General features: G+C 45.6%; 37 protein-coding genes. 15 read left to right on the forward strand and 22 right to left on the reverse strand.

Features of this window, described 5'->3' with window-relative positions; translation table 11 throughout:
• From JGK14_RS09565 to JGK14_RS09575, 3 genes are all read right to left on the reverse strand, one after another.
• Positions 1-2,331: DUF4347 domain-containing protein (locus JGK14_RS09565; RefSeq protein WP_325315004.1), on the reverse strand; the 2,331-nt coding region annotated here is incomplete at its 3' end.
• Between the two features lie 1,000 nt (positions 2,332-3,331).
• Entirely contained in the window at positions 3,332-3,871 is a 540-nt protein-coding gene (locus JGK14_RS09570; RefSeq protein WP_325315005.1) for a hypothetical protein, read from the reverse strand.
• A gap of 398 nt (positions 3,872-4,269) precedes the next feature.
• Positions 4,270-5,766: a hypothetical protein gene (locus JGK14_RS09575; protein ID WP_293211733.1), complete on the reverse strand. Its 1,497-nt coding sequence runs from the start codon at positions 5,764-5,766 to the stop codon at positions 4,270-4,272.
• 74 nt (positions 5,767-5,840) lie between these two features.
• On the opposite strand from JGK14_RS09575, the gene JGK14_RS09580 reads away from it, so the two are divergent.
• From JGK14_RS09580 to JGK14_RS09600, 5 genes are all read left to right on the forward strand, one after another.
• Positions 5,841-7,502: an ArnT family glycosyltransferase gene (locus tag JGK14_RS09580; protein ID WP_325315006.1), complete on the forward strand. Its 1,662-nt coding sequence runs from the start codon at positions 5,841-5,843 to the stop codon at positions 7,500-7,502.
• A gap of 516 nt (positions 7,503-8,018) precedes the next feature.
• Positions 8,019-8,630, forward strand: a complete 612-nt coding sequence (locus tag JGK14_RS09585; protein WP_293179094.1) for a Uma2 family endonuclease — start codon at positions 8,019-8,021, stop codon at positions 8,628-8,630.
• 170 nt (positions 8,631-8,800) lie between these two features.
• Positions 8,801-9,001, forward strand: a complete 201-nt coding sequence (locus tag JGK14_RS09590) for a hypothetical protein (protein WP_106148181.1) — start codon at positions 8,801-8,803, stop codon at positions 8,999-9,001.
• Between the two features lie 102 nt (positions 9,002-9,103).
• Positions 9,104-9,379 (forward strand): type II toxin-antitoxin system HigB family toxin, encoded by a 276-nt coding sequence (locus JGK14_RS09595; RefSeq protein ID WP_293211741.1) that lies wholly within the window; start codon positions 9,104-9,106, stop codon positions 9,377-9,379.
• On the forward strand, positions 9,363-9,767 hold the full coding sequence (locus tag JGK14_RS09600; RefSeq protein WP_293179086.1) for a helix-turn-helix domain-containing protein: 405 nt from the start codon (positions 9,363-9,365) through the stop codon (positions 9,765-9,767). Before JGK14_RS09595 ends, JGK14_RS09600 begins: the two co-directional genes overlap by 17 nt.
• A gap of 131 nt (positions 9,768-9,898) precedes the next feature.
• Here JGK14_RS09600 and JGK14_RS09605 read toward each other — a convergent pair whose 3' ends face one another.
• The 5 genes from JGK14_RS09605 to JGK14_RS09625 form a co-directional block, all read right to left on the reverse strand.
• Positions 9,899-10,297: an HNH endonuclease gene (locus JGK14_RS09605; protein ID WP_293179079.1), complete on the reverse strand. Its 399-nt coding sequence runs from the start codon at positions 10,295-10,297 to the stop codon at positions 9,899-9,901.
• A gap of 3 nt (positions 10,298-10,300) precedes the next feature.
• Positions 10,301-10,777 (reverse strand): hypothetical protein, encoded by a 477-nt coding sequence (locus tag JGK14_RS09610; RefSeq protein ID WP_293179076.1) that lies wholly within the window; start codon positions 10,775-10,777, stop codon positions 10,301-10,303.
• Positions 10,774-11,070 (reverse strand): hypothetical protein, encoded by a 297-nt coding sequence (locus JGK14_RS09615; protein ID WP_325315007.1) that lies wholly within the window; start codon positions 11,068-11,070, stop codon positions 10,774-10,776. Before JGK14_RS09615 ends, JGK14_RS09610 begins: the two co-directional genes overlap by 4 nt.
• On the reverse strand, positions 11,070-11,480 hold the full coding sequence (locus JGK14_RS09620) for a hypothetical protein (RefSeq protein ID WP_293313093.1): 411 nt from the start codon (positions 11,478-11,480) through the stop codon (positions 11,070-11,072). The genes JGK14_RS09615 and JGK14_RS09620 overlap by 1 nt, the downstream gene beginning before the upstream one ends.
• A gap of 257 nt (positions 11,481-11,737) precedes the next feature.
• Positions 11,738-12,271, reverse strand: a complete 534-nt coding sequence (locus JGK14_RS09625; RefSeq protein ID WP_293196912.1) for a hypothetical protein — start codon at positions 12,269-12,271, stop codon at positions 11,738-11,740.
• Between the two features lie 12 nt (positions 12,272-12,283).
• On the opposite strand from JGK14_RS09625, the gene JGK14_RS09630 reads away from it, so the two are divergent.
• Positions 12,284-12,415, forward strand: coding sequence for a hypothetical protein (locus tag JGK14_RS09630; protein WP_293324399.1), 132 nt, complete (start codon positions 12,284-12,286; stop codon positions 12,413-12,415).
• A gap of 40 nt (positions 12,416-12,455) precedes the next feature.
• Here JGK14_RS09630 and JGK14_RS09635 read toward each other — a convergent pair whose 3' ends face one another.
• Positions 12,456-14,612, reverse strand: coding sequence for a choice-of-anchor K domain-containing protein (locus JGK14_RS09635; protein ID WP_293324402.1), 2,157 nt, complete (start codon positions 14,610-14,612; stop codon positions 12,456-12,458).
• Positions 14,613-14,976: 364 nt separating this feature from the next.
• Between JGK14_RS09635 and JGK14_RS09640 the strand changes: the two genes are divergently transcribed.
• Positions 14,977-16,581, forward strand: coding sequence for an NB-ARC domain-containing protein (locus JGK14_RS09640; RefSeq protein ID WP_325315008.1), 1,605 nt, complete (start codon positions 14,977-14,979; stop codon positions 16,579-16,581).
• Between the two features lie 294 nt (positions 16,582-16,875).
• Here the strand turns inward: JGK14_RS09640 and JGK14_RS09645 are convergent, their stop codons facing one another.
• The 3 genes from JGK14_RS09645 to JGK14_RS09655 form a co-directional block, all read right to left on the reverse strand.
• Positions 16,876-21,435 (reverse strand): response regulator, encoded by a 4,560-nt coding sequence (locus JGK14_RS09645; RefSeq protein WP_293196916.1) that lies wholly within the window; start codon positions 21,433-21,435, stop codon positions 16,876-16,878.
• Between the two features lie 246 nt (positions 21,436-21,681).
• Entirely contained in the window at positions 21,682-21,939 is a 258-nt protein-coding gene (locus JGK14_RS09650; RefSeq protein ID WP_293205959.1) for a hypothetical protein, read from the reverse strand.
• 340 nt (positions 21,940-22,279) lie between these two features.
• On the reverse strand, positions 22,280-25,381 hold the full coding sequence (locus JGK14_RS09655; protein WP_293179058.1) for an MFS transporter: 3,102 nt from the start codon (positions 25,379-25,381) through the stop codon (positions 22,280-22,282).
• A gap of 440 nt (positions 25,382-25,821) precedes the next feature.
• Here JGK14_RS09655 and JGK14_RS09660 point away from each other — a divergent pair, with 440 nt between their 5' ends.
• Positions 25,822-27,195, forward strand: a complete 1,374-nt coding sequence (locus JGK14_RS09660) for an NAD(P)/FAD-dependent oxidoreductase (protein ID WP_325315009.1) — start codon at positions 25,822-25,824, stop codon at positions 27,193-27,195.
• A 16-nt stretch (positions 27,196-27,211) separates the two neighbouring features.
• On the opposite strand, the gene JGK14_RS09665 is transcribed toward JGK14_RS09660, so the two are convergent.
• Positions 27,212-28,066, reverse strand: a complete 855-nt coding sequence (locus JGK14_RS09665; protein ID WP_293205957.1) for a glycerol acyltransferase — start codon at positions 28,064-28,066, stop codon at positions 27,212-27,214.
• A 207-nt stretch (positions 28,067-28,273) separates the two neighbouring features.
• On the reverse strand, positions 28,274-29,626 hold the full coding sequence (locus tag JGK14_RS09670) for an NB-ARC domain-containing protein (RefSeq protein ID WP_325315010.1): 1,353 nt from the start codon (positions 29,624-29,626) through the stop codon (positions 28,274-28,276).
• Between the two features lie 403 nt (positions 29,627-30,029).
• On the opposite strand from JGK14_RS09670, the gene JGK14_RS09675 reads away from it, so the two are divergent.
• From JGK14_RS09675 to JGK14_RS09685, 3 genes are all read left to right on the forward strand, one after another.
• A complete protein-coding gene (locus JGK14_RS09675) occupies positions 30,030-31,148 on the forward strand; it encodes a GTPase domain-containing protein (protein WP_293196919.1) in 1,119 nt (372 codons plus the stop codon).
• A gap of 318 nt (positions 31,149-31,466) precedes the next feature.
• Positions 31,467-31,736: a DUF4160 domain-containing protein gene (locus JGK14_RS09680; protein WP_293196920.1), complete on the forward strand. Its 270-nt coding sequence runs from the start codon at positions 31,467-31,469 to the stop codon at positions 31,734-31,736.
• Between the two features lie 14 nt (positions 31,737-31,750).
• Positions 31,751-32,029, forward strand: coding sequence for a DUF2442 domain-containing protein (locus JGK14_RS09685; protein ID WP_293196921.1), 279 nt, complete (start codon positions 31,751-31,753; stop codon positions 32,027-32,029).
• 128 nt (positions 32,030-32,157) lie between these two features.
• Here JGK14_RS09685 and JGK14_RS09690 read toward each other — a convergent pair whose 3' ends face one another.
• The 3 genes from JGK14_RS09690 to JGK14_RS09700 all read right to left on the reverse strand — a co-directional run bounded on the left by JGK14_RS09690 (position 32,158) and on the right by JGK14_RS09700 (position 36,983).
• Positions 32,158-32,523 (reverse strand): hypothetical protein, encoded by a 366-nt coding sequence (locus JGK14_RS09690; protein ID WP_293196922.1) that lies wholly within the window; start codon positions 32,521-32,523, stop codon positions 32,158-32,160.
• Between the two features lie 42 nt (positions 32,524-32,565).
• Positions 32,566-33,135 carry a papain fold toxin domain-containing protein gene (locus JGK14_RS09695; RefSeq protein ID WP_293196923.1) on the reverse strand — a complete coding sequence of 190 codons (570 nt, stop codon included), beginning with the start codon at positions 33,133-33,135 and terminating at the stop codon, positions 32,566-32,568.
• A 329-nt stretch (positions 33,136-33,464) separates the two neighbouring features.
• Positions 33,465-36,983 carry a response regulator gene (locus JGK14_RS09700; protein ID WP_293179019.1) on the reverse strand — a complete coding sequence of 1,173 codons (3,519 nt, stop codon included), beginning with the start codon at positions 36,981-36,983 and terminating at the stop codon, positions 33,465-33,467.
• A gap of 178 nt (positions 36,984-37,161) precedes the next feature.
• Between JGK14_RS09700 and JGK14_RS09705 the strand changes: the two genes are divergently transcribed.
• Positions 37,162-37,338 carry a hypothetical protein gene (locus JGK14_RS09705; protein ID WP_293281497.1) on the forward strand — a complete coding sequence of 59 codons (177 nt, stop codon included), beginning with the start codon at positions 37,162-37,164 and terminating at the stop codon, positions 37,336-37,338.
• A gap of 281 nt (positions 37,339-37,619) precedes the next feature.
• Here the strand turns inward: JGK14_RS09705 and JGK14_RS09710 are convergent, their stop codons facing one another.
• Positions 37,620-38,048, reverse strand: coding sequence for a hypothetical protein (locus JGK14_RS09710; RefSeq protein WP_293233078.1), 429 nt, complete (start codon positions 38,046-38,048; stop codon positions 37,620-37,622).
• A gap of 535 nt (positions 38,049-38,583) precedes the next feature.
• Here JGK14_RS09710 and JGK14_RS09715 point away from each other — a divergent pair.
• A complete protein-coding gene (locus JGK14_RS09715; protein ID WP_293179013.1) occupies positions 38,584-39,222 on the forward strand; it encodes a GNAT family N-acetyltransferase in 639 nt (212 codons plus the stop codon).
• 82 nt (positions 39,223-39,304) lie between these two features.
• On the opposite strand, the gene JGK14_RS09720 is transcribed toward JGK14_RS09715, so the two are convergent.
• The 4 genes from JGK14_RS09720 to groES all read right to left on the reverse strand — a co-directional run bounded on the left by JGK14_RS09720 (position 39,305) and on the right by groES (position 45,145).
• Positions 39,305-41,902, reverse strand: coding sequence for a S8 family peptidase (locus JGK14_RS09720; RefSeq protein WP_293324412.1), 2,598 nt, complete (start codon positions 41,900-41,902; stop codon positions 39,305-39,307).
• Positions 41,903-41,930: 28 nt separating this feature from the next.
• Positions 41,931-42,932: an ATP-binding protein gene (locus tag JGK14_RS09725; protein ID WP_293233556.1), complete on the reverse strand. Its 1,002-nt coding sequence runs from the start codon at positions 42,930-42,932 to the stop codon at positions 41,931-41,933.
• Between the two features lie 117 nt (positions 42,933-43,049).
• Complete coding sequence (gene groL / locus JGK14_RS09730; RefSeq protein ID WP_293178995.1) at positions 43,050-44,690, reverse strand: chaperonin GroEL; 1,641 nt, start codon at positions 44,688-44,690, stop codon at positions 43,050-43,052.
• Between the two features lie 143 nt (positions 44,691-44,833).
• Positions 44,834-45,145, reverse strand: coding sequence for a co-chaperone GroES (gene groES, locus JGK14_RS09735; RefSeq protein ID WP_194008182.1), 312 nt, complete (start codon positions 45,143-45,145; stop codon positions 44,834-44,836).
• Between the two features lie 296 nt (positions 45,146-45,441).
• Here groES and JGK14_RS09740 point away from each other — a divergent pair, with 296 nt between their 5' ends.
• Positions 45,442-45,879: a (2Fe-2S) ferredoxin domain-containing protein gene (locus JGK14_RS09740; RefSeq protein WP_293178992.1), complete on the forward strand. Its 438-nt coding sequence runs from the start codon at positions 45,442-45,444 to the stop codon at positions 45,877-45,879.
• Between the two features lie 650 nt (positions 45,880-46,529).
• Positions 46,530-47,177 (forward strand): response regulator transcription factor, encoded by a 648-nt coding sequence (locus JGK14_RS09745; protein WP_293125294.1) that lies wholly within the window; start codon positions 46,530-46,532, stop codon positions 47,175-47,177.
• Positions 47,178-47,388 lie beyond the last annotated feature (211 nt).

Consider the following 47,388-nt stretch of genomic DNA (forward strand, 5'->3'; position numbering starts at 1 on the left):
AGTCGGCGCGGGTGTTGGTGTCGGCGCCGGAGTTGGTGTGGGAGTGGGAGTCGGCGCGGGTGTTGGTGTCGGCGCCGGAGTTGGTGTGGGAGTGGGAGTTGGCGCGGGCGTTGGTGTCGGCGCCGGAGTTGGTGTGGGAGTGGGAGTCGGCGCGGGTGTCGGAGTCGGCGCCGGAGTTGGTGTGGGAGTTGGAGTTGGCACGACTCCATTGGTGTATTCAAAAGAGCCGCTGTCAACGATCGCCCCTGGAATAGTATCGCCATCTTGAGGGCGAGTCACGCCGCGTTGATCCAAAGCCGGTGCGCCACTTGCAACCCCTTTATCAATTGCTGGACTTCCTAATAGCAGAGGCCTTACGAAAGCGCCGTTGATGTTTTGCAGGGGGCCGAGTTTGGGATCTGCGAGAGTCACACTTGCCGTAGCATTGACATCGCTGCCGTCATTGGGGTTTTTGGGCGGCCACTGAAAATTCCCTCCTTGATCGCTATATTGGGCGGTGACGTGTTGCTGAATTCCCCAAGGGTTTCCTCCGTTAGCCGCTGTATTGTTGGAAAGAACCGTGTTTTTGAGGGTGACATTATTGGCATCGGCGAAGATACCTCCACCAACCCAACCGGCACTATTATCGGCGATCGTCGTGTTGACAATAGTTGTGCGTGCACCAAGAGTCATGGCACCGCCCAGTTTGTTGAAATCACCAGCAGCAAACGCGGTGGAGTTGCCAGAAAACGTGCTGTTAGTAATCGTAGCAGGGGCATTTCGCATCCACAGGCCACCACCTTGATTGTTGGCTTTGTTGCCAGCAAAGCTAGTGTTGGTAATAGTCAATCCCTGGTTGGTGCTGTCGCTCAAAACCGTTACCGCACCACCGTTTCCAGGATTTCCACCGCCGGGACTGCCTGTTAGCGCCATAACTTCGTTATTTTGGAAGGTGGTGTTTTCCAAAATTACATTGTCTTGGCTGCCCGTGAACAGATAAGCTGCACCTCCTTCACCTCGACCTTTATTGTTCTGAAATACGCTATTGGTAATCTTGATTGTGCCGGAAGCTTCATTTAGACCGCTGGCTCTGTCTGTGTAAATAGCGCCACCGTTACCCCTTAAACCAGGATTACCTTGACCTGTTGCGTAAGAGGCTGCGCTGGTGTCGTTGCCGATGAATCGCGAATTGTCAATTGTTAACTTGCCCTGAAGGCTGTTAATTGCCCCACCGTTAATTCCCTTGTTGTTGGTGAAGTCGCTGTTGGTGACAGTAAAAGCTTTGGAGCTCAAAAAGCCGATCGCACCTGCACCGCGTTCGTCATTACCCCCCGTCGCGATGTTGCCAGTGAATTTACTGTTCGATACAGTCAGGGTATTGTTGAAATTGCCGAAAATTGCCCCACCACCTTTATCGGCAACGTTGTTATTAAACTGAACGTTGTCTACTGTGAGCCTTACTTCGTCCGTTGTGCCGATCGCCCCACCTGTCCCAGTCGTTTTACCGTTGGCAAGAGTGAGATTTTTGACCGCAAAATTCGTCGCAGTCACAACGTTTGCATTGACAAAAAAGGCACGGGATGAGTTGTTACCGCTGATGGTTAAACCCGCTGCACCGGCGCCGTCAATGGTGAGGTTTTTGCCAACGGGAATATCGATTTGACCGCTGGTAAGGGCGATGGTTTGACCAGCTAGACCAGGAGCGAAGGTAATTGTGTCCCCGGCAACAGCGGAGGCGATCGCAGCTCTCAAGGAACCTGCTCCGCTATCGCTATTACTCGTGACGACGATAGTAGCTAAATCACCTTGGTAATTTGCCATCACATCGGAGTTCAAGGCTAAGTCCGATTCAATTTGACCCTTAGAAAATTCTAAATTCCAGTCGCCGTCTTTACCAGTAATGTTGGTCGATGCGGCAACGTCAGCCCCCGTTAATTGGCTTAACTTGTCAACGAAATTAGCGCCTGTACCTGCTGCTACATCGCAACCGTACAGCATGATGTCGGCTTCTGGAGCTAGTGAAGTCTGCCACTTTTCCAACTGGCTTTTGTATTGATCGATGTTATCTGAACCCAGAGCGGTATTACCGAGTTGCAGGCTGCCAGAACTGCCGTGAGAAATAATGTGTACCGAGTCGATCGCCCCGTTGGTAGAGGCGTAGTTTTCAATTTCAGACGTAATTTGTTGGATGCCATTTTTGGTGCTATCGAGGATTACTACCTGCTGCCCAGGTAGCACTCCCGCTGCAATTGACTCGTAATCTTCCACCCCGGAATCAATGAATACTAAGGAACGTGGGTGCAATTTTTCCAAAGAAGATTGTGAGTTAGTTTGAGCGAATGTAGAACTCATTTGTGATACTCCATTAAGGGCGTTATTGGTAGATACAGCCCAGGAGTGTTCTTATCAGTCTTATTTGAATTCATATTAACACCTATTTTGAAAATAGTGCAACATTTACTAATCAATTATTTAAATGTTTTATTTTCCGGATTGTACTTACTTCCGCTTGTAGTTACTCAATTTTTTGGTGAGAATTGTTGAAATATCTAACAAATATGTGGCGCATATTCAAAAAAATCCAGCTTTTTTGAAGCCGGACTTTTTCAGCATTATTGGCTGCAAATACCGATAATTATAGGCATTAAAAAATGGGTGCAACGGTAATTACTTACTGAGTAACCCCTCTAAATTAGATTTACTATTGTTGATTTTACTCAGATAATTTGCGTAGATAGACACGGTTTAGTCGTGTCCATACCTGTATTAGGTCAAATTTTAAAATGAATTATATAATACATTTTGAATAATTCAGCCAATTAAAACAAAGAATGCAACTTTAGGCGCGATCGAAATTACCAGAAAGAATTGGTTGAAAGCCGGAGTCCCGGGAGTAATTAAAAGAAGACTATTCATTACTCCAATCCTCGGACTTCCCGGTAGAGGTCGCCCTCAACCCAACGACCGGCTTTTCGGGCAAGCTGTCAACTGTCAACTGTCAACTGTCAACTGTCAACTGAAGAGCGACCTCAGTCATCCCCACTTTGAAAATCTAAAATTGTACGAGATAGGCTGCGTGGCTGGCTAGATTTTTGAGACACCAGAATACTGATACCAAGTAGGTTTGGTGGCATTTACTAAGCATCAAAACAGTCTGAGATTAAGTGCCGATTAATCGATCGCACTTAAGTTGTTTGCGCGCGGGCACAGGAACTTTGCGGAGTTGGGCCGTCACTACACTACAAAGGCTATGAGAATTATTCAACGGGAGTTGATACGATCGATCGCAGATTCAGTCAGATCGCATCCTCGCGCCCCGTCAGGCGGCTAATGACAATTCCATTGTGGCCAATCACCGTGTTTCACGCTCCACACCCTCAATTACAGCACTCTCCTTAGCAAACAACCGATCGCGCGCGCGGCCGTTGCTGAGTGTGTCGCTATCTCGATCGGCATAACACGAACCCAGTCCGTTTTTGTCACTCAGGGAACTGTGCCATTTTAGCAATTGGCTGTCATCTGGTTCGAGGCAATCTGAACTGCCGCCAAAAATTGTGCAAACTTTGTCAATCTCTCTAATCAGGATAGAGGCATATTTTTGAAGTGCCGAGATAACTTGCTGGATCCCGTCAGACATAGACTTGACTAAAATTACTGCAAGCGTCGCGAAAATCCCAGAGACAAAATATCCGCCGTCATTGATGCTGGAGTCATTAAATGCAAAACTTCTGGATCCGGGATTTTGGTATTCCGAGGCGGGATTGGTTTCCGTCAAAGAAGTGAACATATTCCTTCCTCCAAAAGGGTGTTGGCTGGTAGATGTACCCTTGGAGTCAGAGCGTTGGAAACAGGCAGGAACTAGGTTGGTTTGGCTCGCGGCTATTGCACTCATCTATCAGTTTCGCCTATTTCTCTGGTGCTGCCATCCGCGATCGCACGGAATTTATATTTTCTGTATTTTCCCCAATTGGCGATCGGTCAGTAATTACCGATAGATCCAGTATCCTGTAGGTGACCGCTTCAACAAAGTGTCCTCAAAACCCCCGATTGCGATCGATCGACCCCATCTAACATCTCAAACCTCAAATGCTCGCTCGCAAGTTAGGTACGTAGTTGCGCTTCAGCGCTCTTTCAATATATAAGAGCGCCCAAGCGCAACTACATACCTTAATTACGTAGTTGCGCTTCAGCGCTCTTTCAATATATAAGAGCGCCCAAGCGCAACTACGTACCTTATGAAGTACCTTATATTTAATGTCAAAGTTGCCTCCGGCCCGACAACACCACCGTTCACGAGTCTGTAGTAGAGGGCGGTTTCTTTCCCGCATTCCGAATATTAATAATCTTGTTGAGCGCCTCGAACCAAAAACCAGCTCCCATAGAAATCGCTACGCCACTCAACATCCAACCAAACAATTTTGCCATCAAAGCCGGCAACAATACATTCCCCTGGGCGTCTAGTTCTAACCTGTTCGGTTCGCTCCAGCCAAAAGGTAGAGCTACATTATCCAAAGCTCGATCGACCTGATTTTGAACTTTTGTGAGATTGGTTAAATTATCCAATTTTGTGTTAGCATTTTTTTCCACCAATTGCTTAGCGTACAAATTAACAGTCGATCGCAACATCGAATCCTTCGACAACCGATTAACAATATTAATGCTATCAGCGTTAGCAGCCAGGGCGATCGTAGTTCCGAGCAAAATCGCCACCCCTCTAGAATTCCGCTTGTAAACCCCCGAAGCACGCTCCATCGATCGATCGAACCAACCTTCAATTTCTTTCTGAAACCGCTGCAACTGCTCTTGAGTATCTCCACCGCCTGTTTCAGCGCGCTGCGCCAAAATATAAAGGCTGCGTTTCAAAGATTCTGGCATACTGTCCAAGGTTTCTTGAATTTGTTTGTAAATCGGACTCTCCTCTTTCTCATCCATAATTTGTGCTACCGTATCCTGAGTTTTCCTAACTTTCCTCACGGTATTTAACAAATTGCTCAAACTCGGTTGCAGTTGCGCCCGCAACGCCGCCCGCTCAAACTCACTATCAAAACTCGCCTTAATAAAAGCCATCTGTCTCTGAAATTCTCTTCCTCCCTGCTCGGTTTCGGGCAGATAAACCTGAGAATCATTAATATAAAATCCCAACTTTTCCGACATTCGATCCAAACTGTTGTTCAAACTTCCCAAATCGTTTTTATAATCTTCAACAACTCGATTGAACTCCGCAGTCAGCCAGCCAAATTCTTGCTCAATAATTGGTTTAGTAGACTCCGGCAGATTCAGACCCTCTCCAATCACTTGAATTTGTGCCAACTGTAAATCTTTAAATCTTTCCAGTCTGCTTTTAGACAGCGATTCCACCAAAGGAGAAATTTTTAAAGTATCCAAAAGACTCGCAGCAAAACTATCGGCTGGAATATAAGACGGCCCTGTTGATTTATTGCCAAAAACATTCTTAGTACCAGTCATTCGGCGGTATAAATCTCCCATGCGGTGGGTAAACGAACGAAATCCCTGTGATAGAAGACCTTTCGCTCCTTGATTCAAATCCTTGATAATCGGATTGGCATAAATTGAATTTGCCAACAGTCCGACTCGCTGCAATTGCAGCGGATCTTTGGTGGCTTCGCTGCCTCCAGAAATCAGCACCTCGATCGACTTCTTTAAATGTTCCGCCCGCCACTGCAAAACAGTAGCAATCAGTTCCTGAATTTCGGAAGCTAGCAAGCTTAAAGTCAGGTAGATAAACACTAAGCCAATTATAATATCTATGATTACAGGTAAGTTCATGGTATTGCCCCGATCGCAAATAACTGCTGTATAAGTTTACCTTCTCTTTGGGACGCTAAAAACTCTCTTAAGTTATGTCAGAAATCTTTCGATTCCTAAGCCGCAAACCGAAAACTCGCTTCAATGACAGCTTGACAGACAAACTGTGGATGCTGGCTTTTCTGTTGGCTGCGGTGCTGATTTTCGCGCTGAATCTGGGCGGCGTGGCGTTGCGGGATTGGGATGAAGGGATTGCAGCCCAGGTAAGCCGCGAAATTTGGCGCGGTAATTTAAATTGGCTGTATCCGACGATCGGCTCTATGCCTTATTTAAACAAGCCGCCGCTGGTACACTGGCTGATCGGGCTGTGTTTTCGCGTCGGTGGTGTCAGCGAATTGACGGCGAGGTTGGTACCGGCAATGCTGACAGCTTCTTCTGTGCCACTTCTTTACGCCATTGGCAGGGAGTTGTTTCCCAGACGCTCGATCGCCATTTTTTCGGCTCTCGTTTATCTGACGCTGCTTCCGGTACTGCGGCACGGACGTTTGGCGATGTTAGACGGAGCAGTTTTGTGTTTTTTGCTGGCATCGATGTGGTGTTTGCTGCGATCGCGCCGCGACTTGCGCTACGCTTTGGGCGCGGGGATTGGCTTCGGACTCATTTGCTTGACTAAAGGCGTGATGTTGGGGCTGCTACTGTGCGCGATCGGCTTTGTTTTCCTGGTTTGGGATACCCCGCGACTGCTAACTTCTGGGTATCTTTGGGGCGGATTGGCGATCGGAACTTTGCCAGTAGCTGCTTGGTATTTTGCCCAATGGCTGCACTACGGCCAAGATTTCATCAACGCTAATTTATTTAACCAATCTTTCCGGCGCATTTGGGAACCCGTAGGCAATCACAAAGGCCCGCCCTGGTATTATCTGTTAGAAATTTTAGAATCAGCATGGCCGTGGCAGTTATTTTGGCTGCAAGGGCTGCGCTTGAGTTGGGAAAATCGCAATTTTCCCGGTGCAAAATTAGTATTAGTTTGGACGGGAGTATATCTGCTGGCTATTTCTGTGATGAATACCAAATTACCTTGGTATGTTTTGCCAGTTTATCCAGCTTTTGCTTTGGCAGTTGGTAGCTATCTCGCTGAAGTTTGGGAACAAATGTCAGTCCCGGAAGAATCCGCAAAAGATGAAACAGAAGAATATTTTAATGCTATATCTCTGTTGCCTCATCCGGCAATTTTGGTAGTAATAGCCGTAGTTGGTGTCGTCGGCTGCGCGTACTTCAGTGGCTGGATACGGCTGGGCGGACAAATTGTGTCCCCCCAGGGCGATTTGCAGTTAATGCTGATGTTTGTAGCTTTGACAATGGCGCAAGCCGCCGTATTGCTCCACCGCAAAGACCGACAGTTTCTGTTAGTTTTAATTTGGGGAACTTACGTTACGCTGTTAGTATTTGTCGCTTCCGATAACTGGGTTTGGGAACTCGCGGAGGATTATCCAGTGAAGCCGATCGCCGAAATTGTCCGCCAAGGAACCCCAGCCGGCCAGCAAGTCTTTACATCTCATAAATTACCTCGTCCGTCGCTGAATTTTTATAGCGAGAGACAAGTTATTGTCGCCGACAGCCCGACGCTACAACAGAAATGGCAAACTCTTCCTCAACCTTATTTTTTGTTAGAGAAACCTGTTTTAAAACATCTAGGTTTGAAGAATGCTGAGGTTGTCAAAACAGCCGATGATTGGGTTTTAGTAACTAGAAAATAAGCGATCGTGTTGCCAAAAGATACCGTAGGAGCGGGTTTCACCAACCATATGTACCATTAATTGATAGAATAAATAAACCCGCCCCGCCCGACAAATAACCTCGACCGACATCATTTTTATTTGATTTTCCACAATTATTTTAGGGGCGAACTCACCAACCATCTGTGCCGCTAACAGACAAAAACAATAAACCAGCCCTGCCCAACAAATAACCTCGACCGACATCATTTTTCTGCGATTTAAATGCGCTAATTCCACTCTCGGTTAATGAAGATTATTCGTCTGTTTAGGGCGGGTTTATAGAGATAGTCTGTCAATTTTAAATTTGGTTTGTGAACCCGCCCCTACAGGATTTTGGTGAACAGGAATCATTAACCCGCTTCGCCCGAAAAAAAATATCGATCGCCTTTTAGAGGAATGGAATGTTCATTTTTGAAAATATTTTAGAAGTAGTAGAGTTTCCAGAAAAATGTTATACTAAACAAAAGTATTAGTTAAATGATCTGCGATCGAACTATGCAACTTACCGAACAGCGATACTACTCGACCGAGGAATATCTAGCACTAGAGGAGGCTGCTGAGTGCAAAAGCGAATATATTGACGGTGAAATATTTCCTATAGCCGGTGGCTCTACAAATCACAATCGGATTGCTGGCAATTTCTACGCGGCGTTAAATTTTGCTTTCAAGACTGAAGATTATGAAGTTTTCATGAGTGATGTCCGCTTGTGGATGCCCAAGAGGCGCATCTATACCTATCCCGATGTGATGGTAGTATGTGGCAAGCCGGAATATTATAATAACCGCACGGATATGATTACTAATCCCAGAGTTATTATTGAGGTTTTGTCAGAGTCAACTAAAGGATACGATCGCGGCAAAAAGTTTGAGGGATACCGCACGATTCCCACGGTTGAGGAATATTTGTTGCTGGATCAAAATCGGAAATATATCGAACATTTTTCTAAGACGGATAATAAGCGATGGTCGTTTGCTGAGTACAATGAATCGGATGAGTCGATCGCGCTTGCTTCAGTATCCTTTGAAATTTCTGTGGCAGATATCTATAATAAGGTGAATTTTGAAGAGGTAGATGCAGAAATCGCACCGGAAATTGGAGAAGTTTGATTCGGTGAATTTGTGGCAGATTTATTGGCGGGCGATCGCACTTTTTGTCGTAAAGGGCGATCGCCGTAGCCCGTAGCCAACTTGTGTCATTATACGATGAGCCATAATAGACAAGACCGCAACTCTTGTAGTGCGATCGATTAACCAGCAACTATTGGAGAGTTTGATTTATGCTAATTGAGAAGATCGTTCAAGAATTACAAGACATCCCCGAAGACAAACTCGCAGAAATCTATGACTTGATTCACTATTTTCGCCTTGGATTAGGACGAGAACAGCCACAGCCGCGCACCCCTGGTTTACTGACGGGAAAACTCGGTGATGCTTTTTTTGAACCGCTACCATTCGAGGAACTGGAACAATGGGAATAAGCTACCTCATTTCGCGCATACTTGACAAAAAAAATTAGCTTAGCTAAGATAAAGTTTAGTTGAAATTGCCTATAACATATGCACATAATCAGCTACCGGCAGATGCGTGAATATAGCGAAAGTCATGCTGATTGTCTGGAAGCCCTGGATAACTGGTTTAAAATTGCTAACAAAGCTAAATGGTCAAATTTAGTTGAAGTGCAATCTGTTTTCCCTAAAGCTGAAGCCGTGGGAGGTTTTACGGTTTTCAATATCAAAGGGAACAACTACCGATTGATAGTTAGTATCGATTATGAAAGCCAGTTAATTTATATCAAATACATTTTTACTCATGCTGAATATGATAAGGAAAAATGGAAAAATGACCCTTATTTTTAATCCAGATAAATACAAAGAGTTATTGTCTCAGTATCAGCCAAAAATAATTAGAAATGAAGCTGAGAATGAAAAAGCTTTGGTGATGGTGGAAGAGTTGATGCACCGTCGCGATCGCACTCCTGAAGAAGATGAGTTATATGAGTTGTTGATTGCATTGATTGAAAAATTTGAGCAAGAATACTACGCACCGGGAGCAACGGCTACACGTCGTTCACTGTTGTTGTTTTTGATGGAACAGCGATCGCTAAAACCTGCGGATTTAGTGGGAATTATTGGCTCTGAAGAAGGAGTATATCAATTGGTTAACGGTGAGGGATATTTCAGCAAAGAGCAGGCGTTGATTCTGGGTAGTTTGTTTCATGTAGAGCCGAGTTTATTTACTAACTAACACATAGGGCCCAGAAACCGGGTTTTTGCGAAAATACTTCGCCGCAGCCAACAGATTCGGTAAAAACCCGGTTTCTTTAGTCGTAGTGCGTATCGATCGCCCTATTATGAACTAGAGAGCGTGAAGCGAAGCTATCCCGAAGGGAATCGCCTGCGTTCGGCCAGTCGCTCATCGCTGTTAAGCTGTAGCAAATTGACAGTTGTGCGCCCTTCTGGAGTTAACCCAATAATCAGGGCATCATCATCCAATGTAAAGTGTTCGGGCCAGTTCTGCGTCCGGGGGTTGAAGAGGAAACTAAAAGCGCTAGTCTGGGGATCGAAAGAACCGAGATCTGTCCCTTTATATCGGTTGCACCGCCAGCAAGCCAAGGCGAGATTATCCGCATCAGTTGTACCTCCGTGCTTCACTGCAATTATGTGGTCAATTTCGTGAGGGAAGAAACTCAAAGAAATTCCCAGCAGACAATACTCGCAGCGGTAGGAAGCGCGTTCTTCAATATATCGGCGAAGGGTGGCAGAAATATAAGTCACAAATCAAGATTGGCGAGTGAGATAAGGTAGGTTGCCCATTTTGAGCATGATTACTAGATGTTCAATCCGCTCGTATTCATCTAGTTCTAGTTGTTCTGGGGAAGTCAGTTCACCGGCTTTGCTGCGTGTTACCAATATCCGCAGGCGTTCTTGCATCTCAGGAGTGGGGCGGAAGGCTGCGATTTCTTCTGCTGTGGGCGCGCTGGCAAGAAAGTTTAAAATATAGCGGTAGGTGCGGGAGGGCAATACTGGTTGCTCGACGCACAGGCGCAAGAGTTCTGGCAGTTGTTCGCCCAAGAGTGCGAGTTGCTCTGAGAGATCGTCGGGAACTTCAATGGTGATGGTTGTCACTGGTAAAACCCTCAAAGTGGAGGAGCTATTACTTATTCTAAGGCTTTTTGTCGAAAGGGCGATCGCACTTTTTGTCGTTAAGGGCGATCGCATTTTTTTGAACCACAGACGAGCGCTGGTTTTTGTCAAGATTGCAAAATGTATTGACTGATAATATTTTTGAATTCTTGAGGAGATTCTTTGGCAATCGCCGCTCCTAAATCGGGACGCACAACCCACCACCACACCAGTTGTTCTAAACGATCGGGAGAATCTTCATTAGGACACCATTCGATCGTACTTTCATTGACACCAATAATGTTAGCATAAAGGTCATTAGCAATGGCAACACGATCGTCTAGCTTTTCAAACTGTACGATATCTTGCCAGCTAATTTCATTGGGAATAGAATTGAGGATTGATTGGATATCTAGAGTCAGCATTAAACTGTTCCTCCGAAAGCTATAATAACTCTAATGCCAAAGTCTTGTTGTTCTGCAAAAGATTGAGTGCTGAGCCATCCTCTCACGGTTAGAGTGATCGTACCTGTGAGTTCAGGTTGGAGGGAGTTGTAGAAATTGGTAATTTCCTGATGAATTGACCCAGTACCGTGTTCGAGTCGGACGAGATTGCCTGTATTGTGTATTGCTTGAGCCCCGAATCTCTGTAAATTTGATGTTGTTTGCCCAACTATATGATGCCACGCTAACCCCGATCCTGCCACCCCCATCGTTCTTTTAAATTCACCAAATGTTTGAAAGCCTTGTCCGGCTGTTATGGGTGAGATGACTGTCCTTGATGCTAGTTCTCTAGCTAGTCGTCTCGCTATTTCTCGTCGAGTTTCGTCTGTCATTTATGCGAGTTAGCTTTGACTAATTTGACTTAATCCTATCATGGATGAAGGGCGATCGCACTTTTTAGCAAGCGCAGATAAACGGGATGGATGATGATGGATAAAAACGCGATTTATCTGTATTATGACTCACGCATAGTGCCCAGAAACCGGGTTTTTGCGAAAATACTTCGCCGCAGCCAACAGATTCGGTAAAAACCCGGTTTCTTTGTCGGAGCGCATAAACCCTAGAATATTTATTCTAGGGCTTTAGTGCGTTACTGACATCCCCGAATATTCCTTCTAATTCCTGACCATTCATTAGCTAAACTAGATTGAGAACTAGAAATTTTCCGACCCAACATTTGAGGATTTCTTTCATAGAAAATCAGGTCGGCTTTATAGTCACATATTTTTACTTTGTCGTTGGTGTTTGAAGGTGTACCGTAGTTAGAAAAGTTGGCTAGTTGTTCAATAGACATCATACTCTCATTCGTGCGAGCACCAATTACCCATGTAGGATAGGTAAAAACTCTGGCTCTTTGGCACTGCGAATTAAATTCACCATTTCTACCATTGGGGTAGCATTCAATGTATTGAACTTGGCTGAAGGAATCTCCGAACAATTGCGCCTGTCTTCGAGTGTAAGGACACCAAGAAGCGCCATATAGCTTAGCGCCTGCTTGTTTGAGATGGTAGGCTAGAGATGCGGCGGTTTGTGCAGTGGCTGGTTTTACTAGACTGGTACAATCTATGCCAATTGCACTGATTAGGGCTAGTATTCCTAATATCTTGAATTTTAGTTTAATCATGATTCAAGGTCTATGAGAGGGTTGGGATTTAAGGAAGGTGGTTGTGGGGAAGTGTGGGTATTGGGGATTGTTTTTAAGGGCGATCGCACTTTTTGTGTTAAGGGCGATCGCACTTTTTGTCGTAAGGGCGATCGCACTGATTAATATTGTGATGACGAAACTCTTGGGCGAATTTCCCAGAGCATCATCCTATCTGGGTAATTGGGTCGTTCAGCGGTATCGTAAACAAGGAATTTTTCACAATATCTGGTGGCGTGTTAATAGCTACGCCAAAGATATTTGTATAGACACCTATAATGTCGTTGTTTTCCGTGTACTGAATAATGGTGTCTAAAGTCCCATCTTGATTGACATCAGTAGGGGTGAAGCTGAGAATGTCTATGGGTACGCCTCCATTGATGCCAATTAGATCGCCTTCACTTGCATTGAAGTCAAGTATCCAATCAGCCGCCGCCGCATTAGTTTCTTCTGTACCTGTATCTGTTCTCAAGATAAAAACATCTGTCCCGCTACCACCAGTTAGCCGATCTGTTCCCTTCTCACCGATTAAAATATCGTCTCCGTCATTGCCAAAAATTTCATCATTGTTTTGTCCACCCCGCACTAAATCATTGCCAGCACCTCCTGAGATGAAATCATCACCTTCGTTGCCGTTGAGAATATCATTGCCATCATCGCCTAAAATGCGATCGCTTCCTTTTCCGCCTCGCAGGTAATCATTGCCGATAGCCCCTTCGATAGTATCAGCACCTCTGGCTGCGAATACTACATCAGTTACGGGCGATCCTAAGATTTTTTCATTATTATCAGAACCTAGCACACCCCCCGGATTTTCAGCCATTATTGCTTGAGTAATCTGAAATGTAGTTCCCGTATCTGTTGGGGGATTAACTTGGCTAGCACTTCTTATTGTTCTTGGAGCACCTATTAGAACATCTACTACAGCCCCTGCCAATGGGTAAACTAGATCTCTCAAAATTCCATTTTGTGCATCAGCAATTGTGTTTCTAAAGCCCTTAACAGCCTCTTTAATATCATTGCTAAATTGACGCAGCGTCTCTTGATCCTGAGTAAAAATAGTCACTGGTACGATTTTACCAAATAAATCAGCGGTAGCTGTGCTATTCTCCGGTGCATCAAACTGTCCTACAGGTTCTCCATTTGAAGCAAACCCATATAGATCAAGGGTATATTTAGCATTTATAACCTTAATCCTCTCTTCGGATAAACCCGCACCTGAAAAAGTTAGGCGATCTGCATCCAGAACCGCATCCCCAGTTGTGTTATTTGTTGCTTGATTTTTGATTGCATAATTAAATGTCTGGGGACTATTTTCTGGTTGGGTTATCGAAAGATTAATATTAAGAGTGGTATCTATCGATCTGGGTGAATTTTCGGCATTTACTCCATTCTTATAAGTAAGTTTTCCAAGCTTAAAAAGCATATTTGTTGGTGTAGTAAACGGAGTTCCGTCAAACTGCACAAAACTTACAAATTCAGGTATACCTAAACTAAATTTATTGCTGCCACCTCCAAAAGTACCAGTGGTTGAACCTGTGAAATTTGGGTTGGTAGTATCAACATCTATATTGCCTGTTCCTGGAGAACGTAACCGATTTGAATCCAATCTCGTCCCATCCTTTAGAGTATAAGATCCTCCCTTTCTAAAGAATGTGTCCTCTTTGTGAGCAGAGCCATGACTACCAGCAAGAGGGGTTTCTCCTGGTTGTGTAAATGAATTTTTATTAAAAAAGAAATCTCTAGTTCCTATGGGATCTTGGTATCCTAATTTACTGGTATGGAACGCATTCACTTGCTTAGCATCAGTAGGGTCTAGGCGATCTGTGGGCATTTTTCCATCAAATCCAGCCCCAGCAGCATCTAAACCTGTGATAAGATTTATCTGATTACCTGTAAGTTCTCGATACTTAGCTCCAGCAGAACCAGCCACATGACCCCCTAAACTGTGACCTATTAGTTCAGTTTTGTTAGGGTTAACACCCTTTTCTTTCAGATACTCAGCAAGTTTTTCACCAGCTTCTTTCGTGTTTTTTGCCGCACCGAAGTAATCTACATTGATACCAAAAATATCGATTCCTAGTTTAGCACCACTTTCCCAATCCGTCACGACAATATTTGCGTTAGGATCTAGTTCTCGGATGACTTGAGCTTTTTCTGCTACCCAGTCAGCAGGCGTAAAATTATTCTTTGCGTTACCACCAGTATTATTCCATCCATGAGTAATTACATAAGTATTCTGGTTAGGCTCGATCGGTCGTGACTGAAAACCGTTATTTCCCCAGGTATTAAAGTTGATTTCTCCAAAACTAGCCTGTGCCATGATTCTAACTCCTTCTGAATATCAATAATGAACTAAGCTATTGATGAAAAAGCTGATAAGTAAATTGGATCGGTCTTTCACTCATCCTTTACAGGGGAAACAGTATAAATAACAACTTTTTACCCAAGAATTTCAAAACCGATACCTAACTGCGAGGCAAATGCTTGCTCATCTTGGCTTCACCCCGATCTGTAGCCTCAAGCCAAGCTCATCTTATGACAATAATCCATAATCCCTGCTCTGTCCCGGCTCAACGGCTCACCATTTGGCTCAACAAAAAAGGCTCATTCGGCTCATTTGGCTCATTTGGCTCACCAAATATGGTAAAATTGCATCAAGGAAAAATAGTAATGTGTAAATAGCAATGGCTGGTTTGCTCAGAGCATCCGAAGAAGGATTGAAAATCATTGATATGGTGCGACGCAACCTCGAATGGAATAAAGCAGATGAACTCTGGTGTCAGGCTGCTCTCACTTCAAAAGCAACTTTAAAGCGATTTTGGACGCAGCAACCAATTAGACGAGAGACTTTTATACACATTTGCAAAGCTGTAGGTGTGAAAAACTGGCAAGACATTGTTGCGCGAGAAATTCATGAACCAGAATTACTATTAGCCGCGATCGCAGATATCCCCCTAGACAACCAAACCGATCGCACTTTCCCCCTCCCCGAAAACTTACCCCCCGTCAGAAATTGGGTACAGCGCACCAAAGAACTCGAAATCTTAAAAACTACTATCGTTAACTCAGATATCACCGCCATCTCAATAGTCGGATTACCGGGAATCGGAAAAACCACCCTCATCAGCCAACTAATTCGCCAACTCCACACAGAAAATACCCCCTTCACCTGCGCCGCTTGGCAATCCTTGCAATCCGCAACAGGCAAAGCACCCCCCTGCGATCGCACAATTGACTCCCTGCTATTCACCCTCTCCAACGGCGAGATTACCGCCACCACCAACGCTGAAAATGACTGCGGCAAAAAAACCGAAAATCTGCTCAAAATCCTCAGAGAAAAACCTTGCTTGCTCGTATTCGATCGCGCCGACACACTTTTGAAAACAGGAGAAGCCAAAGCCGCTGGTTATTTCGCCGAAGATTGTGCAGAATATGCTTGGTTATTCAAACAACTATTAGAAACAGAACATCAAAGCAAAATCATCTTCACCAGTCGCGAAAGCCTAGCCGAATTGCCGCCCACAGTCACCCGCGAAATCCAGCTCAACGGATTGGATCGAGATAGCGCAATTTCCCTGTTGCAATCTTTTAATCTGACTGCAAATCCAGAAGAATTAGCGGAAATGGGCGATCGCTATTCTGGACATCCCAAAGCCTTACAACTCGTCGCAGCCTTAATTCGAGATGATACGGAGTTTCAAGGAAATGTCGGGCATTTTTTACACAATAGAGACTGGTTGCTGATTCGAGATATTGAAAGTGCGATCGATGAAATGATAGCGCGTCTGGGCGACGGCGAACAAACTTGTCTCAGCCGAATTTCCGTCTATCAAACCTCAGAATATCCGCTATCTTTTGCAGGAATTAGCGCTCAAATGCCAGAAGTTAGCAAATATGAACTTAAAGAAAATATTATTCAAGCACTCAAACGCAGGCAATTGCTATATTACGATCGCCATCTCAAATCCTATCAGTTGCATCCGCTAATTCAAGAAAAGGGCGAGCATCTCTTAAATCAAAATTCCGAAAATGTCCGTACAGCGCACAGCCAAGCTTATAATTATTATATCAGCATTCCCCTCAAGCCGGAATCGGAATGGCAAGATATCGAGGATATTCAGCCCTTAATCAGAGCGCACTATCATGCTTCTCAAGCACAAGATTTAGATGCAGCAAATGCGATTATTTCTGAAGTTTGTGAGTATCTGCGGCAGTGGAATTGTGCAGGATTAGTGTGTGGAAATATAGAGTTGCCATTGCTAATCGAAAAACCTTATTTCACAAACTAGACATCGTAGAAACAGCCATAGTTCAAGGTTATTCCATCGAACTTTACCGTCAAAGCAATTATAGCTTTTCTCAAAGAGATGAGGTATGACTGACAGCTTGTATAATAGCATTTTTCAAATATCCGATAGAGTTCGAGGACGACAAAAGATTGCAATTTATCGACTTTCCCTTTTTGCTAAAGTCTGTCATAACTTTTAAAAAATGGTATAAGAGGGCTGAAGCACAACAACGTACCTCATCATGTTTATCGCGTGGATTTGCCCGATTCAGGTTAATTATTATTCTGTGACTGTCTAGCTGTATTCCCGTTCTATTTTCAAGGCCGTTTCGACTCTTTGATACTCGGCCTCAACCTGTTCTAAAAGCCCGGATTCCATCCCAGATAAAGGCTTATTTGCCTCTGTCCCCATCCGGCCCATGATTTCGAGTTCCTCGCACAACTCAAACAAGTGAAAAGCACCGAGAGTACCGCTAATTGATTTCAAGGAGTGAGCAGTTCGCCGCAAAGCTAGCGGATCGGCGTTGCACAGAGCCACGGAGATGCCTTGCAGCAGTTCGGGGGCTGTTTCGAGGTAAAGGTCGATCGCCTCTTCCAAAGCTTCGACATCTCGCAGTCCCTCTATAATCTTGGCACTCAGACAATCGCCGTTTTGTGACAAAGCCCGATCGACATTTGATGCACCCCACCTGACGGCGGAGGACGAATTGGGCATAGTCACTTGTTGATTTTCCCCAACAGCAGCATTCGTTAGCGCAGCCCTCGAAGAGGATCGCACTTCTAATTCACTTGTTCCTACTGTCGGTTCAATCTGCGAGCTCACACAAAAAATCGGCTGCGGGCAATCGAATTCCCCATTTGAGCGAGATTTACACGCGCTCAAAGCTCGCACCAACTCCTCAATGGCGATCGGCTTACTCAAATAGTCGTCCATCCCCGCAGCCATGCACTCTTCGCGATCGCCCTGCATCGCATTTGCCGTCATCGCCACAATCCAAGGCCTCGTCCATTTTAGATTTTGCATTTTGGATTTTGGATTGTTAGATTGCTCATCACTAAATTCGGGATTGGGGATTTTGGATTTTGGATTGTTAGATTGCTCATCACTAAATTCGGGATTTTCGATTTGGGATTTTCCATTGTTAAATTCCTCCTCACTTATTGAAACTTCTGATTCTTCCCTGGCATTTTCTAAGTTCAAAGCCGCTGAAAATCCCTCCCGGATGCGACGGGTAGCTTCCAAACCGTCCATTTCCGGCATTTGCACGTCCATCAGCACAACATCGTAAGGCTGGCGGTGCAAAGCTTCGAGCACTTCGATACCATTTCCTGCCACATCCGCCCGATACCCCATCCGCTGCAAAATTTGCAAAGCCACCTTCTGATTCACCAAATGATCGTCAGCCAACAGAATCCGCAGCGGCAAATTCTCGGCCAGCACGGGTATGCTTTGCAATAAAGGCCCGCTGGTTCGCTGCACTCTAATTTCAGCAGTCTGTTTCCCAAAAATATTGATTAAAACATTGTAAAGCTGAGATTGTTTGATCGGCTTGTTCAAAAAGGCAGCAAAATCCACCTCAATCGTAGGGGTGTTAATTTCTTGTCTGCCGATCGAAGTTAGCATCACTAACGGCAACTTTTGGCACTCGGGATACAGGCGAATTTCCGCAGCTAAAGCCAACCCGTCCATTTGTGGCATTTGCATATCCAAAATTGCCAAGTCAAACACCTCTTTAGCCGCGATCCAATCTAAAGCCAAACGAGCCGAAGCTGAAGCCCTAGGCACCATTCCCCAAGACTGAGCTTGGAGAGTCAAAATTTGGCGGTTGGTTGCATTGTCATCGACAATTAAGACTCGCTTCCCAGTTAATTCAGGTTGAGTAGTGCTCAAATTAACTGGTAAGGAACTGTTGCAGCCTGAAACGATCGTGCTGAAATAAAAAGTAGAGCCTGCGGATTTGGGATTTTGGTCGATCGGCTCGCTGCTGAGTAAAGATTTGCTAGAGCCATATTTTTCGGCAATTTCGCAAGATTCTTCACCTGCGATCTCAAAAACTGCCACTTTAAAATCTCCCGGAGGATTGCCAGCCAGACAACCCATACTTTGCACCCACATCCTGCCGCCCATCATTTCGGCTAAACGCTTGCTAATTGCTAAGCCCAATCCCGTACCGCCGTACTGCCTGCTCGTTGAAGAATCAACCTGGCTGAAAGATTTAAACAACCGATCCATGCGATCGCACGGAATGCCGATACCAGTATCTTTAACCGCAAATTGTATTTCGTATACTTTGTGAATTGCTCGTGGTTCGCCATTAATTGCTGGCAGTTCTTGAGCGCCGATCGTGGACACTGCAAGCTTTTTGGCAGTCACCGAAACCACCACTTCTCCCCTTTCAGTAAATTTAACAGCATTGCTGAGCAAGTTGATTAAAATTTGCCTCAAGCGGGCACTGTCACCGATCGCCGTTGGTGGTACGGAGCGATCGATCAAGTAACCCAATTCCAGTTTTTTTTGTGCCGCCTTAGCAGCTACCAAATCGAGAGATTCCTCAATGCAAGTGCGGATGTCAAACGGATGTTCCTCCAAGTCCAATTTGCCCGACTCAATTTTCGAGAAATCCAGAATATCGTTGATCAGCGTCAGCAAAGCATCGCCACTGCTGCGGATAGTTTCTACAAAATCGCGCTGTTCCCGACTTAAGTGGGTATCCAGCAGCAAACCTGTCATGCCGATGACTCCATTCATCGGAGTGCGAATTTCGTGGCTCATGGTGGCTAAAAATTCGCTTTTGGCTTTCGTAGCTGCCAGTGCTTCGTCGCGAGCTTTTGCCAAATCTACGCCTGTTTGCTGGCGTTCTAGTTCGCTGCCCACCCACTGAGCCATCAGTTTCACCAACTCTCTATCTACAGCTCGGAACGGTTCTGTCAGAGGAGTCGGAGCAAAGAAGCATAGAGTGCCGTAAACTTCACCTGCCACCGTGACGGCAGTGCCCATGTAAGCTTCGATGTTGAAGGCAGGATTGGGAGTATTGAAACACAAACCCGAAAACCTCACCGACTCAAAGTACATCGGTTCTTTTGCCATTGCTGTAGCTACGCAAAAGGTTTTTTCCAGATCGTAGATTTGTGATTTGACGATCGACTCATCGGGACATTCAACAGCAATTATTTGATAGTTGTCGCCTTGAATGTGCGACAAAATTCCCACGGAAAGGCCTAAATGCCGGCATCCCATTGCCAGCAGTTCTTCGAGGCGCAAATCAAAGGTAGAAAGGCGGCCCTGCGGGTCTGTACGGGGAGCAGAAGTCACTTGGTACAAAGCTTTAATTGCAGCTTCGCTTTCTCGCAGTTCTTGTTCTGTTTGCTTGCGTACGCTAATGTCGCGCGAAACGCCGATAATTTCTTGCACTCCACCGGTTTCGGGATCGCGGATCGTGCGGCTGGTGGTTTCAAACCAAATGTATTTGCCGTCTTTGTGGCGGATGCGGTAGCTGACGGTGTAAGTAACTGGCAGCGCCAGGACTTTCGAGTGAGCTTTGGCGACGGTTTCTAAATCGTCGGGGTGAAAATAATCGTTGGGAAGGCGCCCAATCAGTTCCGAAGGTTCGTATCCCAGCAAAGCGTGGCTGGCGGGCGAGACGTAGATAAACACGCCTTTGGGGTCGTGTCTGGTAATCATGTCGGTTGAGTTTTCGGCGATCAACCGATAGCGGTATTCGCTCTCCTTGCGTTCGACTTGAGAATTGCCCAATGCTTCTAACATTTGGTTGATGGTGTCGGCCAAGCTGGCGAGTTCATCGCCTCCTGGCATTATTTGAACGCGCAAGTCTGGATCGCCGTTGGCTGCGATGTTGCTGACGCTAGTGCTCAAGTCGGCCAATCTCGCCAAGACTAAGTTTTCTAACAACAGCATGGCGATCGCGCTAAATATTAAACCTACTGCCAATATCGAGAAAGTAAAGAGTTCTAGGGTAGCCTGACCTTGCCTAGAGATTACTCGGTCTACTTCTACTCGCAGCAGCAGCGCTAGCTTGCCCCGGATGTCCCGAATCAGGGCGTATCCTGCGACTACGCTGTCGCTGAGCGGCTCGATTAAAATTTCTACTGATTTGAGGTTGGAAATTTTGAGTTTGAGATTGTCCAAATCCTGCCTGGAGCGAGCCAGCACCTTAGCACCTTGTCCGGAGTAGTTCGTGGCTCCCACTTTAAAATCTAAACTCGGCAATCTAAAATCCACTGACAGGTGAGTCAGTTCCGAAAGCAAACCAATTTCGGTGTTGTCGAGGTAGCGTGCCAGGATCAGCGTCCCCCGCGGCGGGCCTTGAGCGTTGCTGTTGACGATCGGTTTTGAGGCTATCAGCAGCGTGGCTTCTGGCAGGGTGACGACGCCTGTTTTGGCGGGGTACCCCTCCTCAGAACTTGTCTGGGACTCGATCAGCGCCTCGGTCAAGTGCTGTTGCAAGCTTGCCGGAATTGGGATTTCGGTTTTGGATTTCAGGTCAAAACCTTTGCTGAAGATGGTCTTACCGTCGGAGTCCAGCAGCACCAATAAGTTTAATCTCAAGTAAACAAATGTCGAATTTACAAAATTTGACTTGACAAATTCTTGGTTCCGTGTATCGACAAAAGAGTACGTATCATCCCACTCGGCGTAATCTTGAGCGCTGGTGTCTAAATTCGACAAGTCATCATCTAAGGCATCCAAAGCCCGCGCGACATCCTGGCGGACGTACTGTGCCTCCAGGTTGTTAAAATCGTGCAGCAAAATGGTTGATGCAGTGGCATAGAGAACCACAATCAGGCTGATCAGAGCTGCACCGATAATTAATAGTGTTTTTTTTCGGAGTTGCATGGCGTCGGCCTCCTCACGGTGTTACTAAGCAAGTAGCCTGGGGAGGTTGGAGACGTAGGTTGTTTAGCATTGGCGATCGAGCCTGGCCTGCGTGTTTTGACTGTTGTGGGCTCATTTGCAAAAGCCCTCGGTATTTCCAAGGTATCGGGTATCTAGCCCCCCACAGTCAGTGTAGTATTTTCACATCTTTAGTTCCCTTCATTATGCACAACCGATCGCCTGCGAGTCATGAGCTAACCGCGATTTTCAAAAGAAACGGGCGATCGCGCCACGAAAAAACTTCGCGTTTGATACTCGCCCCGCCCAGGGCGGGGTGCCGGTGGCGGTTGACACAACAGGCGTGCTGGATTGAGAACCGCTTTTGATTCGCCCGATCGCAATTCTGTTTTGCTTTACGGTTCGATCGTTCGGAATGCAAGTCCTTCTTCTGGAGGACTTGCATTCCGAACGATCGAACCAGTTGTATAATAGTGAATCGAGGCGACACGAACTTACCAGAAACACCTCACCGCCCTTGAGAATCCTGATAACAATTTTGTTTTGCTTTACGGTTCGTAGTGAGGACTTTAGTCCTTCCTAAATGCGGACTAAAGTCCTCACTACAAACCTGTTTTACAATGGTGAATCGATTTGCTTTACGGTTCGTAGTGAGGACTTTAGTCCTTCTTGAATGCGGACTAAAGTCCTCACTACGAACCTGTTTTACAATGGTGAATCGAGGCGAAATGCTCTTAAGCAGAAATACCTCACCGCTTTTAAGAAGGTCGATAAAAATAGTGCCTGATGTGAGTTTCTACTAACATCAGGCACTATTAGAAATCCGAGCGCACAAATTGACTCTTGTTTATCGGATAACAGCTAAAGCACCAGCACCCGCAGCCGCAGCCGCCGAGGTAAGAGCCGTGAAAAACAGCCACCAAGAGGCAACTTCCGCTGCTTTCCGAGTTTCTTCAGCTTGTTTTTCAGCTTGCAATCTGATGTTTTCGAGGCGAAGCTGCGCTTCTTGCTGCAAGCGTTCTGCTCTTTGCAAGACGCTGTTGCGGCTTCTTTCGATTTGGTCGATCAAACGGTTCGCATCTGCTTCAGAAATGTCCTCGCGCGAACTAATTAAAGCCACTAAAGTATCGCGGTTGAAATGACCGAGGCGATCGCGCAAAGCATCAAATCCGGCTTGCGGATCGTCAAATAACTTCCGCACATCCCGCGTGATACCTTCATAATTGAGTTCCGGGCGATCGAGCGAATTGAGGTAATCCCGAACTTTTCCGAGAATTCCGTCAATTACCGATTGAATGCCCTCCTGAATTTTCTGGATTTGCAGTGCGAATTGGTCGCGCACCGACAAAATTTGATCGACAATCCGAGCAGCTTCTGCTTCCGAAATATCCGGGCGCTGAGACAGCAGAGAAATCATAGTCGCTCGATCGATATGCGACAGTCGTTCGCCCAAGCTGTAAGCGCCGACTTTTGGATCGTGTAGCAGCAGTTGCAAGTCCCGCTTGATGGCTTCGGGATTTAATTCATCCTTGCCCGTATTTCGCAAATAATCCTCTAAAATGCTCTGAAAATCCTGGACTTGAGTTTGCACCCGCTTCGCCAAACGGCGCGGCGCTTTCACGATCGATCCTAGAGTTTCCTGCACTTGGTCGATAATTTGATTGACTTGTTCCTCGGTCAAATCTTCTCTCTGAGAAAGCAGCTTGACCAAAGTATCGCGATCGACCTGAGATAGCCTTCCGCGCAGCGCTAAAGCCCCTTCCTTGGGATTTTCCATCAATTTGGTCAAATCCCGCTTAATCCCTTCAGGATTGAGTTCTTCCTTGCCAGTCTTCCGCAGGTAATCTGCCAGGGCGGTAGTAGTTTGGTCGTACTGATCCTTGGCTTTTTCAGCCAACTTTTGCGGTGCTTCCAGCGCGCTGTGCCAAGTTTCTTCGGCACTGTCGAGAAGCTGGTTTACTTGGTCTTCGCTGAGGTCTTTGCGCTGAGATAGCAATTTTACCAAAGTTTCGCGATCGAACCGAGAAGCTCTAGCTCTGAGCGCCCACATTCCCGCTTCCGGGTTGTCCAGCAGCGTTTTGAAATCGCGCTTGAGCCCTTCGGGATTGAGTTCTTCTTTGCCCGTAGACTTCAAGTATTCTTGTACTTTTTGCCACTGATTGTCTAGTCGGACTTGCGCTGCTTCTTGCAGACCTTTAGCATCTGCTAAAACTACATCTCGCGTCCTTTCCAACTCTTTAACAATCTGGTCTACTTCCTGGAAGCCGAAGTTTTCGCGGCCTCTGAGAATTTGCACGAAACTATCGCTGGTGAAAGGAGAAAGCCGATCGCGCAACTGTTCGTAAGTAACATCAGAATCCTCTAAGATTTTCTTAAAATCGCTCCCGATACCTGCTGCTGTCAGTTCTGCTTTCGGCGTCAGCTTCAAATAAGTTTCCACGCGCCACTGCAAATCGCGAGCTTTTTCTTGCTCCTCGGCAAAGATCGCAGTTTGTAAAACTCGCTGTCTGATTCCTTCTAATTCCTGGGAAATTTCTTTAATTTTGTCTTGGGTAAAAACGCCTCGACTTGCCAGGATTTCCGCAAACTTGGACTGATTTAGTTTTTCCAATTCGTGGCGCACAGTTCCCGGATCTGCCGTTGGATCGTAGAGCACGTCACGAAATTCGCGCTCGATCGCGGTAGGGTTCATCTGCCACGAATAAGTGTTGAGCAAGTAGTTTTCTACGTCAGCACGAATTGGGCTGTAAGTTTCTGGTTCGCCTTTGACTTGAGCGGTAATTTTATCAGCTTGTTGGCTAACTTTGTCCTTAGCTGTTTTAAGCTGACCCATTACTTTTTCGACATCTAAGTCGGAAATATCCGTGCGACCCAAAACTACTCCCATTAAAGCATTAACTGCCATTGACGTTGCTTGGGACATCATTGTGGAGTTTTGTCCAGAATTTTGCCCGCCCAGATTGCCGAGAACTTTTTCTACCCTACTTGTCAGCGTATCTGAGAGCAAATCTCCCGATTTTGCTGATTTGAGATAATCTATCAATTGGGCGATGCCGTCTGATTTTTGGTCTGGTTTTCCTACTTGTTTCCAAGCATCTTGGAGTTGGTCTACAATCCGGTTGACATCGCGTTTTGACCAGGACGATCGCGAACTGACTAAATCTACGAGAGTTTGTCGATCGAGATTCGGCAAATTTTCGCCCGCAATGCTTTTGAGTTGCGGATCGTTGAGCAATTTTTCAAACTCGCTACGCATCGCTTTGATGTCTAATTCCGGCGGTTTGAGGGCTTGGATGTAGTCTTCGACGTTTTCCCGCAAGCTTGTAGGGTCGATCGCGCTACCGAGTTCGTGGCCCACCGCTGCTGCTGCTGCTTTCGCCGTGGCGACTACTTGATTGCTAGCTGCTTTGGCGCCGAGGGCTGCGGCTGCGGTGCCGAAAATAGCTTGAACGCCAGATGTTGCGGTGTTAACCACGGAACCGATCAGGGAACCGACGGTGGTGGAGCTCACCCAGACGAGGAGTGAGAAATAGGCCGCCCACACGACTAAACCGACGATCGCACCTAAACCAGGACTGCTAATCAAACTAAGCTTAACTGCTAGCAAGCAAGCGAAGAATAGGGCGACAGTGACGGTGATTAGAGTCCAAGTACCGACTTTGCGGCCGATGTGGCGGACGGGACTACTGCTATCAGATTTGTGTCCATCGTCGTGGGATTGTCCGATGTAGGAAAGGCCTGCGGCTACTGATAAATTTGTCAGCAAGAGTTGGAAAGCGCAGGCGAGCACGACTCCAGATATTAATGCAATAAAAAATTGCGGCCCGGAATAGAGGAGTGCTGCGTCTTCTACTCTGCTTGTTGTTGTTGTAGTCTGTTCTACAGGCACTTGGGCCAGCCAGAACCCGATGTTATACAGTTGTGGATTTATTGGCAAATTTTGATACATAGTATATTCCTCGTTAAAGGGTGGGTGCGCGCGTTCATTGGCGCGACTTGACCAATGTATAGTGTTAAACTCATGCCCCCAATGGCAAGCATCGCTTTATTGACGAGCTAAAGCATCCCCCTACAGTCGGAAGTGTATAAATATGTCTGCGGCCTGCTGTTGATTCAGGGATAATTGTGCTATGTCAGTTTTCTGTCCGTTGTCAAATAGACTTTGTTTAACGAACCGCAGAGGACGCAGAGAACGCTGAGGAAGAGAAGAGAGAGAAAAAAATTGTGAGTCGTAGGGTGCGGATACATCAAAAATCCCTAAATAAATATCGACAATCCGATCGCGACGCACCTATTTAATCGCTTGTAGACTGTAAACAAACGCCACACTTGTTTGGTCGAAAACTTTGTAAACATGGTATTAGTTATTAACCTTCAAAAAAATTGATTATGCAGCGAGAAAGTCACGCGATTATTATGGGCGGGAGTTTAGCAGGACTGTTGGCCGCTAGAGTATTAGCGAAACACTTCGATCGCGTAAGTATTGTTGAACGAGATTTTTTTCCCGAACAAGCTGCGCCTCGCCCCGGTATTCCTCAATCCCGACACCTGCACATCCTTTTGACTCGTGGAAAAATCATCTTAGAACAGTTGTTTGCCGGCTTAGAAAACGAACTGATAGCTGCGGGTGCTCCGAGGTTAGATCCGAAGTCGATCGCCTGGTTTAGTCCGGCTGGTTGGGCGACACATTTTACCCCCGATCCAGATGATTTAATTATGTTCAGTCGGGATTTACTCGATCGCCAAATTCGCCACCGCTTGACTGAAAATACGAACGTGCATTTCCTGGAAGGAGGGACTGTAACGGGGTTGCTGGCGAATACTCAGGGCACGGCGATTGCTGGTGTGTCGGTGCGTTTTTGCGATCGCCAAAACCCAGGTAACATTAATGAAGAGAATTTGAATGCAGATTTAGTAGTCGATGCTAGCGGCAAAGTTTCTCAAACGCCTAAATGGTTGAAAAAACTCGGCTATGAACCGCCACCTGAAACGGTTATCAATGCTTTTGTCGGCTATGCGACGCGCATCTATGAATGCAGCGGTAAATTGTCAGATACAGCGCCTGTATTTGTGTCAACTGCACCGCCATTTCGCACTCGCGGCGGTGCAATTTTCCCGATCGAGGGGAATCGCTGGCTGGTGACTCTCGGTGGGGGCGATCGCGATTATCCGCCCGCAGACGCAGCAGGTTTTGTAGAATTTGCGCGCAGTCTGCCAACTCCGATGATTTATGATGCGATTAAAGATGCAAAGGCGATCGCACCTGTGTATAGTTATCGAGGTACAGAAAACCGTTTGCGCCACTACGAACGCCTCTCCCATTATCCTGAAAATTTGGTAATTGTCGGCCATGCAGTTTGCGCTTTCAACCCTGTTTACGGCCAAGGAATGACGGTTGCTGGATTGGATGCTCAGATGCTGGATGAATGTCTGCAAAAACAGCGGCAGCGCTATCCTGAAGGCGATTTAACAGGCTTTGGGCGACATTTTCAACAAAAACTCGCAAAATTACATACTATTCCTTGGACGTTTGCTATCAGCCAGGATTCGCGCTATCGGGGAAGTGAGGGTGCGAAACCAAACCTGGCTACGCGACTGACAATTAATTACATGGATCTGGTGTTAAAAGCGTTGACTACAGATGCGAAAGTTTGTCAAGTTTTTTTGGAAGTTCTGCACATGATTGAGCCGCCGACTGTACTTTTTCATCCCGGGATTGCGTTAAAGGCGATCGGGCAATTAGTCACCAGTCGGCCGAATTAATAAACTTGTGCAATGCTCAATTGCCAATCAAACAATCTAATTCCCGTTGCATTTGAGTTGTAACTAGATCGAAACAAGCATCGACATAATCGCGATCGCCCGCAGCTTCCTTACCGTACCTCTCAAATACAATTGGTTCGCACACGCGAGTCCGAATTTGCACGGGAAAAGGCAGATTTGGCAAAGGCCCAATACTCAATCCCCAAGGCAATCCCAAATACACCGGAAACACGACCGGATCGATGCCCAACAACCACGGCATCCCCAATTCATGCAATTGCTTAACTTCTTCGTACAAATCTGCCAAAACTATTAAAGTATCGTGGGCACCGTGGGATATAATTGGTACAATTGGCACTTCTTCTCGCAATGCTAACTTAATAAATCCCTTGCGTCCGGCAAAGTAGATTTTATTGCGTAAGTGATAGGGACGAAAAGTATCTTCGGCACCACCAGGATAGACTAGAACCGGGGCATTTTTTCGCAAAGCTGCGATCGCCATTTTTGGATGCGCTTTGATCGCGCCACACCGCACCGCCATGCTAGCAATATCAGCAGAAACTTCCCAAACCGTCGGGTGCATCAATCCGTAGGCCAAGCGTTCAGTGCCGTATCTGTGGAACCATTCGTATAGGAACATAAACATATCAGGAGCGGCGATTCCCCCGTTGTGAGAGCCGACAACGAGCATTTTTCCGCGTGCGGGGACGTGGTGCCAGCCGTCGCTTTGGACGCGAAAATAGTAGCGGTACAGCCATTCCCAGAGTGGCAGCATTAGTTTTATGAAGTCGGGATTGCGATCGTCCAAAGATAATCCGTCAAAGCGAGATGTTTGGCTGTTGTTTCTGGGGCTGGATGCAGAATATTTCATTGATTGGTGCTTAAGTGCGATCGGCGGGAAAAAAGTATTGTTTTAGTATTGCAAATTCTGGCGAATTGACATATACTTTATTTATAATGGGAATTGGCGCATTAAAAATAAAAAACTCACTATTTCCATTATTCTATATACATTCTCATAGTACAGCAAAAGACCGAGAAAAGTCAACACCAGATCAGGCAATTTTTAACAGTTAAATCATAATTCTTGGACATACTGCCTCAAGACAGGTGGCAAAGTATAAAAACTTCCTGTTTTGTCAATGAAGCAACGCCGCGATAAAGATTGCAGGGCATTGAGCAAATCTGGCGATCGCACAGTGCCATATTCGAGTAATTTTGCCAGGTTAACTGGTTCACTTTCCCGACAAAACAAACAGAGGACTTGTTTTTCTATTTCCGATAAGCGACTAAACTGCTGCTGTAAAACATCTTTCAAATCTTCGGGCAACAAAATGGTATCATTTAACAATAACTCAGTCGCGCCAATTCCCAACTCTTGCATCAAAGTCGCCACGCTTTTTAACCATAACGGATTGCCTTGGTAGCGGTGAATGAGTGTTTCGCAGTTCTCGATTTCTGCTAATCCTTTATCTCTGAGTATTTCCCGCGCGGCCGCACTGTCTAAGCCTGTGAGTTGTAAAATACGAATGGGAGTATTTTCGCTGGTGAGTTGAGGAACTTCTTTGGGTGGTTCCCAACCGACTAGCAGGAAGCAACTTTGATGGGATAATTTTTCTATTTGTTTAAATAAAGAGCGATATTCTTCGTATCCTGGTTTATATTTTCCTGCTAATTCGCCGCTGCTGAACAAATTGTGAACGTCATCTAAGACTACTAAACACCGATGTTTTTGTAAATATTTAATTAGGGATAATACTTTCTGGTTGGTTGTCGGTGAATCTTGCTTTTGGGACTGCGATAAAAACTGGATTAAGTTGGCTTCAAATTCACCGAGGGTGGGGGATGTGTCGAGATTGCACCAAATGACGCATTCAAATTCGTCTTTTATTTGTTGTACGAGTTGTATTGCTAGGGATGTTTTGCCGATGCCGAGTCCGCCGGTGATGGTTATGAGGCGACTGTTTTGTTGTAGAATCGAGGTTGTGAGGGTTTTGAGTTCGGAAGTGCGATCGTAGAAAGCACCTAATTCCGGCATCTCGCTTAACTCTTGATGCGATGTTTCTTGATTTTGTGGGTGTGAGTTTGGTATGTTTGGCGGGTGTCTAGCTTCTCCACAAATGTTAAAGATACCAATCCCTACAACATCTTTTGCAAAATTGGAGACATTTGAAACTTGCCACCTCTCCATTGCCGATCGAAAATTCTTTTTATTAACATCTTCCCCTAAGTCTTCTGAAAGTATCTGCCATAATTCCGATCCGATTTCCCTGATGCGACTTTCAGAACAGTCAAAATCCTTCGCTATTTGCTTGTATGTCTCACGTTGTAGAGTTCCTTGCAATACTGCTGCTTGTAAATCGTCAAGGTGCTGACCCGTTTTAGCAAATACTATATCATCTGCGAGTTTTAACACTTCTTTAAGATCCATCTGGTCACGGAGTGTGATGTTTTATGTATTGTAGCTCACATTTCCAGCTTTTTGGTACATTTTCATACAGTTTCGTATAAAACCAGATTAAATAAAGTGAAAGTAGGTAAAATAATGGCGGCAAAATAGAACATTTTTTGGATAGGCAAATTCGTTATTTCTAAGGAATAATGAGGAAATTATCAAGGTGTTTCTGGCTATTTGCTAAATCTACTGATGCCTCATGACAAGTGAAATCGCCTCAAACGGATTCCCAACCGGAGTCAAGAAAAGCTGAAAAATCCAGGGTAAGCTCATCGGATTTGTATAACTTGCAATACACAAAGTGGCCCGAGTAAGCATAGGACGTATAGCGCTCAATTTCCTTAACAGCCAACACACCTACAAACGCAATCTTCGACATATGCAAAATTTTAGAAATACGGAATCCACAAAGCAATTGATTAAAAAGTTAAGAGAGGGGTTAAAAATAGCTTTTGTTGGAGAAGTTAATAGTGGCAAGTCTTCTACAGTCAATGCTATTCGGGGCGAAGAAGTTGCAGAGGTATCTATCATCACGGGATCTACAGTAACTGATGATCCATACGAAGTACCCACATTGTCTAAAGCTGTGAAAATTATTGATACGCCTGGACTGAGAGCACCAGGAACAGATGTAAGTTTCTACAGGGGAGCAGATTTAGTTGTTTATTTCGTTAATGCTGCATCTGGCTGGACTGCGAGTAATAAGACAGATTTTTTTATATTAAAACAAATATATGCCTCTCACATCGTTATAGCCATCTCTAAAATAGACACAGTTCCCCCAAGAGAGGACTGGTTAAAGATAAAGCATCAAATCGAAAGAGATTTAGGTCATTCCTCTCCAAAAATTTTAGGAATTTGCAGTCTGGTGGCACAAGAAATTGGAATTGAAGAATTAAAAGAGGCTATTGCCAGAGGACTTGAAGATTCTCAGAAAGCTTTTTTGTTCAATCTAATTCTTAGAAGTAAATCAAAAGACTGTGCAAGTGTTATTCGTGAAACAATGATAAAAGTAACTTCTCTTGCAGCTTCAGGAATTCCAATCCATGAAATACCGAAGTTTGATGAAGAAATTATACAAATGATCCACAAAATAATTCTAGCTTGCAAATCTATCAGCAACTTGACTAAAGAAGATATTGAAGACGCTGAATTGCAAGCAAAAAATTTTTATAGTGAGTTTCATCAAGAATTCGGCTGGAAATTTGAATTTATTAAATGGGGAACTGGCATATCAAAACTTGTAGCGGGATTTTCTGGAACTACTGTATCGCTGGGTTTTGGAACTGCTGCTGGCTATGCTGCTGGAGTTGTTCTACAAACGCTGTGCTATGTAATTTGTGCTGGAATGATAGGATATAGAGCTAAAAAGCTTTATGTTGATAATGTTAGGGTTTCAATACATGAGCTAGAAAATTTTGCAAAGAAAATGGTTAAAGGGCTCATCTCTAAGAGAAATTTGGAAAACTTTATTCGACGCTTTACTACGGAAATATAGTGGCATCGCCCCTCTCCCGTCAGTTGAGTTTCCTCTCTCAGCCTAACATTCATCGGCGTTTAATGTGACTTTGGTGATGATCGATCGCAAAAATGAACTCCTGGTGGTAAATTGCCGTTTTCCCAGATCGATCGCCCTTTCTTGTTTCTGATGAGCTATAGTTGAAAATGAAAGAGCGCTGGCCCTTATTATTGTTCAACCCGGAGCGAGATCCCCACCGAGCGTCAAGAACGAGATCGCCCAAACCCCACAAATATCGCAAGATTTAGCGCGATCGCTTACAATAGAAAGTATAATCAACGCCCAAAATCAGTCGCCATGCCTGTAATTTCAATGTTTTATGGTGTCATCGTCAGAATGTACTACTTTGATAACCAAAAACATCAATGCCCGCACATCCACGTCAGCTATCAAGACGATGAAGCCGTATTTGCCATCCCTAATGGCGATATCCTTGAGGGGCAACTACAAAGATCTAAACTCAAGCTGGTTCAAGCCTGGATCGAAATCCATCAAGATGAACTGATGGCGGATTGGCAACTCGCAGTCAATGGGCAACAAGTCTTCAAAATCAACCCCCTCCAGTGATTCGGAGTAATTATATGTCTCCCAAAGTCATCAAGGTCGAACCCTTAGAAAACTATCGACTTCGCCTCACCTTTAGTAATGGCGAAATTCGTCTCTTTAATGTCACTCCCTATCTCGACAAAGGAATATTCACCGAACTTCAAAATATCGAATATTTTCAGCAAGTCAAACTTACTTTTGGCAGCATTCAATGGCCCCACGAGCAAGATTTTAGTCCGGATACCCTCTATCTTACCAGTCAACCCGAAGAAAAAACAGTAGAGTCGATATCGCCTTCCCCAGCCCTACGATAGTAATGTCTCAAATAAAAAAACGATGATTGTGGTCATAAAGAAGGCAGCGATCTCCCTTATAAATTATTTTGAAACAGCAGCGATCGTCCTTATTTTTTTCAAACAAGAGCGATCGCACTTTCTCTGAACTAATGATGCGCTGGCAACTTCTCCCCTATATCCAATTCGCCTTCGCGTAAAGTGTCAGTAGAAGAATTCCGATCGATAAATTCATCTAACAGTTCAAAAAATTGATCGAGTGCTTTACTTTCGTCTTCAGAATAAAAAAGAATGATGTTAGCCCAAGATTGGCTAGTCTGCACGTTGAATCTTTTTCGTATCCATTCAGGAAACGACATAAAATCGCTGTCTTGTTTTGTTGGCTGTTCTCCCAACTCATGTTTAGCAACGCTGTAACCCGATAAAAAAGCCTGAAGGCAAATAATTGAGTGTCTTCCCAAGTACATTGAAGGAGCTTTCTTGATTTTGTGAATCAGCGTATATAAATCGTGCATTATCCACCTCAATATTTTTCAAAAGTTGGTCAGCTTTGCCGCTCAAAATTCCTCTTCTATAATCTTAAAACTTCCCATACCCAGTTCCAGAGTAGGAGATGTTAAATTTTGTAGCCATTCCTGCCGAGTTACGCCACTACGATCTATATTGTCAAAAACAATTTCCTCTCCGTCAACTGTAATTGATATTCCGATGTGGTAGCCATTAGTAGCAATTTGCTGCCCTCGTCGTAAATCATAAATCACTGACCAAGGTAGGTCTTGCCTGCCTAAATCGAGCTTAATTTGCTTCCCATGCACCTTTCTGACTGTCAAGAACTCTTTGATTGCCTGACTACATTCAACACATTGAAAAACTCCATAAAGGGTAGCAATTTTAGCTATCTCTAGACGGATATCATCTAAACTACTCGGCTCTAAACTCAAAGTGGAAAGTTTACCTCCTACGCATAGATAAAAGTATATCTCAAAACAATTCCCATTCTGTATTTGCTGTTCGTGCGAATAACTCATAGTCGCGGACGGTATCAAGTCTTCTCGTCTGCGTTTTGAGATTTCGCGCCGCTGCTCAATTTCACCGTTATTCTCGATCGCACTCTGGTTCAAGTGCACTTGCAACGTCCTCGGTTGAAATGTACGCGCGGCGTAGCTATCTCGACCGGATTCGCCCCACCGAAAAAAGAGCGTGAAGCGAAGTTATCCCTCTTCGTGAATCGCCCCTGACACCAAATACCAAACACTTCGATGATTCTACAAATTGCGATCGCCAATTCCCTACTCATTCATAGCGATCGAGACTCGTATTGAACAGGCAGGATGCCTGTTCCACAATAATTATTAGAGATGGCTATTAGATATTGAGCGTTGGTCGCAAACAACAAACAACAAATAACCAATAACTAATAACAAACAACTAATAACCAATAACAAACAACCAATGACTAATCACAATTCAGCATAAAAGTCAACACTGTTTCATCAATTCCCTTGAGTTGCAGCGGCTTATATTTAACAATTCGATTCTCCTCAACATAATCTGCAACCGCAGCCGAAATCAGCACAGAGTTTGGTTCCGCCACCTCTTGCAAACGAGCAGCAATATTCACGCTCGGCCCGATCGCAGTATAATCCGATCGATCGGGGCCGCCAAACATCCCCACCACCGCAGTACCCTGGTGAATACCGCAGCGAAACCGCACCGGAGGCACCCCATTTTCCCCCACAATTCCCTGCTCCAACCAGCGCTCGTTAAGTTGCTTCAGAGCTCGCAGCATAAGCCTTGCAGCAGCTATAGCGCGGCGCACTTGCTCGTTTGGCGTTAGTTCCTCCGGCGCGCCAAAGAGAGCCATTACCGCATCTCCCACAAACTTGTCCACCGTACCGCCGCTGTCAAAAATAGCCTTAGTCATTGCCGCCAAATATTCATTCAACAGCTCAGCTACCCGGCGCGATCGCAGCGTATTTGCCATTTGAGTAAAACCGACAATATCGCTAAACAAAATAGTAATCAATCGCGGTTCCGGGCGCAAATCCAAGGCCAAATCTCCAGCCGCAGCGGCTTTCACCATCGACGGCGGCAAAAATCGGCGCAGCACCGACTCAGTTAAATAATTGTTCAACTGCTGCACTCGCCGCTCGTTTTGCTTGAGGGCGATTAAATTCCGCACTTCTGCCAACAATTCGCGATCGTTAAAAGGCTTCGATAAATAAGCATCAGCACCCCGTTCTACTCCTTCAATCCGAGTATCTGCGTCGGCTTTAGCAGTTAGCAAAATTGCCGGAGTTCCCCGCAAGTCTTCATCCTGTCGAATCATCCGAATCAAATCCAAACCCGAGATCACAGGCATCATCAAATCCGTGACAATTAAATCCGGACGGCGGTTTTTTGCCACGGCAAATCCTTCTTCTCCGTTGCGGGCGAGCAAAACTGCAAAGCCAGACTCTCGCAGAATTCCCGACACATAAAAGCGCAAATCTGGATTGTCGTCAACCACCAAAACCGTGCCAGCTACTGTTTCGGAATTTATCGGTTCTAGAGCCTCAAAGTTATGATTTTCTGCTTCATCTTCCGACAAGTCAGCTTCCACATCTGCCAGTTCCACCGCAGCTTTGGATGCGTGAAACTCGGCGGGGATTTCCAGTACCCGTTCTGGGGGCAAATGAGTCGAACCGAAGTGCAGCCAAACGGTAAAAGTAGTACCTTCGCCGTAAACAGAATCGACGGAAATTTGACCGCCGTGGAGTTCGACTAATTCTTTGACAAGTGCCAAACCTAAACCGCTGCCTTCGTAGGAACGGCTCGCAGAACCTTCGGCTTGGTGAAAGCGCTCGAATAAATAGGGAATTTGTTCGGTGCGAATGCCGATGCCGGTGTCTTTTACTTGCAACAAACAGTGAGCGCCGGCTGGTTCAACTGTCAGCGTGATTGTTCCCCCTTCTGGGGTGAATTTGACAGCATTTGATAGCAGGTTGTAAATAACTTTGTCAAATCTTTCAATATCTAAATAAAGTAAAGGACAGTCTTGCAGTTGGGTAATTAAGTGCAGTCCTTTTTTGTCGCAGTAGGCGCGGAAAGACTCTGCCGTAGAGTAACAAAAACCGACTAAATCGCACGGGCGAAAACTCGGCTGCATCCGTCCTGCATCGAGGCGCTGCAAGTCCAGCAGTTGATTTACCAACCGCAGGAGGCGGCGGGAATTACGCAAGGCGATGACGGCTTGTTCGTAGGGTAAGTCTTCTTTGCGGCCGCAAGCTGATTCTAGAGGGCCGATAGTTAGGGTTAGAGGTGTGCGGAATTCGTGGGAGATATTTTGGAAAAATTCGGTTTTGAGCCGATCGGCTTCCAAAAGCCGTTCCGCCTGCTGTCTGGTAGTCTGGTAGAGGCGCGACTGCTGCACCGCCAAAGCAGCTTGAGTTGCCACTATTTGAGCCAGGTCAATGTCTGAGAGGTTCCAGCGGCGGGTGCTGCAATTTTGGCGCAGCGAAATGCTGCCGATGATTTTGCCTTCGGAGATTAAGGGCACGACTAACAGGGCGCGGGCTGGCGATCGCACTTGCAGTTCTGTAACATTTAAATCGGGGCGTTCGTTGAGGTCTTCAATCGCCACGGGCTCTTTTGATACCATAACTTGCAGCAACACCGGATTGCCGCGAATCGGCACCAAAGACTGCGGCAGGGAAGGATGGGCAAAAACCCAGCCGGGAGGGTTCGCAGCAGCACTCTCAGCAGCAGTTTGAGGGCTTGGAGGATTCGCAACTACCTCTGAATTGTTAAAACCCTGTTTTACAGCCACCGTATCCCTATTTGTGTCGTAGAGACCAACGCACTGGACATATTCATCATCTTCTGTCCACAGAGATAGGGCGCAGCCGTCAACTTGCAAAGCTTGGCCGAGTTGTTGAGTAATCGCTGCAAAAATATTTTGGGGGTCGAGGCTCGATCGAATTGCCGTAGTAATAGTATTGACTAAGGTCTCGCGCTTTGCCAGCGCCCGCACCTGTTCGTAAGCCCGGGCTTGAGAAAGCGCCAAAGCCGCTTGGTCGGCCACCGTAATTACTAACTGTACCTCGTGGTCTTCCCACTGGCGCGGTCGATCGAACTGGTGCAGCGCCAAGACTGCCATCAGTTCCATTTGGTAAAACAGCGGTACGATTAAGCTCGATCGAATATTCGCAGCTTGGTAAGCCTGCAATCGCTGCTCATTGTCCCAGCTTAAAACTCGATCGTCAGTTTGAGCATCTTGAATCACCTCCACATCCAGAGTTTCCCAAACCAAATCCGGCAGCAAATCCGGCGAAAGTCGGGCGCTAGAAGCATCTCGTCTAGCTTCAGAATCGCCCCGCAACCCTTTACTTTCGGCCTTCTGGTAAACGAACCACTCATCAGCCACCCGGCCGTCTTGGAACGGCCGCAGCAAACAGCAACTCACCTCAAACATCTGCCCGACAGTTTCCACAATTCTTTGCAGCATTTGCTGGTAATTGGGAGCCGATCGAATAGTATTGGTAACGGCATAAAGCAGCGATTCTTGCGAGAGAGCCCTACGCAGTTCATTCGTGCGGGCTTTCAGGACATTGTGAGTATCAACAGCTTGACTGACAAGAGCTCTGAGTTCTTCAGCATCCCAAGGCTTAGTAACGAATTTGAATACTTTGCCAGCATTAATAGCTTCAACTAAATCTTCAACATCCGTATAGCCAGTTAAAATAATTCGGATCACATCGGGATATTGAGCCGCAGTCAGGCTGAGAAACTCCGTACCGCTCATTTTTGGCATTCGCTGATCGGAAATAATCACAGCAACCTCTCCCTCTTTTGCCAAAATTTCGAGGGCGGCGGGGCCAGATTCGGCTCTGAGCACTTTATAGTCTCGATGGAAGGTGCGGTAAAGCAAATCGAGGTTATCCGGTTCGTCATCGACGATTAGAAGTTTGAGCTTAGGATTTGATTGGGAATTCATGCACCGTTCTCCTGTGCCCCGGGGCAGTTCGATTTAATAAGTCTGTTGAAAAAAAGAATTCGCAGGTTTCAATTGCACGAGTCATACGACAGTTGACAGTTGACAGTTGACAGTTGACAGTTGTTACCTACTACTAATGACTGATGACTGATGACTGATGACTGATGACTGATGACTGATGACTGATGACATAAGGGTTTGGAGTTTGCCGGCAGTTGCATTATTTTTTGAAACTGGTGTCACACAAATTCGTGAATCTGAAGTTGTTGTGAGTGGGTCGAGGCAAGAATCAACCTTGATTTTTAATTTATGGGTTTTCAATTCCGAATTCTTCGATCGCCACAGTTGCCTGTAGTGCACCCCAATTTTATTATTTAATGATATTCACAAAAATCTCGTCTTGCGGGAAGTGTCCTTAACCCCTCACCTCTATGTTGAGCGTGAAAATAGGAATCCGCAACTTTTAACTGCCCTCTGGATATCTCATAATACATAGGAATAATCGTCCTGATTGTGAGTGGATTTGCCTTTCTTTATGTGTTATTATCGCTCATCTTCCTGTTTTATTTGGTGTGTAAAAACTGTCTGTAGCAGGATACAATAGACAACCAACATCTTCCCCTGTGTTTTTGCTGCCTAGGTGACAGCAACTTTCACATTCTGCCAAGGATATGGCTTTCCTCTCCGGCCCCTGTGTCCCTGACTGATATTCGGGGGGGGAGACAGACAGACAACACAGGCGGGGAAGTGCGAGTGACGCAATTGCTGTACCATTTTAGTGAGACTGGCACTTTTTGGGCAGAGCGCGGCATTTTTTATGCCTCGTCCAGACCAACGCCCAAGGCAATTACTGCGGCGAAACACCGCTATCTTGAGCATCCATCTGTTAATCTTAGCTAGGGATGTACTCTGTGGAAACCGATCGAGCCGCTCGATCGAAGTTTTGAAGCTCTCGATCGCCCGCAGCACAGTATCGCAGCACAATATCGCTGGACAATATCTAGCCCTCCGGCGCAACAGGTAAGGCCTGTTCGCGAGGGGACGGGCTTCCTGATTGCCCAGCACTGCTGAAAGCTGGGTTGTCGGGTTCTGGGACAGGCAGCCAACATCCGACTTGCGATCGCGCCCGGTATTAGTCTAGTAGATACTTGATATTGTCAATTACCGCTAGACGGATAAATTATATTCGATCGGGTATTTCTGCAAGCAGAGAGCGGTACGCTTCCGGGAACCAGACGTTAAAACCTTTTTGATTGTTTTTAATAACTTTCCCGCTACCCACAAATCTAGTATTAAGGGATGGGTTTTCATTGGAAATAAATTTAGTCTAAAATACTGAATATCTCCAATTTACATCAGATAATAGTTAGAGGAAAGTACAAAAAGAATGTGACTGAATCGCATTCATAAACTCTGAGTATAAGTCATACAATTTAATCTCTTAAATTTAAGATTCTCGATGACAAATATTATGATTGGGAGTTGGTCTAAAGTTACATTCTTTTTTTAAAAGTGATATTACATTATCACCAGAAGTGAAATTTCTCAGATGGGCAGATCGGTAACCCGCGTAGAAAAATTAATATAGTGACCTGGAATTGTGAATCCTTCCTTTTTTTCCTCAGCTTCTCACCAACAACAAACTCCCGGACTTTCTGGCTTTTCGATCCGGGTGGCTGCATCAAATGACTTGACGCAACTAGCGGATATTTTGGCCATGAGCTTTCACTCCCGCGAGGGGTTTGTAGAATGGGTGTATCCAGTGTTGCGTTTAGGCATTTACGAAGATTTAAAAAATCGACTCCGTTCTAAAGCAGAACACTATATTTGTCTCGTTGCTGAGCTAGTCTCGCGGGAGTCAGGAATGCAGAATTATCGATCGCACCAAACTCAGTCTATAGCAGGAACAATAGAAATGGCTCTGCGTTCTCGATTCCCTTGGCAAATACCGAATTCCGACTATCCTTACTTGTCAAATTTAGCAGTTCACCCGGAGTATCGGCGGCAGGGAATTGCTCAACAACTGCTCGACAACTGCGAGAATACAGCCCGAGAATGGGGATTTTCGGAGATTTACCTCCACGTTTTGGAAAACAATCACGGGGCGCGACAATTGTACTATCAAGCAGGCTACCGCTTGCAACAAGTGGATTGGCATTGGACTTATTGGCTGTTCGGCCAGCCGCGCCGGCTATTTTTACGCAAGCAGATTTCGTTGTCATCAACTAAGTATGGGTAGTGGTGCATAAGCGCCTGCTTTTCGCACGCTCAATCGTTATGGAGAAAGGCTTGTATCAATTGCATCATTCAAGAAAGCAGCACTACCCAATTTCTACCTCCTGCTTCACTTCTAGTTGAACTTGAGCCTCAACAAATGTAGTGTAAATCGGAATATTCGATGTGATTGCTTCAAAGCTAATAACAAGAGAATAGGGTGCTTCAGCATCTGGATCGTTATTCCAGCCTTCATGTCCAACTACTGCAATACAGAATGCTTCTCTGAGTTCAAATGACTTGACAATAGTCCAATCCTTTTGAATAGTTCCCGCGCTTCTAGAAACACCGTCAATTTTTCCATAGTTTTTCGCTCTTTTGCCAATAGTCCATTTAAAACCTTCCTCTCCCTTTTCAGCATCCTCTGGAGCATCATACTCTTTCAAAATCCTAGCCAGAAACTTTTCTGGATTTTCTCCCTTTTTACTACAATCCCAATCCAGCCAAGTTGAAAGATATTTTCGGCGATTTCTACGAGTTCGACGCGGTTGTGCTTTGTAAGATAAAGTAACTTCTACCAGAATCTCATATTCTTCTCCCTGACTACGCAATCCTTCTGGCAATTTTACTTGATAAACATGAGCTTCTTTTGCTTTGATAGGACGATTCCCTCTGGTAATCAAAGTGATGCGATTGGGAGAATTACCTAAAGCGCGATCGATATTTGGAATACCATAACCAATTTGACGAATGACGTGGAGTTTTTCTATATTGTCTACCATTGTCCACTCTGGCCATCTGGCTGATTGTACTATCAGCGCACGGTATAAAAGGCAACTCTCATCCGACAACTCAGCAGCAAGACGCGCTGCAATATGGCTCACTTTTGGTGCTGCAAATGATGTTCCAATATTGTCAGCAGCAACTCCTGGCCCACCATTCAAAGTCGAACGCACTAATTCTGGGCAAACTTCTTTAGGTGAAGTAATGTTAGGTGGTATAGATTCATCTTTTACTAAGTCTCCACCATATTCAACTACTTCCGGTTTAATGGTATCCCAAATTCCTAACCCAGAGCATGAAAAAGCTGAGGGTTTATCCTTCTGTGATATTGAAGAATACGATAGTGCACGATAAGAAGCTAGAGAAATTGAGCCAACGGTTAAGGCTTGAAAACTTTGTGCAGGGTTAGCAATTCTACAAGAGTTTTCTACAAGATAATCGGGACATAGCCGATTTGATGCAAGATGCTCTTGCACAGATAATCTTGTATATCCTATTCTTCCACCACTTAAGGGTAAATTTCCTGCTGCTACAATAAACAGAATATCCTTTTCCCATGTCAAATTATCAATCCCCGCCGCCCAAGCACTCATATATTGAGTACGACATGGAACAGATCCAGTGATAGAATGATTGAAAATCCTTGTTTTTGTTTGATTGTGATAAAATTCCACAATATCACCAAGTAAGTTGGGTGGAAATAGCTGTGTAGATAGTTGACATTTAGAATCAAGAATTCTCGCATTTTGAATCCAGCAAACAGCTTTTTCATTTCCAATACGAGGTATTGTTATGGGATAGAGGACTGCACCAGCCACTCTGGTTCCGTGTCCACCGTTGCTAACATAGTCAGCAGTTTGATCGGTTTCTTCTGGAACCCAAGACTTTGAATTGCCTGAATCAATAGCTGCTTTCAAAAGAGAATGATTTTCTTGAATCCCACTATCTATAACACATACGTTAGGGGCATTTGATTCGGGTTGTTCTAGTTGAAAAATAGGATCGTCAACATCAGATGAATTTTCCGGCTCAACTAACTTAGCAAATTCATCAGGCAAATTCACATCAAAAATATAGGGGAAATTGAAAACTAAGTCTTTTAGTCCCTTGCCAGAAATTTGAAGACGGCACGAAAAACTATCGGGCAGTTGAGAAGATTGAGGAATAGCTCCATCCACAATATTTAAAATCTCTCCCCGATAAGCTTGGACAAATTCCGTAAACTCATCTTCTCTTTGCGACTTAATCTCATCCCATTGCTGGTAATTTAAATCACGTTTTTTACTCCACGTGGTGAAGCGTTTAGTAAACTTTTCGTCACTTTCATCGGGCTTTATTTCGGGGCAATCAGGCAATTGTGACTTCATTCCTAGACAAGCAATACCTATATCCACAATATATATTTGTTCATCTGTAATTTGCTGCCATTGATTAAGTAGTTCTGGTGAGAGGACGTACTCAGGTCGCTTGCTTCCATCAATAAAGTCCCAGATTGCTGCAACTTTACCCCCTCCTCGCTCTGCCTTAATAAATTTTTCTATCTTTTTTTCTAGTTCACTAAATTCACTATCATCTGCTGAAGCACCAATAATATACCCATTTTCTAATTCAGCAATTACTTCGATTCCATAGTTTCTGAGATTCTCTGCATCGAATGCAGTAGGATCAATCTGTAAAATGATAGGTATAGCTTTTTCAGGAAGTGGTGGCTTTTCCTCTTCTTCTCTTGTTTTTTGACTATCTTGCCAATAACAAATTAAGGAGTCTAAAGAACTCTTTAATTTACTTCCATGTCCTTGTCGATTGCTTGTATTCGTAGATGTTATTGCATTTGGTTTGCCTCCTCCTTGTGGACTTGCAGCAATTCCTGCTCTTTCAAACTTGAGTTGAATATGCGGAAATCTATCAGAACGTTCAACCATTTAGTTTTCCTAACACCAAAAATTAAGTTTATGCAACCTTGATTTCTTTAATCGCTTCTTCCAAGTGTTCGTGAATCACGAGCTCCTCTCGCTCAAGAATTGCCCGTTTAGCAGCATCTTGTGCAACCCTCACGGCTTGAGCAGCCGAAAAATCTCTCATCTGCTCAATGAGTACAGGCCAGTTAATAGAGCCGACTTCAATAGCAGATAGTGTTTCTTTTAGGATAAATTCTAACTCTTTTTCTCCTGGCTTTGGTACTTCTATCAAATCATCAAATCGTCTCCAAAGTGCAGTATCAAGAGATTTAGTGAGGTTTGTAGCTGCTACAATCAGACCAAAAGTTGGTTCATATTCATCCAAAATTTGAAGAAATGTATTTACCACTCGCTTAATTTCTCCTACTTCCTGATGGTCTTCTCTAGATTTAGCAATTGAGTCGCATTCATCCAGGAACAACAAACATGGACTTTTTGATGCTTCTTCAAAAACCAGCCTCAAATTACTCGCCGTTTCGCCTAAAAAAGATGATACCATTGCATCAAATCGAACTTTGAGAAGTGGTAAACCTGTATTCCAAGCTAAACGCTCTGCTCCGAGTGTCTTACCACAGCCGGGGAAACCGTACAGAAGAATTTTTTGTCTGTAGCGGAGTCCGTGATGAGCAAGCCTATCTCTTGCTGCATACTCACGCTCAATTCGCTGGAAACGTTTTTCGATAACTTCAGGAAGCACCATATGATGCCGCAATTTTTCCCTTGCTATGACAGTCACTAAAGGAAGATTTAATCGCTTACTCGTCGGTAGTTCGCTTAGAGCTTGTCGGCTTTCTGTTACTGGCGAAGCTGTTTTGCTGTTAGAGATCGATTTTTCTTTCGGGCTCTTTTTGGAAATATTCTCTAATTGGTCGGCTAACAGGGTGTGTCCCTTCTGGCGTTCTTCCTGAATGACTAGGTATGTGAGTTTGTCGATCGCCTCAGTGTCGGCACTGGCGATCGCCCTAAATAATCTTTTGAGAACTTCTGCTTTCATAGCGCCTCCCAGTGTACTAGAGAGAACGCTATTATAACTTGATTTATTAATCAACTAATTAAATAAAATAAAGTAGGTGGGGGCGCTACCGCCCTCACCTACTTTAAAAACTATCGATTAATAATCGAAGTCGCCGCCGCCCATGCCGCCGCCGCCGCCAGAAGCAGCGCCTTCTTTGGGTTCAGGCTTGTCAACGACGATGCACTCGGTTGTCAGCACCATGCCGGCAATAGATGCGGCATTTTGTAGAGCAGAACGAGTTACCTTCGCAGGGTCAACGATACCAGCTTCAAACATATCGACAAACTCATTTGTCGCTGCATTGAAACCAACGTTAAACGGCTTTTCTTTGACGCGCTCAGCGATGACAGCGCCATTCAAACCAGCATTTTCAGCAATCCGCTTCAGGGGAGCAGCCAGAGCCCGTGCCACAATCAAAGCACCGGTTAACTCTTCGCCCTTCAGATTGGCATTAGCCCACTCTTCCAATTGAGGAGTTAGGTGAGCCAAAGTTGTACCACCACCAGGAACGATGCCTTCTTCGACAGCAGCTTTGGTTGCGTTGATCGCATCTTCCAAACGCAGTTTGCGATCCTTCATTTCGGTTTCAGTCGCAGCGCCGACTTTGATGACTGCGACGCCGCCGGCCAATTTAGCCAAACGTTCTTGCAGCTTTTCTTTGTCGTAGGAAGATTCGGTTTCGTCCATTTGACGGCGAATTTGTTCGCAGCGAGATTTGACTGCGACTTCGTTACCTTCGGCAACAATTGTGGTGCTGTCTTTGGTGATGGTGATGCGGCGGGCTTTGCCGATCATGTCCAGCTTGGTGTTTTCCAGTTTCAAACCGGCGTCTTCGGTGATTAGTTGACCGCCGGTCAATACGGCGATATCTTCTAACATGGCTTTGCGTCGATCGCCAAAACCAGGTGCTTTAACAGCAGTTACATTCAACACACCGCGCAGTTTGTTGACAACGAGAGTAGCTAGAGCTTCTTTCTCAATGTCTTCTGCAATGATCAACAGCGGGCGGCCGGAACGAGCTACTTGTTCGAGCACTGGTACTAAGTCTTGTACCAAGCCGATTTTCTTGTCTGTCAGCAAGATGAAGGGTTCTTCTAGAATCGCTTCCATCCGTTCGGTGTCGGTGACGAAGTAGGGAGAAATGTAGCCTTTGTCGAAGCGCATCCCTTCGGTGATTTCGAGTTCGGTGGTCATAGACTTCCCTTCTTCCAGGGAAATTACGCCTTCCTTGCCCACTTTGTCCATTGCATTGGCAATCATTTGGCCGACTTCATCGTCGTTACCAGCAGAGATTGAGCCGACTTGAGCGATGGATTTGGAATCTTCTACTTGTTTGGCGTGTTCGGCAATCTTTTCTACCAAGAAGCCGGTTGCTTTGTCAACACCGCGCTTGAGGGCGATCGCATTTGCACCAGCAGCTACGTTACGCAGACCTTCTTTGACCATTGCGTGAGCCAGAACGGTAGCAGTTGTGGTGCCGTCGCCTGCTGCGTCGTTGGTTTTGGAAGCAGCTTGACGGATCAAGGCAACGCCTGTATTTTCTACGTGGTCTTCGAGTTCGATTTCTTTGGCGATGGTTACGCCGTCATTGACGATTTGAGGAGCTCCGAATTTCTTTTCGAGAACCACGTTACGACCTTTGGGGCCGAGGGTAACGGCGACTGCTTCGGCGAGAATGTCCATACCGCGTTCGAGGGCGCGACGTGCATTTTCGTTGTAGATTATACGCTTAGCCATAGTTTTTGGGGATGAGAGGGTTTGAGATTTTAGATTGGGGATGGATGGCGAGTCATTTGTCTTGTGTCATTAGTTTTTTGGCGGCGTTCGCTTTAAACTAATGACTGATGACTGATGACTGATGACTGATGACTAATGATTAATTAGTTGACGATCGCCAGAATATCTTTTTCGGCCAACAAGACGTATTCGTCGGTGCCGAGTTTGATGTCGGTGCCGGCGTATTTCGAGTAGAGAACTTTGTCGCCGACTTTGACTTCCATTTCAACGCGCTTGCCGTCGTCGTTGCGCTTGCCGGGGCCCACGGCCGCAACTTCGCCTACTTGGGGCTTTTCCTTAGCTGTGTCGGGTAGAAGGATGCCGCCGGCGGTTTTTTCTTCGCTAGCGCTTACTTTCACGAACACGCGCTCGCCTAGCGGTTTAACGGTAGAAACACTCAGTGATACTGCTGCCATAAATAAATCTCCAGATTACAGATCCTAGTCAGTTAGCCGTCAGTGGTCGCGATGAAAGCAACGGCTGACTGCTTACACTGACATATTAGCACTCTCGACTCCTGAGTGCTAATTTAGCTTTAGTAAGGGGCGATCGCAACTTATCTGTCTGTACGGGTTCCCGAACCGAGGATGAGTGGGGGAGTGGGGGAATGGGAGAGTGGGAGAGTGGGAGAGTGGGAGAGTGGGAGAGTGGGAGAGTGGGAGAGTGGGAGAGTGGTGATGAGTTTCGATCGCTAATTAATTATTATTAACGAATGAATAAAATATCTGAAAATAACAACGATGAATCTTGCAGCCAAGGCTTGAGCGCTTGCGTCCAAAGCCTGGGAATAGAGCGAATTGAACGGCATATTTTTATCTGTGCCGACCAAACCGTGCCCAAGTGTTGCGATCGAGAAAGCAGTCTGGTGGCTTGGAATTACTTAAAAAAACGCTTGCAAGAATTGGGGTTGGACAAGCCAAAAGCCGATCGGCAAACCTGCATTTTTCGGACTAAAGCTAACTGCCTGCAAGTGTGCGCGTCTGGCCCGATTATGGTAGTCTACCCAGACGGAGTGTGGTATCGCGATGTTACTCCCCTCGTCATGGAGAGAATTATTCAGGAACATCTGATCGGCTCACAGGTGGTTGAAGAATACGCTTTTTTGACTCATCCTTTGCCGGAGCCTGCTGAGGCGAAAGCAGATATTTAACTATAGCGCGGTGAAAAAGCACAGCAGGATAAGTAAGGTGTTAGGTTTAAGACGGTAAAGTAGAGAGCGTGAGCGCGTTGGGCGATCGCACCTGCGGATCGATCGAACAACTGTACTCTCCTACCTGTTTCTGGTAGTCTTGCTTGTCGCTGTGTGTTTTTTTAAGAGGTGTATCGAAGCAGTTCGATCGCCCTCTGGCGAGAGTTTGCCGAAAAGTTTCTCAGTAGCAGACATCCGGCAGTTTGCCAAACTACACTAGAAATAGTTAAATACGTAAGTAGGGAGCCTGCTTAAATTTCTCTATATCAGAAGTATCATTTAAAACCGGGGCATCAACTTGCAATTGAACCGATCGAGATTAAATATTTAACTTGGGCTAGGGAGCGTGAGTCTTCCATCAATCAAGGCCGATCGTGACAGGCGATCGTCCATTACAGGTTTTGGCTCCGTTCCACGTCGCAAGACATTCACAAACGGGCATCGAACACTGGGAGAGGAAGCGGTAATACCCGCCCCGCTTTCCCCTCACCGCCATCCCTTCACCCCACCGCCGTCCTCAACCCCCAACTTTCCCGGGCTGACACTGGACTGACGGAAAAAACAGGAGTGAAAAACAAGGAATTGTGCGGGATACTCTAGCGGGAAGAAACATGAAGGACAATAATTCAGGAGAGCAAAAACGGCTGATGCTGGTTGACGACGACCCGAACTTGATCTTGCTAGTCAAGGATTACTTAGAGTTTCGGGGCTACAACGTCATCACAGCAGAAAACGGCAGACACGCTCTAGAAAAACTCGAACAAGAAGTCCCCGATTTGATCATCTGTGATGTGATGATGCCAGAAATGGACGGGTACACTTTAGTCAAACACATCAGAGAAGACCCGCGCACGAGCTGGATTCCGGTTCTTTTCTTGTCCGCCAAAGGTCAAAGTTCCGATCGAGTAAAAGGCTTGAGCACTGGAGCTGATGTTTATATAGTTAAGCCTTTTGAGCCCGAAGAACTGGTAGCCCAAGTAGAATCTTCTCTAAAAGCAGCATCCCGCTTGATTCGTCACTCAAATCCAGGTATAGAGAGCGGCCCCAAAATTAAGGCGCGCCGCAATGTCGAATTGACTCCTACTGAGTTAAAGGTGGTACAGTTGCTAGCGCAGGGTATGGCAAACCGCCAGATCGCAGACGTGATGAATGTCAGCCAGCGCACTATAGAGAGCCACGTTAGCAATATGCTGGGCAAAACAGGTCTGCACAACCGGACAGAGCTAGCTCGCTGGGCCCTGGAAAGCAAAAAGGCTTGAGTTTAGGCTCTAGCGCTGTGAAATTAGGGGAGAAAAAGATACTGCAATCCGATTCGGTATGCTTGCTGGGCGATAGGGTGGTTGGCGTGGTAGTTTCGATCCCCATTAAGCTTGACCGAAAAACGAGGCGCAAGCCCCGTCCTTTTAAGGCTGGGGTCTAGCCGATTAGCGACTTCAGTCGCCTTGGAGCGAGTGCGCGGCTTCAGCCACA

The sequence above is a fragment of the Microcoleus sp. PH2017_28_MFU_U_A genome (assembly GCF_020738035.1).
Classification (GTDB): Bacteria; Cyanobacteriota; Cyanobacteriia; order Cyanobacteriales; family Microcoleaceae; genus Microcoleus.

Coding starts and splice junctions, on each gene's coding strand:
- JGK14_RS09570 (WP_325315005.1), bottom strand. CDS start 3,871: ATGAGTGCAATAGCCGCGAGCCAAACCAACCTAGTTCCTGCCTGTTTC.
- JGK14_RS09575 (WP_293211733.1), bottom strand. CDS start 5,766: ATGAACTTACCTGTAATCATAGATATTATAATTGGCTTAGTGTTTATC.
- JGK14_RS09580 (WP_325315006.1), top strand. CDS start 5,841: ATGTCAGAAATCTTTCGATTCCTAAGCCGCAAACCGAAAACTCGCTTC.
- JGK14_RS09585 (WP_293179094.1), top strand. CDS start 8,019: ATGCAACTTACCGAACAGCGATACTACTCGACCGAGGAATATCTAGCA.
- JGK14_RS09590 (WP_106148181.1), top strand. CDS start 8,801: ATGCTAATTGAGAAGATCGTTCAAGAATTACAAGACATCCCCGAAGAC.
- JGK14_RS09595 (WP_293211741.1), top strand. CDS start 9,104: ATGCGTGAATATAGCGAAAGTCATGCTGATTGTCTGGAAGCCCTGGAT.
- JGK14_RS09600 (WP_293179086.1), top strand. CDS start 9,363: ATGACCCTTATTTTTAATCCAGATAAATACAAAGAGTTATTGTCTCAG.
- JGK14_RS09615 (WP_325315007.1), bottom strand. CDS start 11,070: ATGCTGACTCTAGATATCCAATCAATCCTCAATTCTATTCCCAATGAA.
- JGK14_RS09620 (WP_293313093.1), bottom strand. CDS start 11,480: ATGACAGACGAAACTCGACGAGAAATAGCGAGACGACTAGCTAGAGAA.
- JGK14_RS09625 (WP_293196912.1), bottom strand. CDS start 12,271: ATGATTAAACTAAAATTCAAGATATTAGGAATACTAGCCCTAATCAGT.
- JGK14_RS09630 (WP_293324399.1), top strand. CDS start 12,284: ATGAGAGGGTTGGGATTTAAGGAAGGTGGTTGTGGGGAAGTGTGGGTA.
- JGK14_RS09635 (WP_293324402.1), bottom strand. CDS start 14,612: ATGGCACAGGCTAGTTTTGGAGAAATCAACTTTAATACCTGGGGAAAT.
- JGK14_RS09640 (WP_325315008.1), top strand. CDS start 14,977: ATGGCTGGTTTGCTCAGAGCATCCGAAGAAGGATTGAAAATCATTGAT.
- JGK14_RS09645 (WP_293196916.1), bottom strand. CDS start 21,435: ATGCAACTCCGAAAAAAAACACTATTAATTATCGGTGCAGCTCTGATC.
- JGK14_RS09655 (WP_293179058.1), bottom strand. CDS start 25,381: ATGTATCAAAATTTGCCAATAAATCCACAACTGTATAACATCGGGTTC.
- JGK14_RS09660 (WP_325315009.1), top strand. CDS start 25,822: ATGCAGCGAGAAAGTCACGCGATTATTATGGGCGGGAGTTTAGCAGGA.
- JGK14_RS09665 (WP_293205957.1), bottom strand. CDS start 28,066: ATGAAATATTCTGCATCCAGCCCCAGAAACAACAGCCAAACATCTCGC.
- JGK14_RS09670 (WP_325315010.1), bottom strand. CDS start 29,626: ATGGATCTTAAAGAAGTGTTAAAACTCGCAGATGATATAGTATTTGCT.
- JGK14_RS09675 (WP_293196919.1), top strand. CDS start 30,030: ATGCAAAATTTTAGAAATACGGAATCCACAAAGCAATTGATTAAAAAG.
- JGK14_RS09680 (WP_293196920.1), top strand. CDS start 31,467: ATGCCTGTAATTTCAATGTTTTATGGTGTCATCGTCAGAATGTACTAC.
- JGK14_RS09685 (WP_293196921.1), top strand. CDS start 31,751: ATGTCTCCCAAAGTCATCAAGGTCGAACCCTTAGAAAACTATCGACTT.
- JGK14_RS09690 (WP_293196922.1), bottom strand. CDS start 32,523: ATGCACGATTTATATACGCTGATTCACAAAATCAAGAAAGCTCCTTCA.
- JGK14_RS09700 (WP_293179019.1), bottom strand. CDS start 36,983: ATGAATTCCCAATCAAATCCTAAGCTCAAACTTCTAATCGTCGATGAC.
- JGK14_RS09705 (WP_293281497.1), top strand. CDS start 37,162: ATGACTGATGACATAAGGGTTTGGAGTTTGCCGGCAGTTGCATTATTT.
- JGK14_RS09720 (WP_293324412.1), bottom strand. CDS start 41,902: ATGGTTGAACGTTCTGATAGATTTCCGCATATTCAACTCAAGTTTGAA.
- JGK14_RS09725 (WP_293233556.1), bottom strand. CDS start 42,932: ATGAAAGCAGAAGTTCTCAAAAGATTATTTAGGGCGATCGCCAGTGCC.
- groL (WP_293178995.1), bottom strand. CDS start 44,690: ATGGCTAAGCGTATAATCTACAACGAAAATGCACGTCGCGCCCTCGAA.
- groES (WP_194008182.1), bottom strand. CDS start 45,145: ATGGCAGCAGTATCACTGAGTGTTTCTACCGTTAAACCGCTAGGCGAG.
- JGK14_RS09740 (WP_293178992.1), top strand. CDS start 45,442: ATGAATAAAATATCTGAAAATAACAACGATGAATCTTGCAGCCAAGGC.
- JGK14_RS09745 (WP_293125294.1), top strand. CDS start 46,530: ATGAAGGACAATAATTCAGGAGAGCAAAAACGGCTGATGCTGGTTGAC.